Below are 56563 nucleotides of genomic sequence, written 5' to 3' on the forward strand. Positions count from 1 at the left end.
CAGCCGGCGGACGGCGTCCAGCAACTGGCGGGCGGTCAGCCCGCCCGGCTCCGGCGTCCCGGTGCCGGGGGCGTGCCCGGGGTCGCAGACGTCGATGTCGACCGACAGGAAGACGCCGTCGCACTCGTCGGTGGCGGTGGCCGATCTCGGTCATCTCGTAGGACCGCATCCTCTCGGCCGCCATCCAGTCGAGGGTCTCGGGACCCGGCCAGTAGCCGCGGAGCCCCACCTGGAGGAACCGGTCGCCGCGCAGCGCCCCCGACTCGATCAGCCGGCGCATCGGCTGCCCGTGGCCCCACAGCGAGCCGAACTCGATGTCGCCGGTGTCGGCGTGCGCGTCGAAGTGGAGCATCGAGACCCGGCCGTGCCCGACGACGTTGGCCACCCCCTTGGCGTCGGCGAACGCGATCGAGTGGTCGCCGCCGAGGATGACCGGAAGCGCGCCGGAGCGGGTCACCGTCTCGACGGCCGACTCCAGCGCCCCGAGCGCCCGCTCGATATCGCCGGCGAACATCTCCACGTCCCCGGCGTCGACGACCCGCAGGTCCCGCAACCCGTCGGTGCGCAGGGCAAGGCTCGGGCGGGAGCCGTCATGGGGCAGGTAGTCGGTCATCCGGATGGCCTGCGGCCCGAACCGGGTGCCCGGACGGTGCGACGTTCCCCCGTCGAACGGCGCCCCGAGGATCACCACGTCGGCGGCGGCGAAGGATCCCGGGTCGGTCAGGTCGCAGCGCTCGACACCGAGATAGGTGATGTCAGGCCCGTACTGGGTGCCGTAGCGGGTCATGCGTCGCCTCCCATCGCGCTCACCCGACCGTAGCCCCGCGATGAGTGATCGCACCCGCCACGACCGTCATGGCGATCGGCGCGTCGGCCAGTTCGTCGGGATCGGCACGCAGCGGGTCGACTGTGAACACGGTGAGATCGGCTCGCGCCCCGGCGACGATCCCGCCGGGCTCGCCGGCGGCCAGTGCCGCGTGGGTTGTGTAGCCCTCCAGTGCCATCAACGCGGTCAGCGCCTGGTGGGGCTGGACAGGCGGTACGCCGGGCTCGCGGGCCGGGCGGCGCAGCCGCGCGTCGGCAAGGACCAGGCGCGGATCGTACCCGGCGATCGGCCAGTCCGAGCCGAGCACGACCGGGACCCCGGCGTCGCGGAGGTCGCGGCAGCGCCAGGCGCGGTCGGCCCGCTCGGCACCGAGACGGGCCGACCAGTTGTCGGTGTGGTCCGCCCTGGTGAAGCGGGTGCAGTGCGTGGGTTGCATGCTGGCCACCACTCCCTGGCGGGCGAACCGGCCGACCAGCTCGGTCGGCAGTGTCTCAATGTGTTCGACGCGGTGAGGTGCGGACACCGGCTCGAGCCCGTCCAGCGTGTCCAGGACGTGTCGGACGGCGGCGTCGCCGATGGCGTGCGTCGCGGTCGGCACACCGGCGGCGACGAGTGTTCGCACGGCCCGCGTGTAGTCGGTGGGGTCCGGCCAGAAGCTGTCAGTCGACTCCCCCAGCGCGTCGGGCCGCTCCAACCACGCCGTGCCGTTGTCGATCGTCCCGTCGATGAAGAACTTGACGGCACCGATCTCCCACCGGCGGCCGCCACGTCCCTGCATGGCCACCAACTCCGCCAGGCCGTCGGCGTCCACCCCGGGCACGCACCACGGCGCGAACCGCAGCCGCAGCGGCAGGTCACCCAACTCCTCGGCGGTGGTGACCACGGCCTCGCTGTCCCCGAGCAGGTCCATGACGTGGCCGCCGGTGAGCCCCGTGGCCGCCATCTCGGCGAGCAGCGCACGCAACCGGGCGGCCCGCACCGCGACCGGATCCAGCGGCACGTGGTCGAACACCAGGTCCATGGCCGCGGCCTCCAGCAGCAGGCCGGTCGGTCTGCCGTCCTCGTCGCAGACCACGCTCGCCCGCTGCGGGAACCGCCGGGGGCCGTCGACCCCGGCGATCCTCAGCGCGGCCGGAGTGGCGAGCGCGGAGTGCGCGTCGAACATCCGCACGACGGCCGGCCGCTCTCCCACTGCGGCTTCGAGCCAGGCGCTGGTGATCGGCTGGCCGCCGAACACGTTCGGGTCCAGACCCCACGCCCGCACCCAGCTGTCACATGCTCGACCGGCGGCGGCCTCGGCCAACAGCGTGCGTACCTCGTCGAGCGACCGGGCTCCGGTGAGGTCCACGTCCTCGGTGAGCCGCAGCCCCATCACGGGGTGCGTGTGGCCGTCGGTCAGGCCGGGCGTCACCACGACCTCGCCCAGGTCGAGAACCTCGGTGCGGGCACCACGCCAGTCCCGTACGTCCCGGCGGGTGCCCGTCGCGACCACGACACCGTCCCGCATCGCGACCGCCCGCACGGGACGACCACTGGCCAGGGTGTGGATCGTGTCGGCGCACAGAACGAGGTCCGGATTCACGTGGCCAACCCTTCCGGCGTTCGCGCGGAACGCGGTTCCGCCTCGTCGGTGTCACCGCCCTCGCCGATGCGCGCATACGCCTCAGGGCGCCGGTCACGCAGCCAGAGCGCGAGGACGGCGCCTACCAGCAACGTCGCCGGGACAACGCTGACCAGCAGCACGTTGGTCGTGGTAGAGGCGGCGGTGAGCAGGCCGACGTTGTCGACCAGAACGTAGGTCGCGACGGTCAGGAGCAGCGAGGAGAGGATGCCGGCACCCAACGCGGCTGGAGTGCTCGCCGCCCGGTTGCGCCGCAGGAAGTACACGACGGTGGCGATCGCGGTCAGGGTCTGCAGCACGATGATGCCGATGACCCCCGGGGTGTTCACCCACAGCAGCAGCTTCGTGTACGGGTCGGCGCCGGCGAGGGCGAACACACCGATCACGATCGCCGCGAGGACGCTCTGCACAACGCTCGCGCGGTACGGCGAGCCGTGGCGCGGGTGAATCCGCCCGATCCAGGCGGGCAGTGCGCCGTCCCGTGCGAGGGCGTGGGTGTAGCGGGTGATCGCGTTGTGGAAGGCGAGTTGGGAGGCGTAGACGCTGCTGATCACGAGCAGGTGCATCAGCGTGGCAGCCCACGGCCCGACGTAGGTGTCGATCGCCGTGAAGAACAGGCCGGCGATGTCGCCGCCGGCCGCCGCGACCACCTTGTCGCTGCTGAAGGCCTGGATCACCGCCCAGACGACGAAACAGTAGAAGACCGCCATGAACCCCACCGCGAGGTAGGTGGCACGCGGGATCGTGCGCTCCGGGTTCCGTGCCTCCCGCCGGTAGAGCGCCGTGGACTCGAAACCCATGAACGCCGCGAAGCAGATGGCCAGGACGCCACCCATCCCCGGGCTGAACACCGCGGACGGGGTGAAGGACGTCGTGTCGAGACCGGACGCGCCACCATGCGCCAGCACACCGACAGCCATCACCAGCAGGATCCCCACCTCCAGCACGAGCAGGACCCCGAGCACCCGCGCCCCGACGTCGATGCCCAACCACGCCACCAGCAGGACCAACCCGACGCCGACGAACGCGATGACCGGCCACGGCACGTCCACACCGAACACGTCGGCCAGCGTCGCCTTCGCCTGGGCGGCGAACAGCCCGTAGATCCCGAACTGCAACGCGTTGTAGGCCATCAGCGCCAGCATCGCCGCGGCGATCCCCCAGCCATGGCCGAGCCCCTTCGCGATGTAGGCGTAGAACGCGCCCGCGCTGCCCACGTGGCGAGTCATCCGGGTGAACGCGACCGCGAAGACGACCAGTACGAGACCGGCAGCGACATACCCCGTCGGCGCCCCTACCCCGCCGACCAGGATGGCGAGCGGCGCGACCCCGGCCATGACGGTCAGCGGTGCCGCTGCGGCCACCACCATGAAGACGATGCCGCCGGTGCCCAGGACACCACGCCTGAGCTGACTGTTGCCTGTGCTGTCCGGAGCAGATCCCGTCATGGCGGTCCTCTCGTCACCTGGCATGCTTAACCGAATGCCGTTCGGTTAAGCATGCGGTAGGCACCGCGGGTGGTCAAGGATTTCGTAGCTGCTAGCGTCCTTCGCGACGCATATAGTGGAGGATTTGTGGTTCAGCGACGGAAACGGTTGCTCACCGTCGAAACGATCCTCGACGCCGCCCTGGTGTGCGTCGACACGTCCGGCCGGCTGACGATGGCAGACCTCGCCGCACGCCTCGGCGCGAGCGCGTCCTCCATCTACCACCACCTGCCCAGCCGGGCGGCGATCATCGAAGCCCTGCGCGAGCGGCTCGCGACCGCGATCGAGTTGCCCGCACTGGACGAAAGCGACTGGGTGGGCCAGATCTCCCGCTGGATGCGTTCCTACCGGCAGGCGCTGGCCGAGCACCCCAACCTCATCCCCCTGCTGACCGAGCACACGATGACCGCGGGCTCGGTTCTCCTCGGCTATGACCGGGTCGCCGCGCTGCTGCGTCTCGCAGGTGTCCCCGTGCGCGATGTGGTGCTCTGGATCAGCGCGCTCGACTGCTACGTGGTCGGCTCCGCCTTCGACCTCGCCGCGCCCGACCAGGTGTGGCACATCGACGATGACGACCTGCCAGCACTCCGCGAAGCAATCAGCACGGCACCCAGCGGACGCCGCCGTGCCGACGAGGCGTTCGACCTCGGTCTGAACGCGCTGCTGATCGGAATGAGACAACGGCTCGCCGGCGCGGTAGACCCAGGCTGACGCGAACCCGGGCGCGGCCGCCTCGGTCCGGCGGCCGACCGCGTCCTCGTCGCCAACCACCGTCGCCGAGGAAACTCATTGCGGTGTGAGTAGTTCCGCCGCGGTGTCCAGGACGTGTCCGAGCGCCGGGTTGTCGTCGGTGGCGCGCCAGAGCAGGTGGACGAGGATCGGCGGGACGGGGTCGGCGAGCTCGCGGATGACGACGCCGTCGAGTGGGAGTTGGGCGACGGCGCTGGCGGTGGTGAAGTGCAGGCCGACGCCGGCGGAGACGAGGGCGACGCAGGTCCAGGAGTCGGGGGCGGCCTGGGCGAAGGTCGGGGCGAACCCGGCGGCGTGGCACCGGTCGACGAACACCTCGCGGACGGCGGAGCCGTAGGACTCGGGGAACGCGACCACGGGTTCCCCACGGAAGTCGCCGAACCCGAGCGTGTCCCGGCCGGCCAACCGGTGGTGTGCGGGGACGGCGACCACGCACCGGTCCCGTGCCACGACCCGGCCACGCACCCCGGCCGGCGGCTCGGTGAACCGGGCGAGCGCGAGATCGGCCTCGTCGCGAAGCAGTTCGGCCACGGCGGTCGTGCCGTAGCGGCCCGGCAGGAACTCCAGGTCGATCAACGGGTGCCGTTCCCGGACCGCGCGGGCGAGTTGGCCGACGACGCCGTGCGCCGACGGCCCGGCGAAGCTGAGCCGCACCCGGCCGCTGCGTCCCGCGTGGGCGGCGGCGACCGCCGCGTGTGCCCGGTCGTCGATGGCCACCATGGCACGGGCGTGCTCGACGAGCGCCGCACCGGCCGGGGTGAGCTCCACGCGGCGGGTGGAGCGGGTGAACAGCGGGGCGGCGAGCTCGTCCTCGAGCGCGCGGATCGTGCGGCTCAGGTGAGGTTGTGCGAGATGGAGGCGGTGGGCGGCGCGCCCGAAGTGCAGGTCCTCGGCAACCGCCAGGAACGCCCGCAGCTGCCGCACATCCACCGGATCACCTCACTGATGCGGATCCTAGAACAATCGGCTGGTTATTGGTATTGGACAGGCATCAACCGGGGAGTCACCCTGGACGGTATGACGCAGGTGTCCGCCGAGGACTTCGACCTCATCCGCCGGCAGGTCCACGACTTCGTCCGAGCGAAGGTGGTGCCCCGCGAGACCGAGATCATGCGCGCGGATCGGGTCCCGGACGACCTGCGGGCGGCCGCCGCCGAGATGGGCCTGTTCGGGTACGCCATCCCGGCCGAGTGGGGCGGTCTCGGGCTCGACGTCGCGCAGGACGTCGAGTTGGCGATGGAGTTCGGTTACACCACCCTCGCCCTACGCTCGATGTTCGGCACCAACAACGGCATCGCCGGACAGGTCCTGGTCGGCTTCGGCACCGACGACCAGAAGAAGCACTGGCTGGCACGGCTCGCGACCGGGGAGGTCGTCGCCGCGTTCGCGCTCACCGAACCGGGCGCGGGCTCGAACCCGGCGGGCCTGCGCACCCGGGCTCGTCGCGACGGTGACGACTGGGTGCTCGACGGACGCAAGCAGTTCATCACCAACGCCCCCATCGCGGACCTGTTCGTCGTGTTCGCCCGCACCGCCGAACCGAAACCGAAGGACCCCGGCATCGCGGTGTTCCTCGTCCCCGCCAACACGCCGGGCCTCACTGTCGGCCCGAAGGACGCGAAGATGGGCCAGGAAGGCTCCTCGACCTCCGACGTCATCCTCGACAACGTCCGAGTCCCGGCCGCCGCACTTGTCGGCGGCGACGAAGCAGCTGGCTACCGCGCCGCGATGACCTCCCTGGCCCGTGGGCGGCTGCACGTCGCCGGGGTCGCGGTCGGCGCGGCACAGCGAGCGCTCGACGAGTCCGTCGCCTACGCCGCCACCAACACCCAGGGCGGCACCCGGATCGGCGACTTCCAACTCGTGCAGGCGATGCTGGCCGACCAGCAGACCGGCGTCATGGCCGGCCGGGCGATGGTCCGGGAGGCCGCTCGCGCCTACGTCACCGGTGAGGACCGCCGCATCGCACCATCGGCGGCGAAGCTGTTCTGCACCGAGATGGTTGGCACGGTCGCCGACCTCGCCGTACAGGTCCACGGCGGCGCCGGCTACATGCGCGACATCCCGGTCGAACGCATCTACCGCGACGTCCGCCTCCTACGGTTGTACGAGGGCACCAGCGAGATCCAGAGACTCATCATCGGCGGCGGCCTCGTACGGCAGGCCACCCGGTGACCGGCGAACTGCCCCTTGCGGGCATCACCGTGGTCGCGCTCGAACAAGCCGTTGCGGGTCCACTCGCGACCCGGCACCTGGCCGACCTCGGCGCCCGGGTGATCAAGATCGAACGCCCGGGGGAAGGCGACTTCGCCCGCCACTACGACCACGCGGTGCGCGGACTCGCCACCCACTTCGTCTGGCTCAACCGGGGCAAGGAGTCCATCGCGCTCGACCTGAAGTCCCCGCATGGACTGCACGTCGCCAGGGAGTTGATCGCCCGCGCCGACGTGTTCGTGCACAACACCGCGCCCGGCGTCGTCGAACGGCTCGGACTCGACGCCGACACCCTGCGCGCGACCGACCCGCGACTGGTCGTGGTCACCATCTCCGGCTACGGCACCAGCGGCCCACGCCGCGACCGCAAGGCCTACGACATGCTGGTCCAGGCCGAGTCCGGCATGGTCTCGGTCACCGGCACCCCCGACACCCCGACCAAGACCGGCGTCCCCAGCGCGGACATCGCCGCCGGCCTCTACGCCGCCATGTCCATACTCAGCGCCCTTTTCCGCCGCGAACGGACCGGCGAGGGCGCGACCGTCGACGTGTCGATGTTCGACGCTGCCGTCGAATGGATGGGCCACCCCCTCTACATGCGGCTCTACGGCGGCCAGCAGATCCCCCGCATGGGCCTGAGCCACGCGGCGATCGCCCCCTACGACGCCTACCCCACCGCGGACGGCCAGATCCTCATCGGCGTCCAGAACGACCGAGGCTGGCGCACGCTGGTGACCGAGGTGTTCGACCGGCCCGAGTACGCCGACGACCCGCGGTTCGCCACCAACGTCGCCCGCGTGACCAACCGTGCCGAGTGCGACAAGCTCGTGGCCTCCTTCACCGCCCGCTGGGAGACCGCGAAGCTGGACGAGCGACTCGCCCAGGTCGGCATCCCCGCCGCACAGCTCAACGACACCGCCGACCTCGCCGCACACCCGCAACTGTCCGAACGGGACCGGTGGCGAACCGTGTCCACAGAGGCCGGAGACATCCGCGCGGTTCTACCACCCATGACCTTCCGCGACGTCGAACTGCCGATGGGCCCCATCCCCGCACTCGGCGAACACACCGAGGCGATCCTCGCCGAACTGGACCTGCCTTCGAAGGAGCCCACAGATGCCTGACCGAGTCGCGATCGTCACCGGCGCCGCCCGAGGTATCGGTGCCGCCACCGCACAGCGCCTCGCGCAGGACGGGCTGCGGGTCGCGGTGCTGGACCTGGAAGAGTCGGCCGCCGAGTCCACAGCGGACGCGATCGGCGGGCTCGCCATCGGCGCGGACGTGTCCGACGCCGCCGCCGTCGATGCCGCCGTCGCCCGAGTCACCAAGGAACTCGGCGCACCCACCGTACTGGTCAACAACGCGGGCATCACCCGCGACAACCTGCTGTTCAAGATGTCCGAAGTGGACTGGGACGCGGTCATGGGCGTGCACCTCAAAGGTGCGTTCCTCATGACCAGGGCCGTCCAGAAGCACATGGTCGACGCCGGCTGGGGCCGGATCGTGAACCTGTCCTCGACCTCCGCGCTCGGCAACCGCGGACAGGCCAACTACTCCACCGCGAAAGCCGGTGTGCAGGGCTTCACCAAGACCCTCGCCCTCGAACTCGGCCGATTCGGCATCACCGCGAACTGTGTCGCACCCGGCTTCATCGTCAGCGACATGACCAAAGCCACCGCGGAACGGATCGGTGTGGAGTGGGACCAGTACGTCCGCGACCGCGCCGCCGCCATCCCCGTCCAACGCGCCGGGCAGGTCGAGGACATCGCCAACGCCGTGTCCTTCTTCGTCGACGAACGCGCCGGCTTTGTCTCCGGACAGGTCATCTACGTCGCAGGCGGCCCCAAAGTCTAGAAAGGACACCGATCGCGGGGTGGCTCGGGTGTTTCCGTGGCTGCCGATTCCTTTCCACGGCGGCCGAGGTCTACATGGCCGACGGCGTGGCCCGCCGATGAGGCCGGCCACGATGCGGCAAGCCGAGAAAGAGAGCAGATCGCTGTGAGCACTCCTGCCATCATGCGCGCCCTGCAGCAGACCTCGTTGAAGGGTCCGCAGGATCTACGTTTGATCACCGACGCGCCGGTACCGAGCCCTGGCCAGGGCGAGGTCCTGATTCGGGTCGTCGCGGCCGGTGTCAACTTCGCCGACATCTCGAGGGCCCACGGCACATTCCTGGGCGGCCCGCGGCCACCATATCTGGCGGGCTTCGAGGCCGCCGGCGAGGTTGTGGCGGTGGGTGAGGCGGTGACCGACCCGCGACCGGGCACTCGCGTGATCGGCGTCGGCTACGGGGCTTTCGCCGAATACATGGTCCTGCCCGCGGCCGCCGCTGTGCCGGTGCCGCCCGGCTGGACAGCTGAGCAGGCGCTGGGTCTGGTCGTGAACTGGCCGACCGCACTCGCCGCGCTCAGGCCGTTGGGCCACCTCGCCTCCGGGGACACCGTGCTGGTCCACGCCGCGGCGGGCGCGACCGGGCAGGCCGCGGTGACAATGGCCAAGCACTACGGCGCGACGGTCATCGCCACCGCCTCGCCGAGCAAGCACGAGACAGTGCTGGCAATGGGCGCCGACCACGTCCTGGACTCCGTCAGGGGCGACCTCGCCGCCGACGTGTTGCGGCTGACCGGCGGCGCCGGCGCCGACCTGGTGCTGGAATCGGCGGGCGGTGCCACCTTCACCGCCAGCCTGGCCGCGGCCAAGCCAGTCACCGGCCGAGTCGTCGTCTACGGCGTGGCCGCCGGCGAAGCCCCCGTCACCAACTGGGAGCTGGTGTACAGGCACCAGGTCCACATCATCGGCCTCAACATCGGAGTGCTGATCCAGGCCGCACCTCAGATCTTCGGAGGGCTCATGGGTGAGCTGTCCGCCCTGATCGCAGCTGGTGTCCTCGCCCCCGCCCGCCCCACCGCCTACGACCTGGCCGACGGCCCCAAAGCCCTCGCGGAGCTGGAAGCCAGGGCGACCGTCGGCAAACTGGCCCTGCTGCCCTGACGACCCGCTCACCGCCCGGATGCCCGCTGACCTGGGTTTCGATTCCTTCGCAACGGCATGCCGGTCGTACTGGGCGACGGTCCCGAGCAGCGGGACCGGCCCGGACGAGGAGCAGCGCATGGCAAACAGGCATTCCGCGGCGGATCACGATCGGACACCGCGACGCAGCCGCCTGTCGATGGACGCCGGGGATGCCATCGCGCGTCTGGCCGACCGGCCCCGTCCTAAGCTCGCGGCATGACGGCGCACGTGCGGGAAGCGGCGAACCAGGACCGGTTCGCCGCCGAGACCGAGCGGTTCCGCCGGGAGTTGTTCGCGCACTGCTATCGCATGGTCGGCTCGGTGCACGACGCCGAAGACCTGGTGCAGGAAACGTATCTCCGGGCATGGCGTTCCTACGCCGGCTTCGAGGGCCGCGCGTCGATTCGGTCCTGGCTCTACACGATCGCCACCAACGTCTGCCTGACCGCGCTGGAGCCACGCCGGGTCCGACTGCTGCCCTCGGGCCTGACAGGTCCCTACGACGGACCCGACCGCCCGCCGAGTCACATCACGCCGGGCGAGGTCTCCTGGCTGGAACCGCTGCCGGACCGATGGAACGCCCCGCCCGCCGACGATCCAGCCACGACGGTGGTCGCCCGCGAGTCGCTACGGCTGGCGCTCATCGCGAGCTTGCAGCACCTGCCCGCCCGCCAGCGCGCGATCCTCATCCTGCGCGACGTGCTGGCGTTCACCGCAGCCGAAACCGCGAAGATTCTCGGCACCACCACCGCGGCGGTCAAGAGCGGTCTGCAACGCGCCCGCGCCCGGCTGGACGAACTGGCACCAGCGCCCGAGGAACTGCTCGAACCGACCGACCAGCGGGCACGTGCGCTGCTCGACGGCTACATCGCAGCCTTCGAACGCTCCGACGCCGGACTGCTGGAACAAGTCCTGCGCACCGACGCCACGCTGGAGGCCACACCATTCCGCGACTGGTACGCGGGCCGGGTGACGTGCATCCACCTGCTCGACACGTACGTGCTGGGCTCGCCGGGCGACTGGCAGATGATCCCCACTACAGCCAACGACCAACCCGCTGCCGCCGTGTACACCCGGAACACGGACGGCGCGCTCCGAGCACACGGCATCGTGGTGCTGACCCCAACCGCCACCGGCATCTCCCGCGTCACCGAGTTCCACGAGCCGGCGCTGGTCGGCATGTTCGGCTTCCCGGACACTCTCGCAGACTGATCCCCCAGCTTGACGTCCGCCCTCAGCGCTATGCCGCAGCACCTTCGCGACGAAAGCCTCGCCTTCAACGAGATGGGCGACCATCAGCAGTGCTGGCGGCCTGACGCCGCCGGGAACCCACCCGCTGCCCTGCGGCTGAGCCGCGCCGCGAACGACGTTGCCGCGCCTATCAGGCGACCTGTTCCTCGATGACCCCGTCTACGACGAATTCTTCTCCGCTGCTTCGAAACTCGGCCAACCAGTGTTCATTCGCCACATTCGGCTGGGGTGGCACCTGGCCGCCGGCCTCGCGGCACTGCGTCTGATACTCCGCGGCACCCTTCGACCGGCATCCGGACCTCCAGGTCGTGCTCGACCACTGGGGGAGATGCTGCTGTTCTGGTTGGACCGGGCTTCGCCGGGCGGATGCGGCCTCGGCGTTCGGGGAACTCGTCGACGGCGGCCTGCGGCTCGACGCGACCGCTCGCCGGGCGACCCGAGGTCATGTCGAGCTGTCGCTCACCGTCCATGACGAGACATATCTGTGCTTGACACCAGAACGAAGGACGACCATCGTGGGAGCGCTCCCAAATAGTCATCCCAGAGATTCCTGACTCTTTGGAGGATCCCCATGCGAAACGCCGTCCGTGCCTTCGTCGCGGCGTGCCTCATGTCGGCCAGTGCCGTCGTCGCGACCGCCGGGCCCGCCCAGGCCGACGTGACGATCTGCGAGCAGTTCGGGTCGACCACGATCCAGGGGCGCTACGTGGTCCAGAACAACCGGTGGGGAAGCTCGGCGACCCAGTGCGTCAACGTGACCTCGACCGGCTTCCAGGTCACCCAGCAGCAGGGTTCCGCGCCGACCAACGGCGCACCCCTGTCGTACCCGTCGGTGTTCCTGGGCTGCCACTACACCAACTGCTCCCCCGGCTCCACACTGCCGATGCAGGTCAGCCGGATCCGCAACGCGACCTCGTCGATCAACTACCGGTACACGGGCGGAACCTACAACGCCTCGTACGACATCTGGCTCGACCCCACACCGAAGACCAACGGCGTGAACCAGATGGAGATCATGATCTGGTTCAACCGCCAGGGTCCGATCCAGCCGATCGGCAGCGTCGTCGGCAACGCCACGGTCGGCGGCCGCAGCTGGGCGGTCTGGCGCGGCAGCAACGGCGCCAACAACGTCATCTCCTACGTCGCGCCGTCGCCCATCACCTCGTGGTCGTTCAACGTCCGCGACTTCATCAACGACATCATCGCCCGCGGCGCCATCACCAACCAGTGGTACCTGACCAGCATCCAGGCCGGCTTCGAGCCCTGGAACGGCGGCGTGGGCCTCGCGGTCGACAACTTCTCGGCATCGGTCAGCGGATGACCGACGCCCGAGACAGCCGTGTCGGTCCCGTAAGCCCGCCCATTCATCCACATTGGACACACGCCCTCAAGCTGAACAAGGCGTGATGAGAGTACGAACTGGAACTCGCGCGGGTCCGTGACCGCCATGGCCACGGGTCGAAACCGTTGTCCACATCGCCCTGGCACCGTCCCGGATCAGTTGCTCCTGACGACCTCGCCTGCGCCGAGTTACCCATCGGGGTCTATCTCGTTGCTGTAGTGACGTGAAATGCACGGTCAGGCAATTCCCCTGGAATTGTCCACGGCGCGAGAGGACGTTGGTTCATGTCCAGACACTTGAGACGGACCTGGTTACCGTTACTGGCCAGCGTGGCGATGATCGCGGTCGCTCCTGGCACGGCCTCGGCGACCAGCCCGGCGCTCCAGACGGTGACCGCCGTGAGTCCCGCGATCGGGACGCAACTCCAACCGTACGAAGCTCTTCTCACCGCTCCCACCACGATCACGACCCCGCTGCCGGCAGATCCGGTCGCCGCGCTGACGACCGCGGTGTCCGCGTTGTCCTCCGCGGTCGGTCTGCCGCAGAATCCCGCCTCGACGATCGGTTCCTCCGGTATTTCCGGTGAGATCGCCGGCCGGCTCGCTAATCTGCTCACCGCCATGACCACTTGTCAGCAGGTCACCGAGACGCATTTCGCGGCCATTCCTCCCGCGTTGCTGCCCGCCGTGATGACGACCGGCGCCGGTCTCGCCGCCGCCGATCACGCCGACATCCGTTCCTGCGCGCCGCGGGTGTGGCAGCGGACCGTCGAGCTGCAGCTCGCGCTGGACGACCTGCTGACCTCACCGGCCGCGTGTGGCACGCCCGGCCTGGTCGACCTGGACATCTGGCCGGTGCTTCGGCTCGACGGCAGCACCTGTGGTGACACCACCTACGCCAACGACTACCTGTTGGTCGTCGACGCCGGCGGCAACGACACCTACCGCAACAACGTCGGCGGCAACATGATCGACCTGAACTTCTCGCCCGCCGGCTCGGCGGTGCCCGGGTTGCGCGGCGTCGGGCCGGCAAAGGGATGCCAGCGCGCCATTCCCGGCCTGACGGCGCTGGACTGCGCCCCGCTCGTCGGTGTCCTACTCGACCTGTCCGGCCAGGACACCTACGGCGTCAAGGAAACCCCGGACCATGACACCGGCTGCACCACCGACCCCGTCGTGCGCAGGCTGATGACCGGCGGCGCCGGATTCCTCGGCGTGAGCGTGCTCCGCGACTCCGGCGGCACGGCGGACACCTACACCGGCAAGACCGGCTCGCTCGGCGCCGGCCACATCTTCGGCGTCGGCCTGCTCTCCGACGACGGTGGCACCGACACGTACAGCTCGGTGCGCAACAGCCAGGGCTTCGCCCTCGTGGGCGGCTTCGGCCTGCTGCACGACGAAGCCGGCGCCGACAGCTACGACTACTACATGCCGGCGCCGATCGACCCTGCGGCGCCCAACCAGACCGAAGGTGCGGGCGGCGTCCGCGACGACGAGGGCGAAGGCCTCTGCGACCGCATCCCACGTTTCGTGCAGGGTGCGGCCAACGTGCTACCCGGCACCATCGGCATCCTCGTCGACGACCTCGGCGCGGACACCTACCGCGGCGCGTTCGCGGGCGACTTCATCGGCCCGATCCAGAACCCCAGCACCCGAGCCGGCAGCCTGGGCTTCGGCAACAACCAGGGTGTCGGCGTGTTCCTCGACCGCGCCACGGCGAACGACAGCTACCAGGCCGACAACGAGCCCACCGTCGCGGGCGTGCCACCACGCGGCAACAACGTCACCATCGCACCGGGCAACGACTCCACCGGAGCCGGCTTCGGCGCGGGCCTGTTCATCGACCAGTAGCCGACCGGCCGGCCAGTGCGTCACGCACTGGCCGGCCGCGGTCACCCTGATGTGCCGGCACCGCCGTCAAAGACCAGCCGAGTACGGCTTCACCGGTGCCGTGACAGCCGGGTCTTCCGGGGTGTCCGGTGACGTGGCGGCCGGCAGAGCGATCTGGTGTCTCATATGGCGGGCGTACTCGGCAACGAACGTTTCGAAGCCGGCGTAGAGCTCGGCGCCGACGTCGGACCGACAGGTGGCGATGTAGGTGCCGCAGATGTCAAAGCACCGAGTCATTGTGCCGCCACGGAGATTCATGAGGAGGGGAATGTCGATGAAACCACGCAGAGCCAGCGTGGACAGGAACTCGTAGTAGTCCAGCAGGGTTATCACGCACCGCATGTCCTCGGCCGAGACGTCGGCGCCGATCTCGCGATGAGACGCGATTCGTTGGGCCATCCACATGTCCGCGGCCGACAGCACGTCCGTGCTCTGCAGGTTCGTGAGCAGTCCGACCGTGTACTGCCGGCGCTGGGACTGCCGCAACTGCAGGACGGTGGCCACCCCGAACACGACCGCCACCAGCACCGACGCCGCCGTTTCGTTGATCGCGTCGCCGATGCTGAGAACGGCGAACCCGGCCACCGCCACCACGGCCACCATGCCCGCCTGGGCGAGCAGCCGAACCAACGGGTTGATCAGGTGCCACCTGAGCCGCACCCGGCGTATCCGGTTCTTCCGGTCGGTGATCATGACTTGCCGTGTGGCTGTCGGTGGAGCCGCCACAGACGGGACAACTCGCTGATCGGCTGGGGCGCGTCGTCCACCCGCAGATCCGTCTCGACGTGGGATCCGTCGCCGATTCCACGCGGGCCCACGACGTACAGGGCCGCGCTCTGCCGCCCGCGACGGTCACCACCCACCTCGTCACCAGCGACGAGCGCGGCGAGCAGTTGGCCCGCCAGCGGGATGGTGGTATCACCGGTCAGCCAGGCATGCTCCATCGCCGCGAGAACCTCCGCACCCGCGAGGAGGTTGCCCTGGATCGCGTAGCCCTCACCCAGCCGCGCGTCCGCGAAAGGCCCGCAGTCCTCACCGGTCCATGCCGCGGCAACGCCATCCCGGTCAACCACGCCGATCTGACGTTCACGCCGCCATTCGTCACCTTCGACCAGCGCCCCGACGACCTCCTTGGCACCAAGTCCGGCACGCAGCATCGCAAGACCGTCCTCGCGGTACGCCATGTTCGTCCGGGCCTGAGTCGCCAGCGCCCCGACACCGAACTCCGCGGCGGGCACCATCGCACCCACCGCGAGATACCTGGTCGCCACGGCTACGCCCCACGACTCTTCCGCACGACTGTAAGCCACGATCGAAAACGTCACCCAGTCACGATAAACGTGTCCGGCAAGAGCCGGCGGCAGCGGTCTGCCGAGCGCCTCGAACGGGGCGGCGGTAGCGGGGTTCACCGCCTGATCCGGCTACCGGGCCCGACTCTCCTCGGGTGACCAGGCGATTCAAGGTTCTCCCAAGATTTGGCCAATGCCGCCTGCGTACTGATTAGTGCGGATCGCACGGTCCTGGCCGGTTCATGGATGTGCGATCCGGTAAGAAAATTAACTCTGAAAAAAAGGAGTGGGTGATGAAACGAATTGTCGGGCGGCTGGCCGATCGGGCCCTGTCGGTCTTCGTTCCGCAGGCCACGGCGATGGCCGCACGCCAGACCCAGTGCGTTGCGTGCTCGCCATCAGGTCGCCAGCTCTGGCACCGGGACTGCATCAACGGGGTGTGCGAGCCGTGGGGGCCTGCCCCTGGGCCCTTCTGCAACAACTGCTGACATAGCAATTGATCCGATATCGGGCTCGGGAGTTTGACCATGCGGTATGTGGTGCTCGGTTGTGACCTCCTGCTCATCGGGGTGTTCGCGGTCTCCGCGACGGGCAAACTCCGCAGCCGGGCGGTGTTTCTGGATTTCTGCGACTCGGTGCGGAAAGTGCTCGGAACTCGACCGGACCGGGCCCGACAGTTGGCGGCGGCGGTGGTCGCATTCGAGGTTGTCACGGTACCGACGCTCGTTTTCCTACCGGCAGTCGGATTTCTCGTGGCGATGCTGCTGTGCGTGACCTTCGCCGTCGCCCTCGGACGGGCCGTGCGCCATGCCGTGCGCGAGCCGTGCCGCTGTTTCGGCTCGTCGAGCGCACCGTTGGGTTGGCGCCACGCGGCACGTGCCGCGACGCTGAGCCTCATCGCCCTCGCCGGCGAGGTCGGCGTGCTGACCGGTGCCGTGCTGACCGGGCCGATCTGGCTGCCCGGCCCGTGGCATCCGGGGGGAATTTCGGTCGCGGTCGGGGCAGCGGCGATTCTCGTCGCACTCACGGTCTTTTACGACGATATCGCGGACCTGTTCGCCGGGGTGGGCGCTGGTCTGCCCCGTGAACCGACAAGGGAGGGGATCTGAAATGCCGTATCTGGCCGCCGGAACCGTGCTGGTCGGGCTGCTGGGCTTGGTGAATCTCGTGCTGACCTTCGGCGTGATTCGTCGCCTGCGTGACGTGGGGTTCTCCGCTTCGGCGCTGGCCAGGAAACCGATGTTGTCGGCGGGTGAACCGGTCGGTGAGTTCGAGATCGTCACTACGGACGGGACGCCGATCTCCCGCGATTCGCTCGGTGGCGACACCGTCGTTGGCTTTTTCAGCACCGGGTGTGCTCCCTGCGAGCAGTTGCTTCCCGCCTTCCTCCAGTACGCGGCCGCCATGCCAGGCGGGCGGGAGCGGGTACTCGCCGTGGTCGTCGGCCCGGAAGGCGACGTGGTCGAGCCGGTCGCACGTCTCGCCCCGGTTTCCCGCGTGGTGGTGGAGGACATCACCGGCGGCCCGCTGTCCTCTGCGTTCGGTGTCCTCGGCTATCCGTCGGTGTGCGTGGTGGACGGGGCCGGGCGGGTGGCGGCGAGCGGGTCGGAGCTGCGGGTGCTGCCGGAACCGGCCAGGGTGTGACACCGGATGTCCGCCAGATCCGCCGACCGGCGGCTCGTGCCGCTGTCGGACGTGCGCAGGGCCGTCGGTCTCAGCTGGCACGTGGCACGCTGGCCCCTGCTCGCCCTGGTCGCGATGGCGTTGTCCGGCGCGTTGGCACCGATCGTCGTGGCCTGGTTGACCAAATCCGTCCTCGACGGTGTGGTTGCCGGGGAGGCCGCCGGTCCGTTGCTCGGGCTGGCCACCGCCATCGCCGCTGTCGGGGCACTGAGCGCGGTCGTGCCGCGGCTGGAGGAGTATCTGCGGGCCGAGTTGGGCCGGCGATCGAGCCTGCTGGCCAAGGACCGGCTCTACCGCGCGGTGGACCGGCTCGTCGGGTTGCGCCGTTTCGAGGACACCCAGTTCCGTGATCGCCTCCACCTGGCCGACCGGGGAACCCGGGCATCGGCCGGCGTGGTCTGCGCCTGGCTCGCCGGCGGCCGTGCCGTGCTGACCATGGGCGGGTACGTCGGATCGCTCGCGGTGATCAGCCCGGGGATGACCGCCGTCGTCGCCGCCGCGGCCGTGCCCACCCTGTTCGCCGAGCTGGCGCTGTCCCGACGGCGCAGCGCGATGATGTGGCAGATCGGTCCGGCCGAACGGCTGGAGCTGTTCTACAGCCAACTCCTGACCAGCGTCCACGCGGCCAAGGAGATTCGGCTGTTCGGTACCGGCTCCTTTCTCCGCGCCAGGATGCGGGCGCAGCGGCGCACGGCGGACGCGGCGCACCGCCGGATGGACGGCCGGGAGCTGCGGACGCAGACCGTCCTGGCGTTGCTGAGCTCCACAGTGGCCGGAGCCGGGCTGGTCTGGGCGATCCACGCGGTTGCGCAGGGCGGGCTGTCCGTGGGCGACATCGCCATGTTCATCGCGGCGGTCGCCGGTGTGCAGAGCGCCCTCGGGACCGTGGTCACCCAACTCGCCACCGGGCATGAGCGACTCGCCGAGATCGGCCACTACACGGCGATCCTCGACGCCGGGCCGGACCTGCCCGTCCCGGACGACCCTGCGCCGGTGCCGGCCCTGCGGGAGGGCATCGAACTGCGCGACGTGTGGTTCCGGTATTCCGACGATCATCCCTGGGTGCTGCGGGGCGTGAGCATGCGCATCGAGCCGGGGCAGGCGGTCGGCCTCGTCGGCAGCAACGGTGCCGGCAAGAGCACGCTGGTCAAGCTGCTGTGCCGGTTCTACGACCCGACCAGGGGCGCGATCCACTGGGACGGGGTGGACCTGCGTGCGCTTGACCCGTGGCTGCTTCGCGAGCGGATCTCGGCGGTGTTCCAGGACTACATGGAGTACGACCTGACCGCGGCGGAGAACATCGGGCTGGGTGCCCTGACGGCCGTCGACGACCGGGCGCGGGTGACGGAAGCGGCGCGCCGGGCCGGCATCCACCACATGCTGTCCCAGTTGCCCGACGGCTACGACACGCTGCTGTCCCAGAGCTTCGCCGGCGACGGCGCGAGCCAGGCTCCGTTCGTCCTGTCCGGCGGCCAGTGGCAGCGCCTTGCGCTGGCGCGGGCGCTCATGCGGGACACCAGCGACCTGATGATCCTCGACGAGCCGTCGGCCGGCCTGGACGCCGAGGCCGAACGCCAGGTCCAGACCCAGTTGCGCAGGCACCGCGCGGGCCGGACCAGCCTGCTCATCTCGCACCGACTCGCCACGATTCGCGACGCCGACCAGATCGCCGTCCTCGACGGCGGCACCGTGGTCGAACAGGGGCGGCACGCCGAGCTGATGGCTCTGAACGGCCGCTACGCCCGCCTGTTCACCATGCAGGCGGCCGGATACGGCGACGTCGCGGCCGAGCTGGGATCGCGATGAACCCGGCGCTCGTCTGGCTGGCCTGTGCCGTTGGCTGCGTCGGGCTGATCGCGCTCGCCCGCGCGGCGCGGCGGCGGTTCGTGGTCGTCACGGTCAGGGGCGAGAGCATGGCTCCGGCACTGCGTCACGGCGATCGCGTCCTGGTCCGACGGGCCGGTCTGTCCGGTGTCCGCCGTGGCGACATCGTCGTCGCGGCGCCGGGAGATCCCCGCCCCGAGCGCACGCCGGCCCGGTCCCCCGCCGGTGCGCTCGACCAGCGACCGTGGATGATCAAACGGACGGTCGCGCTGCCAGGCGACGCGATTCCCCGGGCAGCACGGACCGGTGGCGCGCTCGGTGCCGCGGACACCCACGTACCACCGGGTTTGCTCGTCGTCCTCGGCGACAACGCCGACGCCAGCAGCGACTCCCGCGATCTCGGGTACTTCCGGGCCGATCTGCTCCTGGGCGTGGTGATGCGGCGGCTGTCCGGTGCGTCCGTCGACAACACCGAGTGCCCGGGCGGTCCGGTCGTGGCGTTGCCTCCTACCAGGCGCCATCGAGCAAGAACCGTGGCGCGAAAAGTCAACAACACCTCTGCCGACCCGACAAGAATGCGTAGCACGCAGCAACGGGAGGTCGTCATGTTCGCGGCACACGGCTGTCCGAGGACCGCGACCAGGCCCGGCTTTTCCCTTCCTGAGGAGCGAACCGTGCACAGTGGCATGTTCGACGTCGACGGCGCCCAGCTGCACTACGAGCAGCGAGGGGCCGGGCCGGCGCTCTTGCTGATCCCGGGCGCCGGCGGCGACGCCGGGTACTTCGCCCGCATCGCCGAGGAGCTGTCCGACGCCTTCACGGTGATCACCTACGACCGGCGCGGGAACTCCCGCAGCACCGGCCGGACGGCGTCGGCGATGACTGTCGACGAGCAGTCGGGCGACGCGAAGGCGTTGATCGAGGGCCTCGCCGGTGGCGCGGCCCTCGTGTTCGGCAACAGTGCCGGGGCGATCGTCGGTCTCGACCTGGCGGCGCGGCATCCCGAGGTCGTGCGAGGACTGATCGCGCACGAGCCACCCGTGGTCGGCATGCTCCCGGCGGACGATCCGTGGCGCGGGTTCTTCGACCGGATGGGCGCCCGCTACCACGAGGCCGGTCCCGCGGTCGCCGGCGCCGAGTTCGTCGCGACCGTCCTCGGCGAGGGCACCTACCCGTGGCCGGAGGACCTTCAGCAGCGCTTCCCCGGCAACGTCGACCATCTGTTCCGGTGGGAATGGCCGGCGTGGGGACGGTTCCTCCCTGACGAGGAGGCACTGGCGAACGCCGGCTTCCCGATCGTGCTCGCGGCCGGCTCGGCCGACCGCGGCCTGTACTACGCCCGCCCGTCGGTCGAGATCGCCGCCCGGCTCGGCGTTCCCTGGGTCGAGTTCCCGGGGATCCATCTGGAGTTCCTGGCGCGACCGGAAGGCTTCGCGGCGGCCCTCCGTGCCGTCGCCACCCAGATGCACACCGCGACCAACGCCGTGCCGGCGCAGTGGAACAGCGAGAGCGCCGTCGCTGGAGCCCACCAATGACCTCGCTCGCCGTTTGAGGTCCACGGCTCGAGGACGCCCAACGCGAGGGCCTCGCAAAATGGGAGCGCTCCCAGCTTGGGAGACGATCGCGGTCGCGTCCTTGTCTGGCCGGTCGACCGGTACTCCTTCTCTGCCCGGAAAAGCGGCAAGACGGTGGGCTGGATGTTGCCGAGAAGTCGATGTACCGTTGGGAGCGCTCCCAGATTGCGTCCTCCACCCTGCTCGAGGAGCTGAAACATGTCGCGACAGCGTTGTCGCCCGGCCACCATGCTGGCCAGCCTGCTCGTCCTGACCTTGTCCGCGCTCTTGTCGCCATCGGTGATGGCGGCCGCGGCCGGCCCATCCCACAGCCGCGCGGTGCCGCTCGCCGAGCTGACCGTGGTGTCCGAACGAGTGGCGTTCGGTCTGCAGCGTCCGATCGCGATCACCGGGCTGCCGGACGGCCGGATGTTGATCGCGGAGAAGAACGGCACCGTCCGCGCCTACCACCCCGACACCGGGTTGGCGGCCGAGCCGGTGCTCGACCTGACCGCCCGGATCGACACGTCGGACAACGAGCGCGGCCTCCTGGGCATCACACCCGCGCCCGACTTCGCGCGGACCGGGATCCTCTACGTCGCCTACACGAGCCTGCCGGCCGGCGCGCTGACCCTGGCGCGCGTGCCCATCGGCGCTCCCGAGCGGGTGCAGGTGCTGCTCACCCAGGAACACTCCGAGTACGGCAACCACAACGGCGGACAGGTGGCGTTCGGCCGCGACGGCTACCTCTACTGGTCCACCGGCGACGGTGGCCACGCGAACGACCCGTTCAAGTCCGGTCAGAACCTCGGCACCCTGCTCGGCAAGATCGTGCGGATCGACGTTAACCGCGCCTGCGGGGCGAAGCCCTACTGCGTGCCCCGCGGCAACCCGTTCGTCGGCGTGCCGGGCGCGCGGCCCGAGATCTGGCTCTACGGGCTGCGCAACCCGTGGCGGTTCTCCATCGACCCGGTCGACGGCTCGCTGTGGATCGGTGACGTCGGCCAGGGCCTGGTCGAGGAGATCAACCACATCCGCCCGTGGCAGGGTGGGGCGAACCTCGGCTGGTCCTGCCGGGAGGGCACCCCGGTGTTCGACCAGCAGCAATGCCGGCCGGGCGTGCGGTACACCGACCCGGTCTTCGAGTACGAGCATTTCCTCACGGAGAACTGCTCGGTGACCGGCGGCGTGGTGTACCGAGGGTCCCAGACCCCGGAGGCATGGGGGACCTACGTAGCGAGCGACTACTGCTCAACCCTCGCGTTCGCCGTGCGTCCCAAGCCCCAGGGCGGCTACGAATCCGCCACGATCGGCAACTTCCCCATCCAGCCGACCGCGATCGGCACCGACGTGCACGGCGAGCTGTACGTCCTCAGTGACCTCCCGGGGTGGCTGAGCCGGGTGCGGTTCGAGCGGGTCCAGCCAGCATCTGGGGTGGCGAACGGCTGAATCCCGGGACAAATCCCTCCGCATCCGCAAGAACCCCTGGGGACGGCCGCGTCCGGGCGGCCGTCCCGTCATTTGCGGCGTCGTCGCATTGATCGGTACAGCAGCCACAGCGCCAGCGCTACCGGTATCAGGACCGCCGCGAACAGGACGCCTGCGAACATTCCGTAGCTGTGGGGATCGGAGGACAGTCCGGTGGCGCTGAGCACCGCCTCGCCGACGAGCAGCACGATCAATATGGCGGTGCAGGCGAACGCGCCGAGCACGAGGCGCCGGAGCGCTGTCCGCAGAGCGCTTGTGCGGGCAGCGTTGTCCGGCGTGTCCATGTTCGGCTCCGCGGGTCGGAGTGCCGCCATCACTCCGGGTCGGGAGTGCAGACGGTCAGGAACGACTTCTGGTTCTCGCGTTGGACGTCCGACGCGTCCATCCAGCCGCGCTGGCCGAACAGGTAGCTCCCGGCCGGGTGCTGCGCCGACTCGCGCAGCACCTGGGCGACGTCGACCCTGGCACCGTACGCCGTCGGGCCGTCAACGGAGAAGGCGATCGAGCCTGCCTTGGTCCAGTCGTAGTCCGCGGGCAGCGGTTTCTGGACCTGGAGAGGTCCAAGCGTGTCCGGGGGCGTTGCCCCGGCCGTCCTCAGCAGGTCCATGCGCTCCAACAGCACTCCCGGCCGCGGCGCGGTCCACACCTGCTCCGTGCTCTCCTCCGTACCGGAGTCGAAGATCAACGTCAGGCCGGTGACGCCATGGCACGGGGTGCCCGTCCACAGTTTCAGTACGCCGTCCTCGACGCGGAACCCGGCCGCCGGTGGCAGCGACGGCGCGTACTGGGCCTTGGTGTCGCACGCCGCGGTCACCGCCACCACGAGTAGGGCAACGCAGGCGACACGCGACCATCTAACGATATCCGCCATCGGAAAGTCCCGCGTCTTCCTCGGTCTCGTTGCCGCCGGTCACCTGCTCCCACACGTAGGAGGCGAGGAAGCCTGTGTAGCCTTCCCGCGCCCATTGTTGGGAGTGGCGCTCCTCGTGGTGCAGCAGTCGGTCCATGTCGAGAGCACCCCGGTACGGGCCGTCATCGCCCTCGTACCACGCGTGGCCCGACTTCGCCGCCTCTCGAAGCTGTTGCGCCGGATCCTTCGGGTCGTCGATGTTCAGCATGAACGTGTCGCCCCAGGTGGTTCCGCCCTGTTGGCTGAACTGGTCCTGGATGAGGTTCCCTCCCAAGCCCATCATCATGCCGTTCGGGGTGGTCACCAACCGCCCACCGTTGCCGTGCACGAACCCCACATCTTCGTCGTAGCTCCAGGAGTTCTCCCGCTGCCGATCGGTGATCCGCCGCAGTTCCTCGGATCCGTACGGGGTCGGACTGAAGTCGGTCGCTTCGCCTTCGGTGCCGTAGTCGGTGCCCGCGTTCATGATGTAGGTCATCTTCACGGCCTTGGCGGCGTCGTCCCCGCTGATGTCGGTCGGCATCAGGAAGTACGACTTGAAGGTCCCGTCGCCGTCCTCGTCCTCCCGGATCTCCTCCATCCCGTCGAGGATCTTGAAGTCCTCCGGCGTGATGTGGTGTTCCGCGGCGATCTCCTTGATCGTGTCGATCGACACGCCCCGGCGCACGGCGTTCTCAAGCCACTGCCGGTAGTGGCCGGACACGGGCGGCCCGGTCAGCAGTCCGGCGTCTCGCAGCGACTGCTCCATCTCGGCCACCTGGGCGTCGATCTCCCCGCCCTGCCTGGCGTCCGCCAGGGTGTTCGCCCCGTGGTCGCTGATCTTGCGGTCCTGCGCGAGTCGCATCACCCGGGCGAGGGCGGCGTCGATGTTGTTCGCCGTGGCGAGTATCGCCCTGGTCTCCTGCTCCAGCTGCTTCCGGATGGTTTCGCGGTGCCGTTGGGTCTCGGCCCGGTCTTCGGCCTCGAACCGCGACCTCGGCAGGGGGTCGGCCGGCTTGTTGTCCACGATCGCGCCGTCGTCGGCAATGCGGAACTGGTAGGTGTCAGCGAGGGAGTCGTTGTTGGCGACCCGGTTCTTCAGGGCCGACACGTCGTCCGACGCGTCCCGCAGGGCGCGTTCGACGGCGGACAGCTCCGCGACCAGGATCTCGGCATTGTTCCGCGTATCTCCGAGCGAACCGCGTGCGCGCTCGCCCGCGACGCCGTGCCAGTCAGGCAATTTCCTGGCGTCATCGAGTTCGTCCTGCAGCCCGATGAGTTTGTCCCGCCGCCCACGCAGGTTGGTAGCTGACGTGTCGAGCGCCTCAGCGTCCCATTTGCGGACGTCATCGTAGCCGACAGTCATTTCCCGAAAGCCCTTTTCGCATCGCCCTCATTCTCGGAATACGCCTTCGCGGACGACGTGACCGATTCGCTCCACAGGTCGATCTCGCCCGACCACCCCTTCGCGCGCTCATTGAACGCCGACGCCAAAGTGGGCGCGATCTTCGCCGCGTCGCCACCTGGCAATGCCACCGCGATCGCATCCAAGCCGGTACCCGGGTCCACCGCCCTGGCCTGGTCCGCGGCAGATCCCGCCGCCGTGGCCGCATCCCGCAGCTGACCGAGCTCAACCTCGTATCCGCTCACAGCCCGTGACCTCCACCCTGAACCGGTCAGCCAGCACTGTACGGGAGTCCGGACCCGTGCACGCCCAATTCGCGCGAACGCAACCGAAATGATCTTGCCGCCCAATTGTTGTGTCTACTGTGGAGTTGCTCACCGGCATGCTCGAGATCCAGGCCGACACCGTGGACGGGATCCTGAAGAAACAGTCGATCGGGCGGCTGGGACGTCCGGACGAGATTGTCGCAACCGTTCTCCGGCTGTGCAGTCCGGACGCCAGCCTCGCGGAGCTACTGTGGGGTTGTCTTCGGCAGCGGTATGACCTCACTCGTGATCACGGACGGCCAGCGCGCGAGGGTGCGCAGGACTCGGTTGTGGGACTGCTCGATGTAGCGCCGTGCGAGTTCCGCGACCTTTTCGCCATCGCGCCGGAGGAGGTCGTCCTTCCACATGTCCAGTGAGAGCAGCGGCTCGCCGAAGTCGAGCAGCTCGGAGTCGATGATCAGGGTCCACACCCGCGCGAGCTCTCCGGACAGGCGGGCGACAGCGCTGATGATGTACTCGTTGCGGGTCGTCTCGGCCAGGAAGATGAACCTGTCCGCGTTGATCTCGTTGGTGAGTCGGACCACCTCTCGCGTGTGCCCTTGTTCCCTGATCAGGTTCGTGATCTTCTCGCCGCCCTCGACGATCCGATCGAGTTGGGCAGCCGTGATGGCCGGCGACCAAGGGTGTGCACCAGTCCTTCATGATCGAGGCGGGTGAGTGCGTCGCGGATCTGGGAGATCCCGAACCCTGTCTCGGTGGAGAGCCAACGTTCGGTGAGTCGCGTCCCCGGGCCAAGCCGGCAGCTGACGATGTCGGCCCGGAGCCGGAGATAGGCCGCTAGGGCTTCTGCGGCTACAGCTCGTGTACCACGACTAGCTGGGAAGCGAGGGACTCGACGACGTGAGCGCCGCCCGGCTGATGAGGTCCAGAGTGGTGGCGCGTTCTTCGGCCAGCAAGCGGAGGCCTTCCTCGGCGGTGGCCTGGACCTGGTCAGGGCTGGCATCTTCGGGTCCAAGTAGTGCGGTGACGGCGGCGGCGAGCACTTTGCCCGAATCGGTGACTGGCGGCTGGCTGTGGCGGCCGGTGGCGGCCGCCACGAATCCGGTGACCAGAGCATCCAGGGCGTAGGCCTGGTTGGCGAGGGGCCAGTCGGTCCTGGCGAGGTTGTTGCGCCGCCAGATCGGCAGGATCCTGTGCATCACCCCGTATGGCCCGAGGGCGTCGAGCAGTGTTCCCGAGCGGGGGTCGTCAGTCAGGATGCCGAGCAGGGCTCCGTCGTGGTGCAGCAGGGCGCTGACGTAGGGGTGTTCGGTGGCCATGCGCAGCATGTTCGGGCACAACCGGGAAGGTCGGGCCAGGTCCGGGTCGGTGGTGACCGCGGCGGTGACGTCGTCGGCGAGGGCGATGAAGTCGCGGCTGATCAGCCCGAGCAGCAGGTCTTCTTTCGACCTCCAGTAGAGGTACACGGTGCCTTTGCCGACGTGGGCCCTGGTGGCGACGTCGGCGATGGTGAGGCCCCTGCTGCCGTGTTTGCCCAGCAGTTCACCCGCGGCGGCGAGGATCCGCGCCGCCTTGGGCGAGCTGTGTTCTGGCAGGTCAGGCAACGGGCGTCCGGTCGAACCGGTTCAGTGCGTTGCCGACGATGTCGGCGTGCTTGAACTCGGCGATGTCGTCGGCTCGCATGATCTTCTGCATCATGCGAGCCCCGAACCTGGTTTTGCCCAGCCGCATCATCGTCCGCCGGAGCAGAATCTGCGGCCAGTTGTCCATCACGAAGATCTTGCGGTCCGCGGCGGCTCCGTCGCGGTAGTGGTCGAGGTACGGGCGCAGTCCCCGTTCCCACTCGGTCAGCGCGGTGTCGATGTCGTGGGGGTGTCGTTCGAGGACGGTGCCGAGCAGTTCGGCACCGCTCAGTCCGGCGGAGACACCCATGCCGGCGAAGAGGGTCACGCACCAGGCGGCGTCGCCCACGAGTACGACGCGTCCGCGGTGCCAGGTGTCCATGCGCACCTGTTCCACCGAGTCGAACAGCACGCCTTCGGCGTGCTCCAGCGCCGTGATGGCGTCGCCGAGTGTGCTGCCGGTCGGCTGCGGACCGAAGGCGGCCCGGACGCGGTCGACGGGTGGCTCGGTGAACTCGGCGTCCACATCGTCGGTGCGGTAGATCAGCAGAATGGTCGGGTCGTGGTCGGTGAACCCGAAGACCCACATCGACCGGTTGGGCTCCATCAGCGTCGCGCCCTGGTTGGGGGCCACACCTGTTGGTGTACCGGGGTACTGGTACGCGGCGATCATGTAGTTCATCCGCCTCAGGTACCTCTCGTGTGGGCCGAACACCAGGGACCGTACGGTCGAGCGCAGCCCGTCGGCGCCGACGACGAGGTCGAACCGCTCGGTGACCGTCGTCCCCGTCGCGGTGTCGTGCAGGGTCACCTCGACCCCGTCGCCGTCCTGCTCGATGGCGGCCGGCACGGTCGAATAGCGGATTTCCACGTCGGCGGGCAGTGCCGAGTACGCCGCCTGTTCCGCGTCACCACGCAGCATCAGCCACGGCTTGCCGGGTATGTCGTTGAAGGACAAGCCAGGTCGTGCGCGGCCGGACCGGTCGATGTCCAGGCTCGGTACGTCCGGGGTGCGGTTGTGTATGTCGTCCAGTAGGCCCAGGCGCTTCGCCGCCGCCTGGCCGGCGCCGAACAGCGCAACGAAGTACCCGCCTGCTCGCCTGCTCGGCGCCTTCTCGATGATCACCGGCGTCCAACCGGCCTTGTGGAGCCGCGTGGCCGTGGCGAGCCCGCTGACACCCATTCCGACGACCAGAACCCGACCCGCGTCATTCCCACTCATGCCACTAATCATACTGACCGGATTGGCCATTTGGTCAGTGGATGGCGCGCATCACGGTGGCCAGCGAGGTCGCGGCGTGGCCTGTCAGCCGGGGGATGGCGTCGGTGACCCCGTCGAGTTCGCCGGCGGCGATGGCGGTGTAGGTGGACACCCATGCGTCCAGCTGCCAGTCGGGAGCGCCGTAGGAGGCACGTGACCGGTAGGCCTCGTCGACGGTTTCGGGCTGGTAGGTGATTGTCCGTCCGGTGGCCTCGGACAGCACGGCGGCCACGTCGGCGAGGGTGAGTGCCTGCGGGCCGGTCAGGTCGTAGGTCGCTCCGGCGTGGTCGGGGGCGGCGGTGAGCACGGCGACGGCCGCGTCGGCGATGTCGTCCTGTGCGACGACCGCGGCTCGCCCGACGCGGCCGGGTCCTCGGATGACGCCGTCGTCGCCGGCCAGGTCGGGCATGAAGTCGGCGTAGAGGTTGTCGCGCAGGAACGTGAAGTCCAGCCCGCTGGCGCGGATGTGTTCCTCGGTGGCCCAGTGGTCGCGGGCGAGGGTGAACGTCGCGTCCGGCGCGGCACCGAAGAAGGAGATGTAGACCAGATGCCGGATTCCGGCCTCCGCCGCGGCGTCGACGAACGTCCGGTGCTGCTCGACCCGGTCGGGGGTCTCGGACGCGGACACCATGAGGACCCGGTCGATTCCCCGCAGTGCCCGCCGCACGCTGTCACGGTCGCCGAAGCTGGCGGGCAGTGGGGTGGCGCCGGGGAGGGCCGGGGCACGGGCCGGGTCGCGGACCAACAAGGTCTGCTGGGTGCCCGCGGCGGCGAGTCGCCGGGCGACACGGCCGCCGAGGCGGCCGGTGGCGCCGGTGACCGCGATCGCGGCTTCCTGAGTCATGGATGGGTTTCCCTTCGACGGTCGCGCACTCCCGGCCTGCTTACGCCAACAGGAGTTGCGCGTGTTCCTGTAGCCATTCCCGCAAGGTGAGCGGTTTACGCCCCAGCGTGCGTTCGGCGAAGTCGTTGCGGGCCCAGACGACCTCGTTCTCCTTCTCGTACTCGAAGAACTCCCACAGGAACTCACGGACTGGGCCGAGTTGTTGGTATGTGTGGAAAAAACCTTCCTTGGTGCCGTCGTGGGTGATCTTCTCGCCGAGGACTTCGCTCATGATTTCGGCGACGTCGCTGAAGCGCATGAGGTCGTGGCCGTTGTTCACCGTGTGGAACTGGCCGATGTGCCGGTGGTTGTCCGAGAGGAACAGGCGTCCGGCGATTTCGGCGATGTCCCGTGGGTCGATGAAGGGTATGAGGCGGTCGTGCCAGACGAGCTTGCGTTCGCGGCGCAGGCCTTCCTTCATCTGGAACAGATTGTCCATCATCGTGGCGCCGATGTTGAGGTAGGTCACCGGCAGATCGCTCTCGTCGAGAATCCGCTTCGCGATGGGATGTTGGACGGGGAGTCCAAGACGTCCGTCGCGTAGGGACTGTGGGATGCGCCGTGGGTTGGCCTCCGGCTGGAGACCGACCACGCGCAGGACGTGCACCGCGGTGCCCGCCTTCTCGAGAGCGGCCACCAGGTTCGCCATGGCTGGCTGTTCGTCCGTGCCGCCGGTGGTGGTGACGAAGACACCTTCGATCCCCTGCGTGGCGGATTCGAGTGAAGGGAGGTCGAAGTAGTCCGCGTGGACCGCTTCGGCGTTGGGGAAGTCGCGGCGGAGGTCATCGAGACGTGCCGGCCTGCTGCTCGCGAGGCGCAGCTTGATCCGCGGGGCCTCCTTGTGCAGAAACTCTGCCAGTGGCCTGCCTATGTGGCCGGCCGCACCGAAGATGAGAATGCTGCGCGGTACGGGCTTGGTGTTGCCGTTCCCGGACATTGAGCGTCCCTTTCGGTCAGAGCGAGGTGTCCAGGGGCAGCAGTTTGTTGCGCAGGTGCGTGATCAGGCCGTCGAGCGCGCCGGGGTCATGCGCCGCGCGGTCGAAGATCGTGATGTAGCGGTCGATCACCATTGCGGTCGTCTGGGTCATGGCGTTGCCTCCATTGTGAACAGAGCGAGCACGATGTTGATGACATCACCTTAGAGAAGGTGACCAGACTATTCATCTGGTCAGTACGTTGGCTGGGTCACGCGCCGCCGCTGGGTCGTGCGCTGGGTGAGGCGATCGACGCGCTGGAGACCGCGGACGACGTGCTGTTCGACTCGGTCGAGCAGGTGCGAATCGGCAGTTGGCATCGTCGCCGGGTCGTGCTCGTCGGTGACTCCGCGTGGTGCGTGACCCTGTACGGGGGCATGGGTGTCTCGACCGGGATGGCCGGGGCGGACCTGCTCGGCACCATGCTGGCACGTCGTCCCGAGGACGTGCCGAAGGCCCTGGCCGCATGGGGGCAGCTGCGGTCGAGGAGCAAGGCGGGCAGGCTGAAGGACAAGGACCTCGCCCTAGCATGATGAGGTGGGACCAGCTCGGCACAGGCAAGGAAGCGACCATGACAGCACTGGCTGAACACGACTCCGGCACCGCGGCCCGGATTCTCGCCGCCGCGCGGGAGCTGGTGCTCAAGCGTGGGGTCAAGGGCCTGACCGTCGCCGAGATCGCGGCACGAGCGCATGTCGGCAAGGGCACCGCCTACCTGTACTGGGGCACCAAGGAAGACCTCCTGTTCGGACTGTTCGCCCGGGACTTCCTGGACGTCGTGGACAGCGAGATCGAGGTGCTGACCGCCGACCCGGACAACAGCCGCCCGCACCGGCTGTGCGCGCGGCTGGTCCGGGTCGCCCTGGAACACCCGTTCGTGCGCGCCCTGCAGACCGGTGACGTCGACCTGCTGGGCGCCCTCAGCCGGCAGTCGCGCAGCAGGGAGCTGCTCGACATGCTGGGCCCCGCCGCGATGATGTACCGGGTGTTGCCGGTGTGGCGCGAACACCGGCTCGCCCGCACCGACTGGCCCCTCGAGGAACAGGCCTACGCGCTGCAGGCGCTCATCGCCGGCTTCCTCGCCACGGCCGCGCAGAGCCAGGGCAACGTCGTCGTCGACGATCCCGACAAGGTCATCGCCGCTGCCGTGACCGCCCTGCTCGGGCCCGAAAAAGCCAGGCAGGCGGAAGTCCGCGCCGCCACCGACGAAGGACTGCGGCTACTGCGCGAGGGACGCGAGACCGTGCTCGCCCTGATCACGACCAAACACGAGACCAAGCCGGACTAGACAGCCCCGGCGTCCCATCTGGTCCTATTTGTCACGCCACGCAGCCTGCGGTCTGCAGCGCCGCCCTGCCCGTCGCCAGCCTGGCCCGGCTACGACCCACCGGACACTCACCGCCACTGATTCCGTCAGAAGCCGGGGAACACGCGACGCAGGTCGTCGAGCGTGATGCTGCCCTCGACGGTGACGCCGTTGTCGTACGGTGCCTTGAGACGGCCGCTGACCAGCCGGACGAACGCTTCCGCCGGCCCGTTGAACGTCGCAGAAGGTGACTCGAGGTGGTCCACCACGGTGACCGCGTCGTCGATCACCAGACCGCCGCCAGGGACCGCGACGGACACCGGGTCCATGAGCTCGGCCGGCTTCGCGAGGAAGCCCAACATGAAGCCCACGGGCCCCGCCAGGAGATCGACCAGCACCGCAGCCGACTCGGCGTCCACCCCAGCGTGCGGGTCGAAGGCCACGCGCACGTCCCACGAGTGATTGGCCACCTCGTTGAGCCGCATGCCCAGGGCGGTCAGCAGCGAGACCGGCTCCGGCAGGAACCCGAGATCGACGGTTAACGACGAACGCTGCTCGGGCGTGAGCGCCTCGACCATTGCGAGCCAGCGACCGTCGTACTCCAGGAAGCCCTCTGCCTGCGCTCGCGGCGCGGACGCGTCCCAGCGGGCCCAGATCGTCTGGTTGTCCTCGGCCGCCACAGCCTCTCCGGCGGCCCGGGCGATCGGCGCGCGGCCGATCTCCGCACCGCTACCGAGGTGAGAAAGGACCTGAGCGACGGTCCACTCCGCGGCACCGCTGGTGGTGGCCAGCTGGTCGTCGGTAAAGGTGCGGACGAGACCGGCGAGCGCGTCATGCTCGGAGCGGAGAGCGGTGATCGTACGGTCCACAAGTTGGTTCATGGCACACACAACTCCCGAACGGACAATTGTGTTCCGCTGATCAATGCCGCACTGACCCGCCCTCGCCCAGCCAGCCTGGAGTGTCCGAAGTAGACGATCTGGTCGCGGCACCCGGTGGTGGGTCGGCCGTTCGTGCGGTGGCCGCGCGGACGACCATGGCGTGGCGCAGCACTCCTGCCGCGAAGCAGGCACCCACGCCCTCGCCGGCTCGGATGCGCAGGTCCAGCAGTGGTTCACAACCCAGCTCCACGAGGACCAGCGGGTGGCCGACCTCCCGACTTCGCTGACCGGCAACCAGGCTGGCGGCCGCGGCGGGTTCGAGTCGGGTGGCGACCAGTGCGGCGACCGAGGTTGCCAACCCGTCCAACACGACCACCGCGCCCACGCTCGACGCGCCGAGCACGACACCGGCCAGCACCGCGAACTCGGGACCGCCCAGTGTGGCGAGCACGGCGAGTGGGTCCTGCCGGTCGGAGTCGCGAACTCGTTGGAGTGCGTCATGCACGACCATGCGCTTGCGGTCCAGTATCGCGGTGTCCGCGCCCGCGCCGAGGCCCACGACGTCCGCGGGTTCCGCACCGAGCAGCCCACCCGCCAGAGCGGCGGCCACGGTGGTGTTGCCGACGCCGACCTCGCCGAGCACGACCAGGCCCAGCCGGCCGACGTGTGCTCCGACGGTCCGGCCTGCGTCGAGGAGCCGACTCGTGTCCCGGTCGGACATGGCGTTCTCCGTCACGAGGTCGCCTCTGGCGTCAAGGCAGGTCAACCGGTCGACGCCGGCGACCGCCGGGCCGGACACGCCGGCGTCGAGGACCGCCACGTCGAGCCCCGCCGTTCTGGCGGTCGTCACCCCCATCGCCTCGCCGGCCGCGGCTGCCAGCAGGACCTCCCGGGTGACGCTGCCCGGGTAGGCGGACACGCCGTGCGCGGCGACCGGGTGATCAGCCGCCACGAGAACCAGCGTGCCCTCGTCGAGGTGGGTGTGTCCGAGCGCGACCGCCTTGTCCATGGCACGGTCCAGTGCGCCGAGCGAACCCGGCGGGGTCAGCAGCACGTCCGTCCCGTCCCGGGCGCCGACCACCGCGGTCTGGACCGGTGCGTGCAGGCGGGACGGCGGCGGCGCCGGTTCGTCCGCGGTCGGCCAGCGTTCCTCGATGACCACCTGGCCCAGCGGCAGCCGGCGTGACCAGCCAGCGCGTTGCAGCCCGGGTTCCGGGGGCCGCTCGTCCGGCCAGCCGAGGCACAACCAGCCGAGGGTGACGACATCGTCCGGCAGGCCGAGCAGCGCGGCCAGCTCGTCCGGCTCGAACAGCGTCACCCAGCCGACCCCGAGGCCCTCGGCACGCGCGGCCAGCCACAGGTTCTGGATGGCACACGCACAACTCCACAGGTCCGTGTCGACGAAGGTCGCACGGCCGAGCACGCCCTGCGGCGCGGCCCGCCGGTCGCAGCAGACCACGACGCCCAGAGGCGCTTCCCGGATACCCTCCAACTGCAGGTCCAACAACCGGCGAGCGGCGTCGGCGTCCATCATCGCGGCCTGCCGCAGCCGCTGGCGGTCCGCCATGAGCGCCGCCCGCTCCCGCGTCTCCGCTTCCCGCACCACGACGAACCGCCAAGGCTGACTGTGCCCCACCGACGGCGCGAGGTGCGCCGCGCCCAGCACGCGCCACAACAGGTCCGGGTCGACCGGGTCGGGCCGGAAGCGCCGCACATCCCGCCGCGCACCGAGCACCGCGTACAGCGCCTCCCGCCCCTCCTGCGGGAACGCCCACCCGGCGGGATCACCAGCGCGTCCCGCCGCGGTGGTCACGTCGCCGATCAGCGGTACCGGACGCTCCCAAGCCACCGGGCCATCCTACGATCAGCACGGCGCCGGCCATCCTCAACTGCTGGAACAGCAGATCAGGTGTGGAAACCGAACGACGCGACGATGGCGAAAACCCCGGGGACTTGTTCTGGAGCTTGGTGACCACGAAGTCGTCGTACAGTTCAGGGGCACCTCGGAGTCGACCCTGACCCGGACGGAGACAAAACCGGGACCGTCAGGCCGGTGAGCCGTTCGGTCGCCAGGACCTGTTCCACCGCGTGAAACGGCTCGGCCGGGTCGGGCGCCATCACCACAGCCGAAGCGGCCTGACAACCCGGCGAATCTGTCCAGTCACGGCACTAGGTGTGGACATGATGCACGCCAACTTCGGTCTGCCAGATTTCAGCCTATCAACGACCACCGACAAACGCCGCGACGTCCGCGCCCGCCATCGGGGTCAGGCCCGGGAACGCGCCCGTTACCGCCACGGTGACAGGGAACCGCCATACCCGCGCCGACGTCAGACATTGGTGCGCAAACTACTCATAATCATCACCACGACGGCCGCCCTGACTGCCGTGTCCATCACACCGGCGGCCGCCCACGCGGGCACCGCCTCGTTCACGACCCTCAGCGCCTGCAAGCAGGCCAGGGAGAAAATGAGCAAAACCCACAAGGTCACCCCCTGCGAGAAACACGGAAACTCCTACGTGTTCAAGTACCAGCACTGACACCGCGCCATCGGCAACCTCAGTGTCAAGGTGGGTGTGGCCGCTGACCATGAGCGGCCCCAGGATCCGACCCTGATCACATGGTGACTTCCGGCCCCGGGCTCGGGGCCGGCGGACAAGTTGTCCATTATGGTCGGGGTTCGGACCGGTTGTCCTGACGACGAGGCTCGAGGCCGAGTGGTCAGCGGCCGGACGAACCTGACCGAGCTGGTAGATGGCGGGGTTCTCCGGTGGTCACGTTTCTTGGCACCGGTGACCTCACGGTTGTGCGGAGACAGTTCCGAAATCATCTACGGCCAATTCTGGAGGCCGACCGCGTTGGCGGCGTCGAGGTACGGTCGTCTCGTGTCCTCCCCTGCCCCATGGCCGCCGGCGCCGGTCGGTGACCTCGAGAAAGCCCTCCGCCCGTTCGGCGAGTCGACGATGCTGCCGGCGGGCGCCTACACAGCGCCCGAGGTCCTGCGATGGGAACTGCGCCACCTCTTCGCCGGGACGTGGTCGTGTCTCGGCCGCCTCGACGAACTACTCGACGCGGACACAACCCAGCGCGGCGTGCTGGCCGGCGACATCCCCGTGCTGCTGACCCGTGCCGGCACCACCGTCGAGGCGTTCGCCAACACCTGCCGCCACCGCGGCCACGAACTGCTGCCCGAGGGCGGCACGTCGACGCGGCCGGTGGTCGTGTGCCCGTACCACGCCTGGACGTTCGGGCTGGACGGTGACCTGCGGGGCGCGCCGCGGTTCCACGACGTGCCGGGGTTCCGGCCAGCCGACCACAAGCTCGTGCCGTTGCCCGTCGAGGTATGGCACGGCTGGGTGTTCGTCAACGGCACCGGCGACGCGGCACCGTTCGCCGAGCACATCGGCGCGCTGGCCGAACTGGTCGCGCCCTACGCACCGGACCGGCTGCGGCTGGCGGCGCGGCACGAGTACACGGTGCGCGCCAACTGGAAGGTGATCGTCGAGAACTACCACGAGTGCTACCACTGTCCGCACATCCATCCCGAACTGTGCGCGGTGTCCCCACCCGCCAGCGGCGACAACTACGATCTGCCCGGCGCGTGGATCGGCGGCGCCATGGACCTGCGCGACCACGCCGAGACCATGTCGCTCGACGGCAGCTCGCCAGGGGACTTCCTGCCCGGTGTGGACAGACGGCGGGTGCTGTACCTGGCGCTGTTCCCCGATCTGCTGCTGTCCCTGCACCCCGACTACGTGATGACGCACCGGTTGCGGCCGGTCGGTCCGGACGCGACGTTGGTCGAGTGCTCATGGCTCGCGCTGGGCGAGGCACGCCACGCCGAGGAGTTCTGGGACCGCACCAACCGGCAGGACTGGGCGGCGTGCGAGTCGGTCCAGCGTGGACTCGCGTCACCCCACTTCCGGCCAGGACCGTTCGCGCCCAACGAGGACGCCGTACACCAGTGGGTCGCGATGATCGGCCGCGCCTACCAGGGTCAGCCACCGTGGCGGTCCACAGTGGCGCCGTGACCACCGCTCGCGCACCAGGTCCCAGCCCCGGATCGGCGAAGCCGTCCGCGGTCGAGATCGCACAGAGCGGTGAACAGAAGCTCGCGCTCTCATCCCACGCGAACTCGGCGACGATCCGGACTGAGCACCCGGGTGGCAACCTGGATGCAGTGCCAGGCCACCACGCCCGCGGCGATGCTCAACACGACGACGAGACCTGCCGGCAGGTGAGGCTGCAGAGCCGGGAACACCGCGTAGTGGGTGAGGTAGATGTAGAGCGACGCGCTCGCGATCGCGCCCACCACCGCTACCACGGGTCTCGGCACCGGCACTCGGGTGACACCGAGCAGCACCACGACGCCGACCGTCACGATGATCTGCCGGGACAGGTCGTCGAACGTGCCGGGCACCAGCGCCAGCGTGACGGCCAGCACCACGCATTTGCGGGTCCTGGTGTCAGCCAGGTATGCCAGCCAGCCGAGCGCGAGGAACCAGGCCGCGCCCAGCGTGGTCATGTTGCGCTCGAAGAACGTGTCCCCGACCGCCAGGCGGAAGACGGACAGCACGCCCAGTGCGGTCAAGGCCACGGTGAACCCGTGTGCGCGGGCGGCGCGCCGCACCGCCGGCACCGTGAACGCCAGTGCCAGCAACAACAACGCGTGTACCAGCACTTCGATGAACCAGTAGCCCACGGCGCCGGTGCGCACAAAGTTGTTGACCAGCAACACGTTCGCGAGCGTCACGTCGTCGGTGACGGCCGCTCGGTAGGTCAGCCACAGCACCGAGGGCACGGCGATCAGCGCGGCGCCGCGCAGGATGCGGCCGCTCGTCCCGGGCAGCAGGAACCGCGCGAAGTTCCAGCCCGCGATGACGAGCAGCAGGTGCGCGCCGCCCTCGAGGCTGAAGAACCGGATGTGTGAACCCACGATCAGCACGATCGCGAGCGCCCGTAACACGATCCCGGTCTCCATCACCGGCACGCGCCGCCGTGGACGCCGCAGCCGTTCCAGTTCGGCGACAGGGATGGTCGGCCACCGGTCGGGCAGGTGGCCGAGCAGCCGTTCCAGCGCGACCGACATCCGCACGTGGTTGAGCGAGTCGCCGCCGAGGCTGACGAACGTGGCGTCGTCGGGAACGTCCCGCTGGTCCAACACGTTGGCGAACGCCGCACGCACCGACCCGGCCGGCGCGTCCGCACCGCCGAGCTTGACGAGTGCCTGGTAGTTGACCTTTCCGTTGGGGAGGCGGGGAAACTCGTCGACGCGCACGACCCGGGCCGGCAGGCCGAACCGGGTGCGGACCAGCGCGCCCGCCCGGCGCGAACTGCCCCGCACGGCGACCACCAGCACGTCGTCGGTGCCGGCACAGGCAGCCTCGATCCCCTCCCCCGCCAGTACGTGCTCGACCCGGCCGAGGTCCACGCGCAGCCCGAACAACTTCAGGAACCGGCTCTTGCGGCCGGTGATCTCGTAGAGGCCGTCCGGGGTGCGGCGGCCGAGGTCGCCGGTCGGCAGCTCGAACGTGGTCCGGCCGAGCGCGAGATCCGCGGACTTGGTGGCGTAACCCAGCATCACGTTGGGCCCGCGGTACACCAGTTCCCCGTCCACGAGGTCGAACTCCCCGCCTGGGATGGGCACGCCGATCGTCGACGGGTGGGCGTGCGCCAGTTCCGGTGGCAGGTAGGCCATCCGGGCCGTCGCCTCGGTCTGGCCGTACATGACGAAGAAGTGCCAGCCACGCTCGGTCCCGAGCCGGGCGAACCGGCTGACCTTGGCGGGATCCAGGCGGCCGCCGGCCTGGGTGACATACCGCAGGCTCGGCAGGTCCATCCGCTCGAATCCCACGGTGTCAAGGAGATCGAACGTGTGCGGCACGCCGTGCAGGCTCGTCACGCCCCGCTCCCGCACGACTGTCCAGAACGCGGGGTCGACCACCGACGCGTCGGTCAGGACGAGGCCGGCGCCGCGCAGCAGGTTGCTGTTGATGACCGAGAGCCCGTAGCAGTAGTGCATCGGCAGCGAGGTGATCGCCCGGTCGGTGGCCCGGATGTCGAGGTACTCCGCGATGGCCGCGGCGTTGGCGACGAGGTTGTCCGCCGACAGCCGCACCAGTTTCGGCTCGCCGGTCGTGCCGGAGGTGGACAGAAGCAGCGCGAGTTCCGGGTGCAGGTCGTGCGCGGTGCCCGGTCTGCGCTCGTCCCATCCGCCGTCGACCACCACGTCCGGGTCGTACGCCGCGGCCAGCGCGGCACTCTGGCCGGGCGCGGTGAGCAGCACGGGGTGCCCGCCACGCAGTGCGGCGAGGTAGGTCACGACCGAGTCGACGTCGTTGGTGGTGGCGAGGAGCACCAGCCGGCGCACCGGGCCGAGGCGTTCGGCCACTTCGGACACGCGGTCGTCCAGCTCGCGATAGGTGACCCCGGTGCCGTCAGGTGTGACCAGTGCGAGCCGGTCGCCGTGCTCTCCCAGCCCGGTAGCGAATCCGAGTTCGGCGGCCGCGGTCATGACCGGCGCTCCGGGAAGAACAACGCGGTGCCGGACACGCGCACCGCGACCTCGTCACCCGGTTGCGCGGGAAGCACGCCCTGCACGCGTGACCGCATGCGCGTGCCGTTCGCCAGGCGCAGCAACACTGTCGCGTCGTGGCCGTGGAACAACACATCGTCCACAGTGGCCACCACGCCGGCCACCTCGCCGTGGTCGCCCACGAGCAACTGTTCCGGCCGCACCAGCACGGTGCCGGCGCCGCTCGCCCTGCCGTGCACGGGCAGCCGACCGAGCGGCGTCTCCGCCACGCCGTCGCGCGCGACGGCGTCGAACGTGACCGCCTCGCCGACGAACAGCGCGACGCCAAGGTCGGCGGGGTCGGTGTAGACCTGTTGTGGCGCACCGAGTTGTGCGACAACACCGTTGCGCAGCACGGCCACGGCGTCGGCGACGCCGAGCGCCTCCCCCTGGTCATGTGTGACGAGCACGGCCGTCGCGCCGAAGGCACGCAGCGCCGCCCGGACGTCGACCCGCAACTCGTCCCGCAGGCTCGCGTCCAAAGAGGAGAACGGCTCGTCCATGAGCACGACACCCGGACGCGGCGCGAGGGCCCTGGCGAGCGCGACGCGTTGCTGTTGCCCGCCGGACAGCTGAGCGGGCATGCGGGCGCCGTAGCCGGACAGGCCGACGAGGTCGAGGAGCTCGTCGACCCGACCGTTGCGCCGGCCATGCCGGGGCAGCCCGAACCCGACATTGCCGGCGACGGTCAGATGCGGGAACAGGGCGCCTTCCTGCGGCACGATGCCGATGCCCCGTCGCTCCGGCGGCACGTGCACCGAACCGCCCGCGAGCAGCCGGTCCGCCAGCACGACCTGGCCGTCGCGAACGGGGTGAAAGCCCGCGAGCACCCGCAGGAGCGTGGTCTTGCCGCAACCCGACGGTCCGAGCACAGCGAGGAGGCCGCCCTCCGGCACCGCGAGGTCCACGCCACACAGCACCGGCTCGGAGCCGTACCCTGCGACAAGTCCTTTGACGTCAAGAAAAGTCATCGCTCTCCTCCACGCAGGAAACGGTCGAGCAGCACCGCCGGGATCGCGGCGACGACGAGCAGCACCGCAGCGTACGGCGCCGCGGCCGCGTACGCGGCGACCTCCGTCTTGGTCCACAGCTCGGTCGCCAGGGTGTCGACGCCGGTCGGCCGCAGCATCAGCGTCGCGGGCAACTCCTTGGCGCTGGTGAGAAACACCAGCGCGGCGCCCGCGAGGATGCCGGGCGCGGCAAGCGGCATAGTCACGAGGAACTGGGTGGCCGCCCGCCCCCGACCGAGCGAGCGGGCCACGTCCTCGAGTACCGGCGGCGCGTGCGCGACGGCCGTGCGCACCGCGCCGACGGCCAGCGGCAAGAACAGCACCGCGTAGGCGAACGCGAGCATCGCGGTGGTCTGGTAGAGCCCCGGCACGAGCCGCACGCCGAAGAACACCAGCGCGAGGCCGACCGTGATGCCCGGCAGTGCGTGGCCGGCGAAGCTCGCCAGTTCGACACCCCGCACCAGCGGTCCTCGGTACCGTGCCGCGAGCACTCCCACCGGCAGTGCCAGCACGATCGTCAGCAACGCGCCGAGCCCGGCGACCGCGACCGTGTGCCATGTCGTCATGAGCAGATCCCCGTCACCCGAGGAGCTGCCCGCGGCGAGCCACCACCCGAGGCCGAACACCGGTACGCCGAGCGAAAGTCCCAGCAGCGCGGTGGTGCCGAGCAGCGCCGGCACCCGCGCCCGGCCCAGCGGCACGGTCGTGGGCGTGCGGCGGCCTCGGGTCGCCACGGTGCCCCGGGCACGGCGCTCGCCGACGGTCAGCGCGATCGCGAGCACGACCAGCACGCAGCCGAGGATCGCCGCCGGGGTGCGGTCGAACGTGGCGCGGTAGCTGGTGTAGATGCCGAGGGTGAAGGCCTCGAACCGCATCAGCGACACCGCGCCGAAGTCGCTCAGCACGTAGAGCGCGACGAGCAGGCCACCGGCGGTCGCCGCGGGCCGGATCTGGCGCAGCGTCACGGAAAGGAATGCCTGGCCGCTGGTCCGGCCGAGGGCGCGCGCGACCTCCTCGACCGCCGGGTCGGCCGCCCGCAGCGTGGCGGCCACCGGCAGCAGGACGTACGGGAACGACACCAGCGTCAGCACCAGGAACGCCCCGACGAAACCGGTCATGCGCGGCGCGAGACCGAGCCAGGTGAAGCCCGCGACGTAGGACGGCACAGCGAGCGGCAGCACCAGCAGCACCCCCACGGCACGCCGGCCGGGCAGGTCGCTGCGCACGACCAGCCACGCGCCGAGCACGCCGAGCAGGACACAGGCCGCGGTCACCGCCACCGCGAGCGTGAGGCTGCGCACGGCCAGGTCGAGCGTGCGGGGTCGGACCAGCACCTCCCACACCATGCCCAGGCCGCGGTCGAACGACCGGACCGCCAGGTACGCGAGCGGGATCAGCGCCGCCCCGGCCGCGACCAGGGCGAGTGCGGTGAGTGTTGGTGCGGCCCGTAGCGGGGCCTTCAGGACAACCCCGCTTCTTGCAGCATCGTCAGCGTGTCCTGCAGCGAGGACAGCCGCGACAGGTCGATGTCCGGGCCGTGCAGCTCGGTCAGCGGTGGCAGGTCGTGCTTGCTGGAGGTCACCGCCGGGTTGGCGGGGTACTCGGCGGTCTCGTCTGCGAAGTACCGCTGTGCCTGGTCGGACAGCAGGAACCGCACGGCCTTCGTCGCGGCGTCCTGCTGGTCGGTCCGTGCCACGATGCCCACGCCGGCCACGTTCACCAGGCCGAGCGGGTCGCCGCCGCTGACGTAGTGCAGCTTCGCGGGCACCGCGTCGGCGCCGTTCTCGGCGACCGCGGCGTACCAGTAGTAGTGGTTGATCAGCCCCGCCGCGAGCTGGCCATCGTTGATCGCCTTGAGGATCGCGACGTTGTTCTCGAACCGCTGCGGCTCGTTCGCCGCGAACTTCGTGAGCCAGTCACGCGCGTAGTCCTCGCCCTTCAGCACCCGCACCGACGTGACGAACGTCTGCCAGGACGCGTTGGTGGGCGCGAACCCGACGCGCCCCTGCCACTTCGGGTCCACGACGTCGTCGAGGCTTTGCGGCAGGTCGGCCTCGGCGACCACCCTCGGGTCGTACGCGACCACTCTCGCCCGGGCCGAGGTCGCGACCCAGCGCCCGTCGTCGGCGCGGTACCCGGCGGGGACCAGGTCCAGCACGTCGGCCGGGAGTTCCCCCAGCCCGCCCGCCTCCGCGACCGCGCCGAGCGCGCCCGCGTCCTGGGAGAAGAACAGGTCCGCCTCGGTGCGATCCCCCTCCTCCAGCAGCTGCGCGGCCATCTCCGCGCTGCTGCCGTAACGCACCTCCACCTTGCCGCCGACGGCCGTCTCGAGCTGGTCGAGCACCCCGCCGACGAGCTCCTCGTTCCGGCCGGAGTAGATCACCAGCGCGTCGCCCGCCTCACCATCCCCGCACGCGACGAGCGGCGCGACCAGCAGCGAAACAGCCAACACGACGACGCGCGCACGAGTCACCGAACACCTCCACAGCTTCTACACAGACGTAGAACCAAGGCAAAGCTAACCTAATACGGTGGCAAACTCGATAGCCGTTACGGACTCGCGACGTCGCGACCGCGATCCGTAGCGAGCAGTCCTCGTCGCGCCGATAACCCCTGTTCAGCTGGGCGTCAGGGAGTCCGACGTGCGGGTGCTCGCGGTCGGGGACGAGGAGCGGCTGACGGCTGCTCTGTGGGGCGGGCTCCAGGCCCACTCGTCCCCCAACCGTGTGTTAGGTCGATTCGGTCGCGCGGGTGCGGGTGGCGGTCGGTGTCTCGCCGGTGTGTCTGCGGTAGATGCGTCGGAAGGCGGCCGGATCGGCGTAACCCACCGCGCCCGCGATCACGTCGATGGGTTCGCGTGTGGTCGTGAGTAGGCTGGCCGCCTGCCCGACCCGGAGGCGATGCACGTACTGCGTGGGTGAGACGCCGAGGCGGTCGCGGATGCGGCGGGTCAGGGTGCGCGGAGAAACCGCTGCGGCACCGGCCAATTCGTCCAGCGATAGTTGCCGGTGCAGATTGGCGTGCACGTGCTGTCGCACGGCGCGCAGCACCGGGTCGGTGGCCCGTAGATGCTCGAGCACCATGTAGCGCGACTGCGACATGCGGGCATCGAGCACCAGGTAGTGGGCCACCTGCTCGGCCAGTGCACCGCCGCCGAGGCGGGCGACCAGCGTCAGCAGCAGATCTGTGTGGGCGAAAGCCGCACCGGCGGTGAGTATTTCGCCGCTGTCGACCACCATGCGATCGGCCTGCACGGTGACGTCGGGGAAGCGGCGGCCGAACAGCGGCGCCAGCCACCAGGTAGTGGTGGCGGCCCGGCCCGACAGCAGTCCCGAGGCCGCGAGCACGAAGACGGCCGAGCAGGAGGCGGCTACCGTGGCGCCGGAATCGGCGGCGCGCCGGATGATTTCGACGGCCTGCATGGTCTGGGGTCGGGTCAGCAGTTCCTCGACACGCGCTTCGCTGGACGCGGACGGCCCTGGCAGCACCAGGATGTCGCCGGGTTCGAAGTTCGCCGAGCCGAGCGGGGTTTCGGTATCGACGCTGATCAGTCGCCCGCCGCTGGATCGGACCGGCAGCCCATCGAGTGATGCGACGCGCTGCCGCAGACGTCCGCCCGCTGCGTCACCGGCGATCCCGGCCGCCGTGTCGACGATGTCGAGGCCGAGGCCGAGCGCGCCCTCGAGCACACCGTCCAGCGCGAGGTGGGTAATCACGTGGCGAGATTAGACCGAAAAGTGGCGATCTCGCCAATGGTGGTGTGCAGACCTGCTGCGGCAGGGTGTCCGGTGTGCAGCATTCTCTCCCGCAGGATCCTTCCGACGACGACCTCGCCGATTTCGCACCCCGGTCGATCACGCTCGACGGAGTGACCCGCACGGTGTACGTCGGCGGCAGCGGACCGGCGGTCATCGTCATGGCGGAAATGCCCGGCATCAGCCCCGATGTGGCCCGCTTCGCCCGCTGGGTGCGCGAGGCCGGGCTCACCGTCTACCTGCCGTCGCTGTTCGGCCGCGACGGCGCCTATCCGGAGGCCGAGGCCGGTGTGGAGGTCTTCAAACGAGCCTGTGTCAGCGCGGAGTTCCGGGCCTTCGGCGCGGGCAGGTCCAGCCCGGTCGCGGTGTGGCTGCGTGCGTTGGCAGCCCTGGCGCACCGCGAATGCGGCGGTCCCGGCGTCGGCGCGCTGGGTATGTGCTTCACCGGCAATTTCGCACTCACCATGATGCTCGAGCCCGCAGTGCTGGCGCCGGTGCTGTGCCAGCCGTCGCTGCCACTGGACGAGCCCGGCGGACTGGAGATTTCGCCCGGTGAGCTCGCAGCCGTGCGGGAGCGGCTCGATCGCGATGATCTCCTGGTGCGCGCCTATAGCTTCGAGGGTGACCGCTTCTGCACCGAGCAGCGTTTCGCCGCCTACGCCGCGGCACTGGGCCCACGTTTCGAGCCGCGGGTACTGCCCGCCGACGCGGCGAATCCCAGTCCGCCGCCGTTCTTCTCGCAGATCGTCGGCTGCCCACACAGTGTGGTCACCGCACATCTGCTCGACGCGGCGGGGGAACCGACCGCCGCGGCCCGCGACGAGATCATCGCCTTTCTCGCGGACCGGCTGACCGCGGACGCTCTGCCGCACTGACATACCGCCCACTCAGCCTCCACCTTCTGGAAGCCGTTCAAACAGGCTCTCAGCCCGGAAGGCGAGGACTACCTGCGGACGCATACCGCGCACCGATTAGGTTTTCGCGCCGCGCCCGTCTGTACGTGTGAGATCGACTCACTGGAGGCTGACGCCATGCGGAAACTGACCTTTGGCATGAACGTGACCCTGGACGGCTACATCGCCGCGCCCGGTGACGACCTCGGCTGGAGTGGGGATGACGGACCGGACTCGTCGCCGAGCGATGAGCGGTTCCAGTGGTGGTCCGACCGGGTGGCGGCGACGGGCCTGGCGCTGTATGGGCGCAAGCTGTGGGAGACGATGAGTTCCCACTGGCCGACCGCCGACCAGCAGCCCGGCGCCACACCGGCGGAGATCGAGTTCGCCCGCCGCTGGCGGGACATGCCGAAGGTGGTGTTCTCCTCGACGATCGACAAGGTCGACTGGAACACCCGCCTGGTCACCGGCGACGCGGTCACCGAGATCACCCGGCTCAAGGCCGAGGACGCCGGTCCGATGGACATCGTCGGCGCGACGCTCGCCGGGGCTGCCATGCGGGCCGGGCTGATCGACGAGTACCTGCTGGTCACCGTGCCGGTCCTGGTGGGCGGCGGCACGCCGTTCTTCACGGCGCTGGACAGCTGGGTGAACCTGAACCTCGTGGAGACGCGGACGTTTCCCGGCGGCGTGCTGCTGACCCGATACGAAACGAGGCGATGAGCACGGGCCACATGCTCGGCTCGTGAGGCCAGCCCCGCCGGTAACGCCGGCGGGGCTGTGGTGTTCGCGTTGTGTGTGATCACAGTGTCGGGGGCAGGTCCAGCCATGGTTTGTCGGCGGCGTCGAATCCGGTGAGCTCGGCGATCTTCCCGTCGACGATGTGCAGGACCGCGATGGCGAACAGCCGGTACTCCGGGTCGTCGGGGGTGCGGAGGTACAGCACGGCGGCAGGCATGCGGTTGACCGTCATGGCGATACCGCGCCAGTCGTCGTGGCCGCGCTGGAACAGCCCACCGGAGACCCAGCCTTCCACCGCGTCCTTGGCCGTCATGACCAAGGTGCCCTGCTCGGGCAGCATCGCGAAGCGCAGGTCGTCGCGCAGCAGGGACGTCAGCCCGTCGAGGTCGTTGCGCTCGTGGGCGTCGATGTAGGACTTCACCACGCCGCGCTCGTCATTCGACAGCTCGTGGGTGGCGGGGCTGCGCCAGTCGAGGCGGCGGTCGGGCAGCTGCTCGCGCATCGTCACGCGCGCCCGCTGCAGTGCGCTGGTCACCGATGCGACGGTCAGCTCGAGGGCGTCGGCGGCCTTCGACGCCGGCCAGCCGAGGACGTCGCGCAGGATGAGCACCGCCCGCTGCCGCGGCGGCAGGTGCTGGACGGCGACGATGAACGCCAGCTCGATTGTCTCCCGCGCCACCACCGATTCCTGCGGGTCCTCGGGGAGCATCCGGTCGGGGTAGGGCTGCAGGTACAGCACCTCGGAGCCGGAGACCGGCAACTCGGACGGCACGGGTGTGCGGTCGTTGCGCTTCTCCAGGAAGTCGAGGCAGACGTTCGTCGCGATCCGGTACAGCCAGGTCCGCAGCGCGGCGTGGCCCTTGAACGACTCCCGCTTGTGCCACGCCCGCAGGAACGTCTCCTGCGTCATGTCCTGGGCGTCCTCGTAGTTCGCGAGCATCCGGTAGCAGTGCACCTGCAGCTCACGCCGGTGGCGCTCCGTGATGAGCGCGAACCGCGCCGTATCGCCTGAGCGAGCCGCCGCGATGAACGTGGCCTCGTCGGCGCCCAGCGGTCTGGCGTCGGTCATGGTCATCAATCCTTCCACCGGTGCGAGAGGGCTACCAGAACTGACGACGTGGCGGAGGATTTCTGATCGGTGAAGCCGCTGACACTGGGCAGGCACACCCTCGATGTCGAGGTGGGGCCCGCCTCGGGATGACTCCTGTCAGCACTCGGGCCGCTGAACCGCGTCGGTGCGGCGTTCGATGAGGACGGTGTCGTGCCAGGTGCCGCCCCGTTGGGCGATGCGTTCGCGGATGCCGACGGTGCGGTAGCCGGCGGCGTGGTGGAGGGCGATGCTGGCGCGGTTTTCGGTGAAGATGGCGGTTTGGAGGGTCCAGAGGCCGGCTTCGTCGGCGGCTACGACCTGTTGGCGGATCAGGGCTTTGCCGATCCCCGTCCCGCGGTGGCCGTCGGCGACGTAGATGGAGCTTTCGGCGACGCCGGCGTAGCACTCGCGGCTGGAGACGGGGGACAGTGCGGTCCAGCCGACGACTTCGCCGTCGAGTTCGGCGACCCACCGGTGGTCGGGAAGCCATTTCGCGTCGAGGGAGGCGCGGCTGGGCACGGTGGTGTCGAAGGTGGCGATGCCGGTGGCGATGCCTTCGCCGTAGATGCGGCGGACCGCGGGCCAGTCGCCAGCCTCGAGCGCACGCACCGTGACGTCGGTTGGTAGGTCGGCAGGGCAGCACGGGCGCGGGGCGACCAGGCCCATGACGGCATCGGCGGCGTGGGGTAGGCCGACGCAGCAGGCGGGGTTGACCGTGACGCGAGTGGTGGTGCCTTGTTTGTGGAGTTTGAGGAAGCCGACGTCGGCGAGTTTGCGGACGTGGTGGGAGCAGGTGGACTGGCTGATGCCCAGTAGTTCGGTGAGTTGGCCGATGGTGGCGCCGCCGGGGGTGGTGGCGACGATGTGGAGCAGCCGCACCCGGGTTGGTTCGGCGAGGCTGGCGAACCATTCGGCGTAGGTCGCGGCTTCCTGTTCGGGCAGGACCGGGACGGTGGGGGCGGCGGTGGCGGTCATGCCGCCGAGTATCGACGTGGATCGATGATGCGTCAAACAAGGTCCTCGACCAGGCTGGCGGCGAGGTGTGGACGGTGGCCTGCAACCGGGCGGCGTCGGGTGTGCCGGGGCGTGTGGGCCCCGGCCGCGGCGGGCGAGCTGGTGTCGCCTGGGTCATCCGCAGCACCCGGCACCCGCGTTGACAGCTTCCTCGCGAGCGGCGGGCGTGCAGCATTGTCCCGCGGCGGTGGCTTCGACGCTGCCGCAACATCCCGTCACGCGGGGAGCAGTGGTGTCGGTCACCGGGCTGGGTGCGCTGCCGCAACATCCACCGGTAGCGGCTGGGTCACCGAGGAAGCCGCCGGGTCGGGTGGTGGTCATGGTGTTTCTCCTCCTGGATGGTTCAGTGGGTCAGCGGATGACCGGGTGCTGCTGGTGGACGTGGGCGTGTGTGGCGTCGAGGAGTGCCTGGCTACGGCATCCCGGTGTGCACACCTGCGAGCACGCCTCGCAGAACCGAACACCGCGCACACCAGCACGGCGACGTCGCAGGAACGCCAGCATCGCAACCTCCTGAATAGATGACCGTCTAAACAACGTCCACTCCAGGTTGTCTACTGCATTGGCGGATGTCAATATAGAAGTATGTCGAATCAGAAGGCGGCCGAGGCGGAGGCGTCGGCCGGCGCGTGCTGTGCGCCGCTGACCGAGGCGCCGCTCGCGGTCGATCAGGCGGAGTACGTGGCGCGGATGTTCAAGGCGTTGGGTGACCCGGTGCGGTTGCGCCTGCTCTCGCTGATCACCTCCGCTGACGGGGAGGTGTGCGTGTGTGACCTGACCGTCGCGTTCGACCTGAGCCAGCCGACGATCTCGCATCACCTCAAGGTCCTGCGGGAAGCAGGACTGGTGGACAGTCAGCGGCGCGGGACCTGGGTCTACTACTGGCCTCGCCCGGAGAACCTGAAGCAGCTGTCCGCACTGCTGGACACTCCCGGCCTGGCACCCGCCTAGGCCAACTCGGGCAGTATCGATCCAAATCGATGGTTGCGTTCATCGAAGATGGTCGATACTGTCTGCCGCATCAATCGATCGGTATCGATGAATGGAGTGTCGGTGATGTCGGATCTGCCCGTGGTGGTGGTCGGTGCTGGCCCGGTGGGCCTAGCGGCCGCTGCCGAGTTGGTTGAGCGTGGGCTTTCCCTGGTGGTGTTGGAGCGAGCGGGGCAGGCTGGTGCGGCGGTGGCCGAGTGGCACCACGTCCGGTTGTTCTCGCGGTGGTCGGAACTCGTCGCGCCCGCCGCCGACCGGTTGTTGGCGGCGACGGGATGGGAGCGTCCCCCGGACGGGGAGTACCCGACCGGACAGGAGTGGGCCGACCGGTACCTGCGGCCGCTGGCCGACACGCTCGGGGACCGCGTGCGGTTCGGTGTCGAGGTCGTCGGGGTGGCGCGTCGCGGTCGGGACCGGGTCGTCGATGCGGGGCGGGACAGTGAGCCGGTGACCGTGCACGTCCGGCACACCGATGGGAGCGAGGAGCGGATCACGGCGGCCGGGGTGGTCGACGCCTCGGGCACGTGGGGTTCGCCCAACCCACTCGGTGGTGACGGGTTGCCCGCGATCGGCGAACGCGCGGCCGTGGAGCGGATCTCTTACCGGGTGCCGAACCTGGCCGAGAAGAAGGCGCGGTATGCGGGCCGGCACGTGGTGATTGCCGGTAGCGGGCACTCGGCGCTGACCGCGCTGGTCGCGTTCGCCGACCTGGCCGAGCAGGAACCCACCACCAGGATCACGTGGTTGCTGCGCCGGGGCGCGGTCGGGTCGACGTTCGGCGGCGGGGACGCCGACCAGCTGCCCGCGCGCGGTGCGCTGGGTCTGCGGGCCAAGGCCGCCGTCGACGCCGGTCACATCACTGTCGTGACGGGGTTCCGCACCGAGACCGTCGAACACGACAACGGTGCCCTGGTGCTGGTTTCCGACAGCGGCCAGCGGGTGTCCGATGTGGACGAGGTAGTGGTGTTGACCGGGTTCCGGCCGGACCTGTCCTGGCTGTCGGAGCTGCGCCTGGAGCTGGACGCGACGTTGCAGGCGCCGGTCGCGCTGGCGCCGTTGATCGACCCGAACGTCCACTCCTGCGGCACCGTCTACCCGCACGGCGTCAAGGAACTGTCCCACCCGGAACCGAACGTCTACCTGGCCGGCATGAAGAGCTACGGCCGCGCACCGACATTCCTTGCGATGACCGGCTACGAACAGGTCCGCTCGATCGCGGCCGCCCTCGCAGGCGACCACGTGTCGGCCGACCGGGTCGAGCTGGTGTTGCCGGAGACCGGGGTGTGTGGCGGTGCGGGTGTGTTCGACGACCCCGCCCAGGACCAGGCAGGTGGCTGCTGCGGCGCACCGGCCGAACCCCAGACGCTCACCCTCTCGGCGCCGTCGGCGCGATGAGCCCAGCCCGCGAGCTGGCACAGGTCGACGCGCGGAGGGAGGAGTCGTGAGGGATCTCCACCGTCTACCCGGGACTCGGTTTCGTCGGCCTGGAGTGGCAACGCAGTTCGCCTCCGCCACCCTGCGCGACGTCGGCCGCGATGCCCGCTACGTCGTCCGCCAGCTCGCTCACCGATCGTGGACTTGACGCCGCAGCATTGGCTCAATCATCATTGAGTCAATGAACGTTGAGTGGTCTTCCGATGTGGTGGGGCGGGCGCGGCTGCACGCGGCGCTCGGCGAGCCGGCGCGGCTGGCGATCGTGGACCGGCTGCTGCTCGGGGACGCCTCGCCCAGCGAACTGGGCCGGGTGCTGGGGCTGGCCAGCAACCTGCTCGCTCACCACGTGAAGTTGCTGGAACAAGCCGGCGTGGTCGAGCGGTCCCGCTCCGAGGGCGACCATCGCCGCACGTATCTTCGGCTCCGCCCCAGCGTGCTCGCCGGCCTCGTTCCGGCCGGGATGGTGCGGGCGCCGCGGGTGGTGTTCGTGTGCACCCACAACTCGGCCCGCTCCCAACTCGCCGCCGCGTTGTGGAAACGCCGCAGCCGTGTCCCGGCCGCGTCCGCGGGCACCCAACCCGCGCAGCGGGTACATCCGCTCGCGGTCGCCACCGGCCGCGAACACGGCCTGTCCCTCGCCCGTACCCGCACCGCGCACGTCGACGACGTGTTGCGGCCGGACGACCTGGTGGTCGCGGTGTGCGACAACGCCCACGAACAACTCGACCAGGTCGAAGGCCGGCTGCACTGGTCAGTCCCCGACCCAGCCCTCGCCGGTACCGAGGACGCGTTCGACCGGGCCTTCACCGATCTCGCCGACCGGGTCGCCCGGCTGGCGCCCGCCGTCCACCCCACTCCAGGAGCCAGTCATGACTGACATCCACGAACCCACCCACCACGATCTCAGCATCGACCAGCGACTCGCCCTGAAAACCGCCGCTACCCGGCTGCACGGCGAGTTCGACGGGGTGTTCGGCACCGAGACCATCGAACGGTTCCTGTCTTCCAGCTACGACCAGTTCGCCTCCCACGCCACCATCCCGCGGTTCCTGCCGCTACTGGCCGAACGCTTTGCCCGCCAACGCCTCCACGCCCTCGCCCGCGTCGAAGGCCACCACGACGACGGCAAGCCCACCGTGCTGTTCCTGTGCGTGCACAACGCCGGCCGCTCCCAGATGGCACTCGGGTTCTTCCAACACCTCGCCGAAGATCGGGCCGTCGCGTGGTCCGGTGGGTCCGAACCCGGCCACGAGATCAACCCCTCCGCCATCGCCGCGATGGCCGAACGCGGCATCGACATCTCCGGTGAGTACCCCAAGCCGTGGACCGACGAGATCGTCCGTGCGGCCGACGTGGTGATCACCATGGGCTGCGGTGACGCCTGCCCGGTCTTCCCCGGCAAGCGCTACCTGGACTGGACGCTCGACGACCCGGCCGGCAAGAGCGTCGAGGACGTCCGCCCAGTCCGCGACGAGATCGAACGCCGCGTCCGCGGTCTGCTCGACGAACTCGGCGTCCCCGCCCGATGAGCCGCAAACTCCTCGCCGAGTACCTCGGCAGCGCGTTGTTGGCCGCGTTGGTCATCGGCTCCGGCATCGCCGCCCAACAACTCTCCACCGACACCGGCCTGCAACTGCTCGAGAACGCCGCCGCCACCGCCGCCGGCCTCTACGCGATCATCCTGATCTTCGGGCCGGTCAGCGGCGGACACTTCAACCCCGTTGTGTCACTGGTCGACGCGGCACTCGGCGGGATGCCCTGGCGGCACGCACTGGCCTACCTACCCGCCCAGATCGCCGGCTGTGTCACTGGTGCGGTGCTGGCCAACGTGCTGTTCGCCCTCGACCCGGTCAGCATCAGCACCACCCACCGGGCCACGCTCGCGCACGGCGTGTCCGAAGTGGTCGCCACCATCGGGCTGCTGCTGGTGATCTTCTCCCTCGTGCGGTCCGGCCGCGTCGAACGCGCCCCGGCCGCCGTGGGCGCCTACATCGGCGCCGCGTACTGGTTCACCTCGTCCACGAGCTTCGCCAACCCCGCCATCACCATCGGCCGCATGTTCAGCGACACCTTCGCCGGCATCGCCCCCGCCTCCGTCTTCCTCTTCATCGCCACCCAGCTGATCGGTGGCGTCGTAGCCGTGGTGTTGGTTCGCGTGCTCTACCCGAACGCACCGGCACCAGCCCATGTCGACGAGGCGGTGTTGCCACACCCGGTCGCTGAGCCGGCGCCCACACGGGACTGAACTCGGTCACAAGGATGGGTACGTCGAGGATGAGCTGGCGGCGGTAGCGCCTACTGGCCTGGGGTGAGGCGGCATCGACCGGCTCGACAGTCCTCGAGGATGTCCACGGTGTTCTGTCGGGCACGGACCAGTTCGGCGATCTTGATGTCCAGCCGGTCGACCACCGCTTCCAGGCGCCATCGTTCGCTCTCGCAGGTCGCTCCGCCCGCATCGTGGGTGTGGAGGGCGTCGATGACCTCATCCAGAGTCAACCCCATGTCCTGCAAGGCTTTGGCCATCCGAATGCGTTCCACGGTGGACTCGTTGAACACCCGGTACCCGGACGGCCGGCGCTCCGCGGCGGGCAGCACGCCGCGGCGTTCGTAGAAGCGGACCGTGTCGACGCTGACACCGGCTTGCTCGGCGACCTGTCCGATCTTCACGGCCTCACCTCTTGACTCTGAACTTAGGTCCAGACTCTAGGGTCGGTTTCATGCTTGGTGCAAGGACCAGCGAACAGGACGACCTCGAGGAGTTCGATATGGAGATCCCGGCAGCGTCCACCCCGATCGTCTGCGACATGACCACCGCCACCGACACCGAGAAGGAGCGGCTCGCCGAGTACCGGCGGCTGTTCGCCCAGGCCCTGGCCGGCAAGGAGAGGACCGACGAGGGGATCCGGTTCCGGTTCCGCGTCCAGCCCGGTGTCGAGGCGTGGGTCCGGGACCTGGCCGCGCGGGAGAAGGCATGCTGCGCGTTCTACACCTACACCGTGGCCGTGGAGCGTGACGAGGTGCTCTGGGACTGCGCGGTTCCCGACGATGACATGGCCCGCGCAATCCTCGACGAGTTCTATGCCCTCCCCGACCTGCTCGCCGCGAGCCCTGACGTGGGGATGGACAATCTTCGCGAGCGGTTCGCCCGCCACGGCTTGGCCGTCATCACCGACCCCGCTGGCCCCGTCCACACCGTTCAACCCACCGACCGACACGACGTGCCGCCCACCGGCGCCGACGCCAGGCTGACGCGCAGGATTGCCGCCGGCAGCAGTACGGCGAGGAGGCGGTAGCCCGGCTGGAGCAGGAACTCGGCGGCCCGGCCCCGGTTACGGCGTGTGCACCGGGCTGCGGATGCGTGCCGACCGAGCCACCCGGTCCGGTGCTGGTGGACCTGGCCGGGCCGCGGCGGTGGCATGCGGATTGTGTTGCGCGGTAGCGCTGATCACCGTGCTTAGACGGCGCCGGCAGGCGTGGTGCTCCGCACGTCCCCCACAATCCCACTTAGACCACAACGGGTCTACATGCGAGTTACGGGGGATCAATGGCGCTGAGCATCCGGACGAGCTTCCATGGCCGAGGACCCCAAGCGGCGAGCTTTCCACCAAGAAGCGGTTTGGCTATTCCTCGCCGGCCGATGAACACCAGCATGAGAGCGGCCGGGTCGGCGGAGATGTGGGCGTCGACGTGACCTGCACGCCCCGTGTCGAGGGTCAACGAACCGCGGTCGAAGGCCATCATCGTGCGGCTACCGCCACGTAGGCGCAGTTCGAAGCGTGCCCGGAAGGATCCGGCCTTCTCCTGGTTCACGAAGGCGGTGGGTGGCAGGGCCGCGATCAGCGGTAGCACGGCGCCTTCGATCGCGAGCAGAGCGTGGTAACGCTGTATTGGCCACGGGTGCCCGGTGGCTCTGGCGATGTCATGGCCGTGGATCAGGCATTCCTCGAGCAGGTGACACGCCACAGCCGAAGGTGGCAGGCGGGTGCCCTGCAGCCAGTCGACGGTGGTTGCTCGTGAGCGCGAGGCGACGTCGTCGAACTCGGTTGCCAGCGTGGCGATGCGATCTGCGAGTACGGGCAGGTTTCGTTCGCCGTCCTCGGCCAGCGCCCTCGCGTTGACCTCGGCCATTCCCGCCGGCGTCACCGTGGCTTCCGGGATCGGTCTTCCGGCGACAGCGTCGGTGTCGAAACGAAAAACGTGAGACAGGTGAGCCGCGACATCGCCCAACGTCCACGATCCGACCGAAACGGAACTGGCGTCAGACAGATTCCGCACCAGAGTGGCGAGGCGGGGGACGACGTCCCGCAACGCCGCACGTGCCTGGGCCATACTGATGCTTGATGCGCAGGTCATCGCCGGAGGTCTTCTCCGCGCACCGGAGGCGTGCGCGGCTCGTCGGGCGCGAACCGCCAGTCGCGGATCGCCGCCGCGAACACCTCGGGTGCGTCGGACTGTACAAAGTGGCCGGCGCCTTCGACGATCACGGTGTGGTGGTCGGCGAAGATCTGCTCCCACCGCTGTCGTTCCCTGGCTCGGAAGGCGATGTCGGCGTCGCCCCACACGATGAGTGTCGGAAGTGACGCGAGGTCGGCGAGCCCGGCCTCGACATCGGCGAGAAAGGCGCGGCTGGCGGTGATGAGCCGGGGCAGCACGGCCGACGCCTCACGCCGACCAGGAGTATCGAGTGCCTGTCGGTAGTGCGCCATCTCGGCGGCGGTCGGCTTTCGCAGCCGGTGTCCCATGGGGATCATCGCGTTGACGAAGAGGTTGAGCCGCCGTGTCAGCTCGCGTCCGATCGGTCCGCCCAGGAGACGGGAGGCCACCTCGACAGGCAAGTCCCCGTTGAGAGGCCACGCCCAGGTGTTGGCCAGGACGAGGCGTTCGAACGTGTCTGGCCGCCGCTGGGCCGCGGACAAACCGATCGGGCCTCCCCAGTCGTGTGCGACGAGGGTGGCGCCGGACAGGCCCAGGTGGTCGAGGAACGCCACGACCATCGCGGCATGCTCCTCGGGGAGATACCGGTAGCCCGGCCGGGCCGAGGACAGCCCGAAACCGGGGTAGTCCAGCGCGACGCACCGGAACTCGCCCCGCAGGGAGCGGATCACGTCGCGATACACGAACGACCAGGTCGGGTTGCCGTGCAGGAACAGCAGCGTCGGCCCCGATCCTTCGTCCACGTAGTGCACGGTGTGCCCGTCGACGGTGACGAAGCGGCTCTCGAACGGGAACAGCTCGTCATCGATCCACGCAGGCCGTCCCGTGTCAGCCATGACCACCTTCCCCTCGTCGATGCTTGATATTGTCAAGTATGCTTGAGATTGTAAAGTATCGGCATGAGTCGAAGCTACGGCCAGTACTGCGGTCTCGCTCGGGCGCTCGATGTCGTGGGCGACCGGTGGAATCTGCTCATCGTCCGCCAGCTCCTGATAGCGCCGGCCCGCTACCGCGAACTGCACGACGGACTCCCCGGCGTGGCCACCAACCTGCTCACCGACCGCCTTCGCGACCTCGAGACCGCCGGAGTGGTCGAGCGGCGCCTGGCCGAGGAGGGCAACGCCATCGTGTACGCGCTCACCCAGTGGGGCGCCGAGTTGCGTGAGCCGGTCGAAGGACTCATCCGCTGGTCCACGCCGCTCATGGCACGTGGGCCAGGCAGCGACCGCTTCCACGCCGAATGGCTCGTCGTCGCCCTCCGAGCCCTGCTCGCCGGCAAGACGCCCGCACGCCGGTCATCAACGGTAGGGATCGAAGTCGATGGCCAGTTGTTCCGGGTGCGGGCGACGCGTACGGGCACAGAGGTGAGCCCGCATGACGGTCGCGATCTCGACGCCCTCGATGCCGTCGTGCGTGCTGACGCCGCGATCGTTCTCGGACTCGCGGTGGGTGTGCTCGCCCTCGACGACACGCTTGCGCTCGTCGACATCGAAGGCGATGAAACCGCCGTACGAGCCCTCTTCAACCCCCGGCGCGCCGATGCCAACTCCGGGCGCCGCTGACCACGCAGTCGCGGCCATGCCGGCCGGGGCGGGGAGGTCTGGCTCGCTCTCCGCGTCCCAGACGGCCGGTGTTGTGTGGCCGCGAGACCAGAAGCGGGTCGGGCAGCAGCCAACCGTGCCGGGACGCTTGATCTCACGCTCCACCGGCGACCACAAAGAGCGGCTTGCTCAACCGGCCTGGGGGTCACCGGGAGCAAGCCGCCACGACCAGTATAGTGCACAATGGACTGTCGCACGAGCGCCTCTCGGTCCAGGCCGTGTCCCCTTGTGCGGTAAGCATCAACCGAGCCAGCCAGTCACTCGGCCCAGCGGACCTCTATTAATCGGCCTGGAGCTGCACGCGGCGACCAGGTTGCCACCAGCGGGTGCGTTCAGCTTCAAACTGCTCGATCGCCGCCCGCCCGGCTGCGTCGCCGGTCTGAGTGCGAGCGGCGTGCCAGCGACGCTCAACCTCACCAGGCGCCAACATGTGAGGACGTTCGTGCCGCGCTACGTTGAGCGCGCTAGAGACCCCTTCCGCAGTGTCGGACGCGTCTGCCGTCGTCGTGTGGAAGGAACGGCTACTCATGCCACGTCTGTATGGTCCCGGGCACTTAACCGAGGATCCTTACTCACAAGTCGTTTCGCCCCACGGCATTCCGGTGGACGATCTCGTCGCTGTCCTCCAGAAGGAGATCAGGCGCAGTCGCGTCGACAAACGCTGTGCTCGCCGCCTACGAGATGTTCACAACCTCGGCGGATGTCGCTGAGCACTTGTGGCGGCGCCTGCGGCTCATCGCGGTTGGGGGACGGGTCTGCCGCTGGGGCCGGTGCTGATCGATGTGTTGCACCGTAACTTCAATGCCACCCCCGGGCGGGGAGTGGATGATGGCGTGTCATGCCGTGCGTCTGCTCGCTTCTGCGCCCAAGGACCGCACCAGTTTCGAGCACGCCGATTGGGTCGCCGTGAAGGTCGCTCTCGCAGAAGCGTTGGTCGAGGTCCCGGACTACGCCCACTGCGTGCACACGCGCCCCGTCCGTCCCGTTGGGCAGCCCCACCGCGACTCCCGACTGCGACTGAGATGTAGGCGTCGCTTACGCACGCTCATCGGCTACTTAATCCTGGGCAGCCGCGCTGGCATCTCTTCGGCACACAAGGTCGGAAGAATGCGCCGAGTATCTCATCGAAACGCGGCAGAGCCGACCGTACGCCCCTCAGCCAGCCGACCCTAGCCGTTCATCCGGTAGACGGCCAGGAACTCTTCCTCGTCCCGCGTGGCCCTGACGAGCACAAGGTCATCGGACATCGCGAGGAGTTCACCTGCGGGCTTTTCGTCGATCACGTTTCCGGCCCGGTCGATCGTGAAGAT

The 56563-nt window shown here is 69.4% G+C and carries 55 protein-coding genes and 2 pseudogenes (1 of these 57 cut by a window edge); 26 read left to right on the plus strand and 31 right to left on the minus strand.

Annotated elements, in window-relative coordinates:
* From VF106_RS25935 to VF106_RS25945, 3 genes and pseudogenes are all read right to left on the minus strand, one after another.
* Window positions 1-787, minus strand: a pseudogene (locus VF106_RS25935) (agmatinase family protein); the annotation flags it as partial.
* Window positions 788-806: 19 nt separating this feature from the next.
* Complete coding sequence (locus VF106_RS25940) at window positions 807-2408, minus strand: amidohydrolase (RefSeq protein ID WP_330842446.1); 1602 nt, start codon at window positions 2406-2408, stop codon at window positions 807-809.
* Window positions 2405-3895, minus strand: a complete 1491-nt coding sequence (locus tag VF106_RS25945) for an APC family permease (RefSeq protein ID WP_330842447.1) — start codon at window positions 3893-3895, stop codon at window positions 2405-2407. The genes VF106_RS25940 and VF106_RS25945 overlap by 4 nt, the downstream gene beginning before the upstream one ends.
* 126 nt (window positions 3896-4021) lie before the next feature.
* Here VF106_RS25945 and VF106_RS25950 point away from each other — a divergent pair, with 126 nt between their 5' ends.
* Window positions 4022-4645: a TetR/AcrR family transcriptional regulator gene (locus tag VF106_RS25950; protein ID WP_330842448.1), complete on the plus strand. Its 624-nt coding sequence runs from the start codon at window positions 4022-4024 to the stop codon at window positions 4643-4645.
* Between the two features lie 75 nt (window positions 4646-4720).
* Here VF106_RS25950 and VF106_RS25955 read toward each other — a convergent pair whose 3' ends face one another.
* Window positions 4721-5614, minus strand: a complete 894-nt coding sequence (locus VF106_RS25955) for a LysR family transcriptional regulator (protein WP_330842449.1) — start codon at window positions 5612-5614, stop codon at window positions 4721-4723.
* Window positions 5615-5701: 87 nt separating this feature from the next.
* Between VF106_RS25955 and VF106_RS25960 the strand changes: the two genes are divergently transcribed.
* The 7 genes from VF106_RS25960 (at window position 5702) to VF106_RS25990 (ending at window position 14353) form a co-directional block, all read left to right on the plus strand.
* On the plus strand, window positions 5702-6859 hold the full coding sequence (locus tag VF106_RS25960) for an acyl-CoA dehydrogenase family protein (RefSeq protein WP_330842450.1): 1158 nt from the start codon (window positions 5702-5704) through the stop codon (window positions 6857-6859).
* Window positions 6856-8022 (plus strand): CaiB/BaiF CoA transferase family protein, encoded by a 1167-nt coding sequence (locus tag VF106_RS25965; protein ID WP_330842451.1) that lies wholly within the window; start codon window positions 6856-6858, stop codon window positions 8020-8022. The genes VF106_RS25960 and VF106_RS25965 overlap by 4 nt, the downstream gene beginning before the upstream one ends.
* Entirely contained in the window at window positions 8015-8752 is a 738-nt protein-coding gene (locus VF106_RS25970; RefSeq protein WP_330842452.1) for an SDR family oxidoreductase, read from the plus strand. Before VF106_RS25965 ends, VF106_RS25970 begins: the two co-directional genes overlap by 8 nt.
* A 144-nt stretch (window positions 8753-8896) precedes the next feature.
* On the plus strand, window positions 8897-9889 hold the full coding sequence (locus tag VF106_RS25975) for a zinc-binding dehydrogenase (protein WP_330842453.1): 993 nt from the start codon (window positions 8897-8899) through the stop codon (window positions 9887-9889).
* A 237-nt stretch (window positions 9890-10126) separates the two neighbouring features.
* A complete protein-coding gene (locus VF106_RS25980; RefSeq protein ID WP_330842454.1) occupies window positions 10127-11122 on the plus strand; it encodes a sigma-70 family RNA polymerase sigma factor in 996 nt (331 codons plus the stop codon).
* A gap of 610 nt (window positions 11123-11732) precedes the next feature.
* A complete protein-coding gene (locus VF106_RS25985) occupies window positions 11733-12482 on the plus strand; it encodes a GH12 family glycosyl hydrolase domain-containing protein (RefSeq protein ID WP_330842455.1) in 750 nt (249 codons plus the stop codon).
* A gap of 305 nt (window positions 12483-12787) precedes the next feature.
* Complete coding sequence (locus tag VF106_RS25990; RefSeq protein WP_330842456.1) at window positions 12788-14353, plus strand: hypothetical protein; 1566 nt, start codon at window positions 12788-12790, stop codon at window positions 14351-14353.
* A 66-nt stretch (window positions 14354-14419) separates the two neighbouring features.
* Here VF106_RS25990 and VF106_RS25995 read toward each other — a convergent pair whose 3' ends face one another.
* Together VF106_RS25995 and VF106_RS26000 are read right to left on the minus strand one after the other, a co-directional pair.
* The gene (locus tag VF106_RS25995; RefSeq protein ID WP_330842457.1) at window positions 14420-15085 is read right to left on the minus strand and encodes a DUF4760 domain-containing protein; all 666 of its coding nucleotides are present in this window, start codon (window positions 15083-15085) and stop codon (window positions 14420-14422) included.
* Window positions 15082-15702, minus strand: a complete 621-nt coding sequence (locus tag VF106_RS26000) for a DUF1028 domain-containing protein (RefSeq protein ID WP_330842458.1) — start codon at window positions 15700-15702, stop codon at window positions 15082-15084. Before VF106_RS26000 ends, VF106_RS25995 begins: the two co-directional genes overlap by 4 nt.
* Window positions 15703-16208: 506 nt before the next feature.
* Here VF106_RS26000 and VF106_RS26005 point away from each other — a divergent pair.
* From VF106_RS26005 to VF106_RS26025, 5 genes are all read left to right on the plus strand, one after another.
* Window positions 16209-16790 (plus strand): MauE/DoxX family redox-associated membrane protein, encoded by a 582-nt coding sequence (locus tag VF106_RS26005; RefSeq protein ID WP_330842459.1) that lies wholly within the window; start codon window positions 16209-16211, stop codon window positions 16788-16790.
* Between the two features lies 1 nt (window position 16791).
* Window positions 16792-17325: a TlpA family protein disulfide reductase gene (locus VF106_RS26010; protein WP_330842460.1), complete on the plus strand. Its 534-nt coding sequence runs from the start codon at window positions 16792-16794 to the stop codon at window positions 17323-17325.
* A 6-nt stretch (window positions 17326-17331) separates the two neighbouring features.
* Window positions 17332-19170: an ABC transporter ATP-binding protein gene (locus VF106_RS26015; RefSeq protein WP_330842461.1), complete on the plus strand. Its 1839-nt coding sequence runs from the start codon at window positions 17332-17334 to the stop codon at window positions 19168-19170.
* Window positions 19167-20723, plus strand: a complete 1557-nt coding sequence (locus tag VF106_RS26020) for an alpha/beta fold hydrolase (RefSeq protein WP_330842462.1) — start codon at window positions 19167-19169, stop codon at window positions 20721-20723. Before VF106_RS26015 ends, VF106_RS26020 begins: the two co-directional genes overlap by 4 nt.
* 237 nt (window positions 20724-20960) lie before the next feature.
* Window positions 20961-22190 (plus strand): PQQ-dependent sugar dehydrogenase, encoded by a 1230-nt coding sequence (locus tag VF106_RS26025; protein ID WP_330842463.1) that lies wholly within the window; start codon window positions 20961-20963, stop codon window positions 22188-22190.
* A gap of 68 nt (window positions 22191-22258) precedes the next feature.
* Here the strand turns inward: VF106_RS26025 and VF106_RS26030 are convergent, their stop codons facing one another.
* From VF106_RS26030 to VF106_RS26075, 11 genes and pseudogenes are all read right to left on the minus strand, one after another.
* Window positions 22259-22513 (minus strand): hypothetical protein, encoded by a 255-nt coding sequence (locus tag VF106_RS26030; protein WP_330842464.1) that lies wholly within the window; start codon window positions 22511-22513, stop codon window positions 22259-22261.
* Window positions 22514-22542: 29 nt separating this feature from the next.
* Window positions 22543-23100: a hypothetical protein gene (locus VF106_RS26035; RefSeq protein WP_330842465.1), complete on the minus strand. Its 558-nt coding sequence runs from the start codon at window positions 23098-23100 to the stop codon at window positions 22543-22545.
* Entirely contained in the window at window positions 23084-24484 is a 1401-nt protein-coding gene (locus VF106_RS26040) for a hypothetical protein (protein WP_330842466.1), read from the minus strand. The genes VF106_RS26035 and VF106_RS26040 overlap by 17 nt, the downstream gene beginning before the upstream one ends.
* Window positions 24481-24768: a hypothetical protein gene (locus tag VF106_RS26045; RefSeq protein WP_330842467.1), complete on the minus strand. Its 288-nt coding sequence runs from the start codon at window positions 24766-24768 to the stop codon at window positions 24481-24483. Before VF106_RS26045 ends, VF106_RS26040 begins: the two co-directional genes overlap by 4 nt.
* A 266-nt stretch (window positions 24769-25034) precedes the next feature.
* Complete coding sequence (locus tag VF106_RS26050; RefSeq protein WP_330842468.1) at window positions 25035-25373, minus strand: hypothetical protein; 339 nt, start codon at window positions 25371-25373, stop codon at window positions 25035-25037.
* 26 nt (window positions 25374-25399) lie between these two features.
* Window positions 25400-25615, minus strand: a pseudogene (locus tag VF106_RS50980) (GntR family transcriptional regulator); the annotation flags it as partial.
* Between the two features lie 46 nt (window positions 25616-25661).
* Window positions 25662-26393, minus strand: a complete 732-nt coding sequence (locus VF106_RS26055; RefSeq protein ID WP_330842469.1) for a TetR/AcrR family transcriptional regulator — start codon at window positions 26391-26393, stop codon at window positions 25662-25664.
* On the minus strand, window positions 26386-27633 hold the full coding sequence (locus VF106_RS26060; RefSeq protein ID WP_330842470.1) for an FAD-dependent monooxygenase: 1248 nt from the start codon (window positions 27631-27633) through the stop codon (window positions 26386-26388). Before VF106_RS26060 ends, VF106_RS26055 begins: the two co-directional genes overlap by 8 nt.
* Window positions 27634-27667: 34 nt before the next feature.
* Window positions 27668-28516, minus strand: a complete 849-nt coding sequence (locus VF106_RS26065) for an SDR family oxidoreductase (protein ID WP_330842471.1) — start codon at window positions 28514-28516, stop codon at window positions 27668-27670.
* 40 nt (window positions 28517-28556) lie between these two features.
* Complete coding sequence (locus tag VF106_RS26070) at window positions 28557-29492, minus strand: NAD(P)H-binding protein (RefSeq protein WP_330842472.1); 936 nt, start codon at window positions 29490-29492, stop codon at window positions 28557-28559.
* 16 nt (window positions 29493-29508) lie between these two features.
* Window positions 29509-29643, minus strand: coding sequence for a hypothetical protein (locus VF106_RS26075; RefSeq protein ID WP_330842473.1), 135 nt, complete (start codon window positions 29641-29643; stop codon window positions 29509-29511).
* A gap of 59 nt (window positions 29644-29702) precedes the next feature.
* On the opposite strand from VF106_RS26075, the gene VF106_RS26080 reads away from it, so the two are divergent.
* Window positions 29703-30062 (plus strand): Rossmann-fold NAD(P)-binding domain-containing protein, encoded by a 360-nt coding sequence (locus VF106_RS26080; protein WP_330842474.1) that lies wholly within the window; start codon window positions 29703-29705, stop codon window positions 30060-30062.
* Window positions 30063-30100: 38 nt separating this feature from the next.
* The gene (locus VF106_RS26085) at window positions 30101-30817 is read left to right on the plus strand and encodes a TetR/AcrR family transcriptional regulator (protein ID WP_330842475.1); all 717 of its coding nucleotides are present in this window, start codon (window positions 30101-30103) and stop codon (window positions 30815-30817) included.
* A gap of 125 nt (window positions 30818-30942) precedes the next feature.
* Here the strand turns inward: VF106_RS26085 and VF106_RS26090 are convergent, their stop codons facing one another.
* Complete coding sequence (locus VF106_RS26090; RefSeq protein ID WP_330842476.1) at window positions 30943-31716, minus strand: maleylpyruvate isomerase family mycothiol-dependent enzyme; 774 nt, start codon at window positions 31714-31716, stop codon at window positions 30943-30945.
* A gap of 40 nt (window positions 31717-31756) precedes the next feature.
* The gene (gene bluB, locus VF106_RS26095; protein ID WP_330842477.1) at window positions 31757-33565 is read right to left on the minus strand and encodes a 5,6-dimethylbenzimidazole synthase; all 1809 of its coding nucleotides are present in this window, start codon (window positions 33563-33565) and stop codon (window positions 31757-31759) included.
* Window positions 33566-33897: 332 nt separating this feature from the next.
* Between bluB and VF106_RS26100 the strand changes: the two genes are divergently transcribed.
* Together VF106_RS26100 and VF106_RS26105 are read left to right on the plus strand one after the other, a co-directional pair.
* Window positions 33898-34257, plus strand: coding sequence for a hypothetical protein (locus VF106_RS26100; protein WP_330842478.1), 360 nt, complete (start codon window positions 33898-33900; stop codon window positions 34255-34257).
* A gap of 345 nt (window positions 34258-34602) precedes the next feature.
* Complete coding sequence (locus VF106_RS26105; RefSeq protein ID WP_330842479.1) at window positions 34603-35748, plus strand: aromatic ring-hydroxylating oxygenase subunit alpha; 1146 nt, start codon at window positions 34603-34605, stop codon at window positions 35746-35748.
* Between the two features lie 89 nt (window positions 35749-35837).
* Here the strand turns inward: VF106_RS26105 and VF106_RS26110 are convergent, their stop codons facing one another.
* The 5 genes from VF106_RS26110 to VF106_RS26130 all read right to left on the minus strand — a co-directional run bounded on the left by VF106_RS26110 (window position 35838) and on the right by VF106_RS26130 (window position 43017).
* The gene (locus VF106_RS26110; protein WP_330842480.1) at window positions 35838-38231 is read right to left on the minus strand and encodes an AMP-binding protein; all 2394 of its coding nucleotides are present in this window, start codon (window positions 38229-38231) and stop codon (window positions 35838-35840) included.
* Complete coding sequence (locus VF106_RS26115; RefSeq protein ID WP_330842481.1) at window positions 38228-39262, minus strand: ABC transporter ATP-binding protein; 1035 nt, start codon at window positions 39260-39262, stop codon at window positions 38228-38230. The genes VF106_RS26110 and VF106_RS26115 overlap by 4 nt, the downstream gene beginning before the upstream one ends.
* Window positions 39259-40635: an ABC transporter permease gene (locus tag VF106_RS26120; protein ID WP_330842482.1), complete on the minus strand. Its 1377-nt coding sequence runs from the start codon at window positions 40633-40635 to the stop codon at window positions 39259-39261. Before VF106_RS26120 ends, VF106_RS26115 begins: the two co-directional genes overlap by 4 nt.
* A gap of 125 nt (window positions 40636-40760) precedes the next feature.
* Complete coding sequence (locus tag VF106_RS26125; protein ID WP_330842483.1) at window positions 40761-41774, minus strand: iron ABC transporter substrate-binding protein; 1014 nt, start codon at window positions 41772-41774, stop codon at window positions 40761-40763.
* Window positions 41775-42030: 256 nt separating this feature from the next.
* Window positions 42031-43017, minus strand: coding sequence for a GlxA family transcriptional regulator (locus VF106_RS26130; RefSeq protein WP_330842484.1), 987 nt, complete (start codon window positions 43015-43017; stop codon window positions 42031-42033).
* Window positions 43018-43091: 74 nt separating this feature from the next.
* Here VF106_RS26130 and VF106_RS26135 point away from each other — a divergent pair, with 74 nt between their 5' ends.
* A complete protein-coding gene (locus VF106_RS26135; RefSeq protein WP_330842485.1) occupies window positions 43092-43931 on the plus strand; it encodes a dienelactone hydrolase family protein in 840 nt (279 codons plus the stop codon).
* 156 nt (window positions 43932-44087) lie between these two features.
* A complete protein-coding gene (locus VF106_RS26140) occupies window positions 44088-44672 on the plus strand; it encodes a dihydrofolate reductase family protein (protein ID WP_330842486.1) in 585 nt (194 codons plus the stop codon).
* A gap of 79 nt (window positions 44673-44751) precedes the next feature.
* On the opposite strand, the gene VF106_RS26145 is transcribed toward VF106_RS26140, so the two are convergent.
* The 3 genes from VF106_RS26145 to VF106_RS26155 all read right to left on the minus strand — a co-directional run bounded on the left by VF106_RS26145 (window position 44752) and on the right by VF106_RS26155 (window position 47298).
* A complete protein-coding gene (locus tag VF106_RS26145; RefSeq protein WP_330842487.1) occupies window positions 44752-45759 on the minus strand; it encodes an RNA polymerase subunit sigma-70 in 1008 nt (335 codons plus the stop codon).
* A gap of 138 nt (window positions 45760-45897) precedes the next feature.
* Window positions 45898-46755, minus strand: a complete 858-nt coding sequence (locus tag VF106_RS26150; RefSeq protein WP_330842488.1) for a helix-turn-helix domain-containing GNAT family N-acetyltransferase — start codon at window positions 46753-46755, stop codon at window positions 45898-45900.
* A gap of 390 nt (window positions 46756-47145) precedes the next feature.
* On the minus strand, window positions 47146-47298 hold the full coding sequence (locus VF106_RS26155; protein ID WP_330842489.1) for a hypothetical protein: 153 nt from the start codon (window positions 47296-47298) through the stop codon (window positions 47146-47148).
* Between the two features lie 81 nt (window positions 47299-47379).
* On the opposite strand from VF106_RS26155, the gene VF106_RS26160 reads away from it, so the two are divergent.
* The 5 genes from VF106_RS26160 to VF106_RS26180 all read left to right on the plus strand — a co-directional run bounded on the left by VF106_RS26160 (window position 47380) and on the right by VF106_RS26180 (window position 51463).
* Complete coding sequence (locus tag VF106_RS26160) at window positions 47380-47745, plus strand: ArsR/SmtB family transcription factor (RefSeq protein WP_330842490.1); 366 nt, start codon at window positions 47380-47382, stop codon at window positions 47743-47745.
* Window positions 47746-47850: 105 nt separating this feature from the next.
* On the plus strand, window positions 47851-49179 hold the full coding sequence (locus VF106_RS26165) for an NAD(P)-binding domain-containing protein (protein WP_330842491.1): 1329 nt from the start codon (window positions 47851-47853) through the stop codon (window positions 49177-49179).
* Window positions 49180-49399: 220 nt separating this feature from the next.
* Entirely contained in the window at window positions 49400-50095 is a 696-nt protein-coding gene (locus tag VF106_RS26170) for an arsenate reductase/protein-tyrosine-phosphatase family protein (protein ID WP_330842492.1), read from the plus strand.
* Complete coding sequence (locus VF106_RS26175; protein ID WP_330842493.1) at window positions 50088-50747, plus strand: arsenate reductase ArsC; 660 nt, start codon at window positions 50088-50090, stop codon at window positions 50745-50747. The genes VF106_RS26170 and VF106_RS26175 overlap by 8 nt, the downstream gene beginning before the upstream one ends.
* Window positions 50744-51463, plus strand: coding sequence for an aquaporin (locus VF106_RS26180; RefSeq protein ID WP_330842494.1), 720 nt, complete (start codon window positions 50744-50746; stop codon window positions 51461-51463). Before VF106_RS26175 ends, VF106_RS26180 begins: the two co-directional genes overlap by 4 nt.
* A 50-nt stretch (window positions 51464-51513) precedes the next feature.
* Here the strand turns inward: VF106_RS26180 and VF106_RS26185 are convergent, their stop codons facing one another.
* Window positions 51514-51885, minus strand: a complete 372-nt coding sequence (locus VF106_RS26185; protein WP_330842495.1) for a MerR family transcriptional regulator — start codon at window positions 51883-51885, stop codon at window positions 51514-51516.
* A gap of 50 nt (window positions 51886-51935) precedes the next feature.
* Here VF106_RS26185 and VF106_RS26190 point away from each other — a divergent pair, with 50 nt between their 5' ends.
* Entirely contained in the window at window positions 51936-52511 is a 576-nt protein-coding gene (locus VF106_RS26190) for a hypothetical protein (protein ID WP_330842496.1), read from the plus strand.
* Between the two features lie 238 nt (window positions 52512-52749).
* Here VF106_RS26190 and VF106_RS26195 read toward each other — a convergent pair whose 3' ends face one another.
* Entirely contained in the window at window positions 52750-53361 is a 612-nt protein-coding gene (locus VF106_RS26195) for a hypothetical protein (RefSeq protein ID WP_330842497.1), read from the minus strand.
* Between the two features lie 206 nt (window positions 53362-53567).
* Window positions 53568-54488, minus strand: coding sequence for an alpha/beta fold hydrolase (locus VF106_RS26200; protein WP_330842498.1), 921 nt, complete (start codon window positions 54486-54488; stop codon window positions 53568-53570).
* A 63-nt stretch (window positions 54489-54551) separates the two neighbouring features.
* Here VF106_RS26200 and VF106_RS26205 point away from each other — a divergent pair, with 63 nt between their 5' ends.
* The gene (locus tag VF106_RS26205; RefSeq protein WP_330842499.1) at window positions 54552-55214 is read left to right on the plus strand and encodes a winged helix-turn-helix transcriptional regulator; all 663 of its coding nucleotides are present in this window, start codon (window positions 54552-54554) and stop codon (window positions 55212-55214) included.
* Between the two features lie 1208 nt (window positions 55215-56422).
* Here the strand turns inward: VF106_RS26205 and VF106_RS26210 are convergent.
* Window positions 56423-56563, minus strand: partial view of a hypothetical protein gene (locus VF106_RS26210; RefSeq protein WP_330842500.1) — the end only. Its footprint extends 279 nt past the window's final position; the window shows 141 of its 420 coding nt (coding positions 280-420); the start codon falls outside the window, past its right edge — the gene reads right to left on this strand; it ends in the stop codon at window positions 56423-56425.

Source organism: Actinophytocola sp., from assembly GCF_036378875.1.
GTDB lineage: Bacteria > Actinomycetota > Actinomycetes > Mycobacteriales > Pseudonocardiaceae > Actinophytocola.

Coding starts and splice junctions, on each gene's coding strand:
- VF106_RS25945 (WP_330842447.1), bottom strand. CDS start 3,895: ATGACGGGATCTGCTCCGGACAGCACAGGCAACAGTCAGCTCAGGCGT.
- VF106_RS25960 (WP_330842450.1), top strand. CDS start 5,702: ATGACGCAGGTGTCCGCCGAGGACTTCGACCTCATCCGCCGGCAGGTC.
- VF106_RS25970 (WP_330842452.1), top strand. CDS start 8,015: ATGCCTGACCGAGTCGCGATCGTCACCGGCGCCGCCCGAGGTATCGGT.
- VF106_RS25980 (WP_330842454.1), top strand. CDS start 10,127: ATGACGGCGCACGTGCGGGAAGCGGCGAACCAGGACCGGTTCGCCGCC.
- VF106_RS25985 (WP_330842455.1), top strand. CDS start 11,733: ATGCGAAACGCCGTCCGTGCCTTCGTCGCGGCGTGCCTCATGTCGGCC.
- VF106_RS25990 (WP_330842456.1), top strand. CDS start 12,788: ATGTCCAGACACTTGAGACGGACCTGGTTACCGTTACTGGCCAGCGTG.
- VF106_RS25995 (WP_330842457.1), bottom strand. CDS start 15,085: ATGATCACCGACCGGAAGAACCGGATACGCCGGGTGCGGCTCAGGTGG.
- VF106_RS26005 (WP_330842459.1), top strand. CDS start 16,209: ATGCGGTATGTGGTGCTCGGTTGTGACCTCCTGCTCATCGGGGTGTTC.
- VF106_RS26010 (WP_330842460.1), top strand. CDS start 16,792: ATGCCGTATCTGGCCGCCGGAACCGTGCTGGTCGGGCTGCTGGGCTTG.
- VF106_RS26015 (WP_330842461.1), top strand. CDS start 17,332: ATGTCCGCCAGATCCGCCGACCGGCGGCTCGTGCCGCTGTCGGACGTG.
- VF106_RS26020 (WP_330842462.1), top strand. CDS start 19,167: ATGAACCCGGCGCTCGTCTGGCTGGCCTGTGCCGTTGGCTGCGTCGGG.
- VF106_RS26025 (WP_330842463.1), top strand. CDS start 20,961: ATGTCGCGACAGCGTTGTCGCCCGGCCACCATGCTGGCCAGCCTGCTC.
- VF106_RS26030 (WP_330842464.1), bottom strand. CDS start 22,513: ATGGACACGCCGGACAACGCTGCCCGCACAAGCGCTCTGCGGACAGCG.
- VF106_RS26035 (WP_330842465.1), bottom strand. CDS start 23,100: ATGGCGGATATCGTTAGATGGTCGCGTGTCGCCTGCGTTGCCCTACTC.
- VF106_RS26040 (WP_330842466.1), bottom strand. CDS start 24,484: ATGACTGTCGGCTACGATGACGTCCGCAAATGGGACGCTGAGGCGCTC.
- VF106_RS26060 (WP_330842470.1), bottom strand. CDS start 27,633: ATGAGTGGGAATGACGCGGGTCGGGTTCTGGTCGTCGGAATGGGTGTC.
- VF106_RS26065 (WP_330842471.1), bottom strand. CDS start 28,516: ATGACTCAGGAAGCCGCGATCGCGGTCACCGGCGCCACCGGCCGCCTC.
- VF106_RS26070 (WP_330842472.1), bottom strand. CDS start 29,492: ATGTCCGGGAACGGCAACACCAAGCCCGTACCGCGCAGCATTCTCATC.
- VF106_RS26075 (WP_330842473.1), bottom strand. CDS start 29,643: ATGACCCAGACGACCGCAATGGTGATCGACCGCTACATCACGATCTTC.
- VF106_RS26085 (WP_330842475.1), top strand. CDS start 30,101: ATGACAGCACTGGCTGAACACGACTCCGGCACCGCGGCCCGGATTCTC.
- VF106_RS26090 (WP_330842476.1), bottom strand. CDS start 31,716: ATGAACCAACTTGTGGACCGTACGATCACCGCTCTCCGCTCCGAGCAT.
- VF106_RS26100 (WP_330842478.1), top strand. CDS start 33,898: ATGATGCACGCCAACTTCGGTCTGCCAGATTTCAGCCTATCAACGACC.
- VF106_RS26110 (WP_330842480.1), bottom strand. CDS start 38,231: ATGACCGCGGCCGCCGAACTCGGATTCGCTACCGGGCTGGGAGAGCAC.
- VF106_RS26115 (WP_330842481.1), bottom strand. CDS start 39,262: ATGACTTTTCTTGACGTCAAAGGACTTGTCGCAGGGTACGGCTCCGAG.
- VF106_RS26140 (WP_330842486.1), top strand. CDS start 44,088: ATGCGGAAACTGACCTTTGGCATGAACGTGACCCTGGACGGCTACATC.
- VF106_RS26145 (WP_330842487.1), bottom strand. CDS start 45,759: ATGACCGACGCCAGACCGCTGGGCGCCGACGAGGCCACGTTCATCGCG.
- VF106_RS26150 (WP_330842488.1), bottom strand. CDS start 46,755: ATGACCGCCACCGCCGCCCCCACCGTCCCGGTCCTGCCCGAACAGGAA.
- VF106_RS26155 (WP_330842489.1), bottom strand. CDS start 47,298: ATGCTGGCGTTCCTGCGACGTCGCCGTGCTGGTGTGCGCGGTGTTCGG.
- VF106_RS26160 (WP_330842490.1), top strand. CDS start 47,380: ATGTCGAATCAGAAGGCGGCCGAGGCGGAGGCGTCGGCCGGCGCGTGC.
- VF106_RS26165 (WP_330842491.1), top strand. CDS start 47,851: ATGTCGGATCTGCCCGTGGTGGTGGTCGGTGCTGGCCCGGTGGGCCTA.
- VF106_RS26170 (WP_330842492.1), top strand. CDS start 49,400: ATGAACGTTGAGTGGTCTTCCGATGTGGTGGGGCGGGCGCGGCTGCAC.
- VF106_RS26175 (WP_330842493.1), top strand. CDS start 50,088: ATGACTGACATCCACGAACCCACCCACCACGATCTCAGCATCGACCAG.
- VF106_RS26180 (WP_330842494.1), top strand. CDS start 50,744: ATGAGCCGCAAACTCCTCGCCGAGTACCTCGGCAGCGCGTTGTTGGCC.
- VF106_RS26190 (WP_330842496.1), top strand. CDS start 51,936: ATGCTTGGTGCAAGGACCAGCGAACAGGACGACCTCGAGGAGTTCGAT.
- VF106_RS26200 (WP_330842498.1), bottom strand. CDS start 54,488: ATGGCTGACACGGGACGGCCTGCGTGGATCGATGACGAGCTGTTCCCG.
- VF106_RS26205 (WP_330842499.1), top strand. CDS start 54,552: ATGAGTCGAAGCTACGGCCAGTACTGCGGTCTCGCTCGGGCGCTCGAT.